Origin of the sequence: Bacillus vallismortis (genome assembly GCF_004116955.1) — a bacterium.
Classification (GTDB): Bacteria; Bacillota; Bacilli; order Bacillales; family Bacillaceae; genus Bacillus; species Bacillus vallismortis.
Genome location: NZ_CP026362.1, coordinates 412501 through 468815 on the forward strand (window position 1 = coordinate 412501; position 56315 = coordinate 468815).

Genomic DNA, 56315 nt, shown 5'->3' on the forward strand with positions numbered 1-56315 from the left:
GGTCTGAGGTGGAAGTGTGGCGACACATGGAGCTGACAGATACTAATCGATCGAGGACTTAACCACATTTTGATTGGTGTCACATCTGTTATCTAGTTTTGAGAGAACACTCTCTAAAAGGCGGAAAGAAACTCCGCTAAGGGCTCTCACATCCTGTGAGAAACGCCCAGTACCTTCATCCTGAAGGCATTTGTTTGGTGGCGATAGCGAAGAGGTCACACCCGTTCCCATGCCGAACACGGAAGTTAAGCTCTTCAGCGCCGATGGTAGTCGGGGGTTTCCCCCTGTGAGAGTAGGACGCCGCCAAGCAGTTGCACGCTAGTTCAATAATGGAGGATTAGCTCAGCTGGGAGAGCATCTGCCTTACAAGCAGAGGGTCGGCGGTTCGAGCCCGTCATCCTCCACCATTCTTTATTGTACATATCGGTTTTACATATACGCCGGTGTAGCTCAATTGGTAGAGCAACTGACTTGTAATCAGTAGGTTGGGGGTTCAAGTCCTCTTGCCGGCACCACTTTTATATGATATAATATTCAAGTCTCTTGTAAGAAGAGCCATTAGCTCAGTTGGTAGAGCATCTGACTTTTAATCAGAGGGTCGAAGGTTCGAGTCCTTCATGGCTCACCATTTACATGTTGCGGATGTGGCGGAATTGGCAGACGCGCTAGAATCAGGCTCTAGTGTCTTTACAGACGTGGGGGTTCAAGTCCCTTCATCCGCACCATTTCTGCGGAAGTAGTTCAGTGGTAGAACACCACCTTGCCAAGGTGGGGGTCGCGGGTTCGAATCCCGTCTTCCGCTCCAACTATACCATCCACGCCGGGGTGGTGGAATTGGCAGACACACAGGACTTAAAATCCTGCGGTAGGTGACTACCGTGCCGGTTCAAGTCCGGCCCTCGGCATTAAGTTTTGCGCCCGTAGCTCAATTGGATAGAGCGTTTGACTACGGATCAAAAGGTTAGGGGTTCGACTCCTCTCGGGCGCGCCATGATCTACATGAAATCGGGAAGTAGCTCAGCTTGGTAGAGCACATGGTTTGGGACCATGGGGTCGCAGGTTCGAATCCTGTCTTCCCGACCATTCTTGGGGCCTTAGCTCAGCTGGGAGAGCGCCTGCTTTGCACGCAGGAGGTCAGCGGTTCGATCCCGCTAGGCTCCACTTGGTTTCAATAAATATTTGGCGGTGTAGCTCAGCTGGCTAGAGCGTACGGTTCATACCCGTGAGGTCGGGGGTTCGATCCCCTCCGCCGCTACCAATGGACCTTTAGCTCAGTTGGTTAGAGCAGACGGCTCATAACCGTCCGGTCGTAGGTTCGAGTCCTACAAGGTCCACCACTATACGGAGGAATACCCAAGTCTGGCTGAAGGGATCGGTCTTGAAAACCGACAGGGGTGTCAAAGCCCGCGGGGGTTCGAATCCCTCTTCCTCCGCCATATCTATTCTTAATCATCGCGGGGTGGAGCAGTTCGGTAGCTCGTCGGGCTCATAACCCGAAGGTCGCAGGTTCAAATCCTGCCCCCGCAACCAAAATATGCGAATAAAAAATGAAGTGCCCGAAGGGCTCAATAAAAAAGATTCACATGTACTATTAAAATGGTCCGGTAGTTCAGTTGGTTAGAATGCCTGCCTGTCACGCAGGAGGTCGCGGGTTCGAGTCCCGTCCGGACCGCCATTTAAATAATACTTAGGCTCGGTAGCTCAGTTGGTAGAGCAACGGACTGAAAATCCGTGTGTCGGCGGTTCGATTCCGTCCCGAGCCACCATTTATCAATATATATTTTGGCGGTTGTGGCGAAGTGGTTAACGCACCAGATTGTGGCTCTGGCATTCGTGGGTTCGATTCCCATCAATCGCCCCAAATAAAAATTGCGGGTGTAGTTTAGTGGTAAAACCTCAGCCTTCCAAGCTGATGTCGTGGGTTCGATTCCCATCACCCGCTCCATTTCTATATTGTCATGGGCCTGTAGCTCAGCTGGTTAGAGCGCACGCCTGATAAGCGTGAGGTCGATGGTTCGAGTCCATTCAGGCCCACCATGACTTTTATATTCCACAGTAGCTCAGTGGTAGAGCTATCGGCTGTTAACCGATCGGTCGCAGGTTCGAATCCTGCCTGTGGAGCCAAATGGAGAAGTACTCAAGTGGCTGAAGAGGCGCCCCTGCTAAGGGTGTAGGTCGTGTAAGCGGCGCGAGGGTTCAAATCCCTCCTTCTCCGCCATATAATGAAAAATGGAAGTCTTCACTCATCGGCCCGTTGGTCAAGCGGTTAAGACACCGCCCTTTCACGGCGGTAACACGGGTTCGAATCCCGTACGGGTCATCCCAAAAACCTTGCATATCCTGCAAGGTTTTTTATTTTATCATCATGTTATGCCTTAGATTTCGTTCTTATTCTATAAACAGCCAACAAAAATCTCCATATCTTTTGTTTTTCTTCGGAAAAAGAAGTTAAATGTCAATAAGTATAAGCGCTTTCATGAAAGGGCTTTTTTTTATTTCTGCGAATAAATATTATAAATGAAAACTATGATGTCAGAAAGGATGATTACATGGCCGCCGCCAGCCCGTCAGCACATGATGTTTATCTTTTTCACGAAGGCAGTCTGTATAGAAGCTATCAACTATTTGGCTCGCATTATCGCGAGCTGAATGGCCAAAGCGGATATGAATTCTGTGTGTGGGCGCCTCATGCGTCAGTAGTTCGAGTGGCTGGGGATTTTAACAGCTGGTCAGGAGAACAGCATGTGATGCATAGAGTGAATGATAACGGCATTTGGACGTTATTTATTCCAGGTCTAGAGCAACAGGAACGATATAAATATGAAATCGTGACTCATAGCGGTGAGATTAGGCTGAAAGCAGATCCATACGCCTTTTATTCAGAAGTCCGGCCTCACACAGCATCACTTACGTACAATCTGACGGGATATAAATGGAAAGACCAAAAATGGCAAAAGAAACAACAGGATATGACGCTGTATGAGAAACCTATTTTTATTTATGAACTGCATCTTGGGTCTTGGAAGAAACATTCTGATGGCAGGCATTATACCTATAAAGATTTAAGCCAGTCGCTTATTCCTTATATCAAAAAGCATGGGTTTACCCATATCGAACTGCTTCCGGTGTATGAGCATCCTTATGATCGTTCATGGGGATATCAAGGAACGGGTTATTACAGCCCGACAAGCAGGTTTGGCACGCCGCATGATCTGATGAAGTTTGTGGATGAATGCCATCAAGAGAACATCGGAGTCATTCTGGATTGGGTTCCGGGACATTTTTGTAAAGATGCACATGGCCTTTATATGTTTGATGGAGAGCCTCTTTATGAATATCAAGATGAACGTGATCGGGAGAACGGGCTATGGGGCACAGCTAACTTTGATCTGGGAAAACCGGAAGTTCATAGTTTTTTAATTTCTAATGCGTTGTACTGGGCGGAACTCTATCATATAGATGGACTTAGGGTTGATGCAGTGGCTAACATCCTGTATTGGCCAAATCAGGATGAACGCCATCCGAATCCATATGCTGTTGAATTTCTACAAAAACTTAATCAAACAATGAGAGAGGCATATCCGCATGTCATAATGATTGCGGAAGATTCGACGGAATGGCCTCACGTGACAAGTGCCGCTGAGGAAGGAGGGCTCGGTTTTCATTTTAAATGGAATATGGGCTGGATGAATGACGTACTGACATACATGGAAACGCCCCCAGAAGAAAGGCGGTATTGTCATCAGCTTATTTCTTTTTCATTATTGTATGCGTTTAGTGAACATTTTGTATTGCCGTTTTCACATGATGAAGTCGTTTACGGCAAAAAATCAATTCTTAATAAAATGCCTGGCGACTATTGGCAGAAATTTGCCCAGTATCGTCTTTTGCTCGGTTATATGACGGCTCACCCCGGTAAGAAATTGATTTTTATGGGTTCAGAATTTGCCCAATTTGATGAATGGAAAGACACAGAGCAGCTTGATTGGTTTTTGGACTCCTTCCCCATGCATCGGAAAGCCAGCGTTTTTACGCAAGATCTTCTCCGCTTTTATCAAAAAAGCAAAATCCTTTATGAACATGACCATCGTGCACAGTCGTTTGAATGGATTGATGTCCATAATGACGAACAATCGATCTTTTCTTTTATTCGTTACGGCAAAAAGTACGGTGAGGCGCTTGTCATCATTTGTAATTTTACACCCGCGGTCTATCAGCAATATGATGTTGGTGTTCCTTTTCTTACCCAATATATCGAGGTCCTGAACAGCGACAGAGAAGCATATGGAGGCTCAGGGCAAATCAACAAAAAGCCGTTAACGGCCAAAAAGGGAGCTTTACATCATAAACCGGGTTATATCACAATGACCATCCCCCCTTACGGCATTTCGATTTTACGGGCGGTTAAAAAAGAGGAGAGATGAAATCATGAAAAAACAATGTGTGGCCATGCTCCTTGCCGGCGGGAAGGGCAGCCGTCTCAACGGTTTAACAAAACATATGGCGAAACCGGCTGTATCTTTTGGGGGGAAATACAGGATTATTGATTTTACGCTCAGCAACTGTTCCAATTCTGGTATTGACACAGTGGGGATTTTAACACAATATCAGCCGCTCGAGCTGAATTCCTATATTGGCATCGGCAGTGCATGGGACCTTGACAGATATAATGGCGGCGTGACGGTTTTACCTCCCTATGCCAAGTCATCTGAGGTCAAATGGTATAAAGGGACGGCAAGCGCCATTTATGAAAATCTCAATTATTTAAAACAGTATGATCCTGAGTATGTGCTGATTTTATCTGGAGATCACATCTACAAGATGGACTACGGCAAAATGCTTGATTTTCATATTGAAAAGAATGCGGATGTAACGATTTCTGTTATTGAAGTGGGCTGGGAGGAAGCAAGCCGGTTCGGCATTATGAAGACCAATGCAGATGGGACGATTACACGTTTCGATGAAAAGCCCCAATTCCCAAAGAGCAATCTCGCCTCAATGGGAATTTATATATTCAATTGGCCGCTTTTGAAACAGTACCTCGAGATGGATGACCGGAACCCGTATTCAAGCCACGACTTCGGCAAAGACATTATTCCTTTGCTTTTAGAGGAGAAAAAGAAGCTATCTGCTTATCCGTTCAAAGGATATTGGAAGGATGTCGGAACAGTGCAGAGTTTGTGGGAAGCCAATATGGATCTGTTAAAAGAAGACTCGGAGTTAAAGCTGTTTGAACGGAAATGGAAAATTTACTCCGTTAATCCGAATCAGCCTCCGCAATTTATTTCATCTGACGCGCAGGTTCATGATTCGCTTGTGAACGAAGGCTGTGTTGTGTATGGAAATGTGTCTCATTCCGTTCTTTTTCAAGGTGTTACTGTCGGTAAGCATGCGACTGTCACATCGTCGGTTATTATGCCGGATGTGACGATCGGCGAGCATGTAGTGATTGAAAATGCCATTGTTCCTAATGGCATGGTGCTTCCAGATGGCGCAGTGATTCGGTCCGAAAAAGACATTCAGGAGGTGCTGCTCGTTTCAGAGGAATTTGTAGAAAAAGAATTGATCTAATACTGAAGAGGAGGCAGAGCCATTGTTCAATAACCAAATGTTAGGTGTTATAGATGAAACCACATATAAGCATTCTCTTCAGGATTTAACGGCACAGCGGTCGCTGGGGGCGATTCCTTTTGCCGGAAGGTACCGCCTGATCGATTTTATGCTATCCAACATGGTGAATGCGGATATTAGGAGTGTCGCAATTTTTCCGAAGTATCGCTATCGTTCGCTTATGGATCATCTTGGAGCGGGCAAGGAATGGGATTTGCATCGGAAAAAGGATGGCCTCTTTTTTTTCCCGTCGCCCCACCTTCACCAAGAATATGATGAATTCGGTTCCTTTCGACAGTTTTCCGACCATCTTGATTACTTCCGCAGAAGCACACAACAGTATGCTGTCATCTCCAACAGTCATACCGTATGCAACATTCAATTTCAATATGTGCTGAAACGCCATATGGAGATTGGCTGCGACGTCACCGAGGTATTTCAGGACGGCCAATCGCTGCAAATCTATATCATGTCTACAACGCTTTTACAGGATCTGATTTACGGACATAGTGAAAAAGGCTATAAAACCATTCATGAAGCTGTCGAAAAAGAATCCTCCTCATTGAGCATTTGCCCGTATGAATATTCAGGTTATTCCGCTGTCATTGATTCGGTAGAAAAGTATTATACCCACAGTATGGAGCTCATTCAGCCTCGGTTTTGGCAGCAGGTGTTTTTGCCGCAGCAGCCGATTTATACAAAAGTAAAGGATGAGCCGCCGACGAAATACGGAAAGCACAGCAGTGTCAAACATTCCTTGGTGGCAAACGGCTGTGTGCTTGAAGGAGAGGTTGAAAACTGCATTTTGTTCAGGGGGATTCATGTCGGAAAGGGAACGAAGCTGAAAAACTGCATTATTATGCAAAAAACACAGATTGGCGAGGATTGTCTGTTAGAGCAGGTGATTTCTGATAAGGACGTTAAAATCGGCAATTCGACTGAGGCTGCGGGAACAGCCGAACAGCCGCTGGTATTAAGAAAAGGGTTTGTCCAAGGAGAGCTGATGAATTCTTGAAGATATTGTTTGCTGTATCAGAATGTACGCCGTTTGTTAAGTCAGGAGGCCTTGCCGATGTAGCAGGTGCTCTGCCAAAGGCACTTGCGCGATTAGGCAATGAAGTAACTGTGATGCTGCCGAAATACAGCCAAATACCTGAACGATGGAAGAAGCGCATGAGAAAAATAGCTGAATGTACAGTGGCCGTCGGCTGGCGCCAGCAATATTGCGGAATTGAACATATGGCCGATGATGATGTGAATTATTACTTCATCGACAATGAATATTATTTTAAGAGGGATTCGCTGTACGGGCATTATGATGATGGTGAACGGTTTGCTTTTTTTTCAAGAGCTGTGCTGGAAGCTGCTGAAGCCGTGAATGTTCAGGCCGATATTGTTCATACTCATGATTGGCATACAGCGATGGTCAATTATTTGCTAAAAGAGGAATACAGAGCGCATCCTTTTTATGAACAGATGAAAAGCGTACTCACGATCCACAACCTCCAGTTTCAAGGCATATTTCCTCCTGATGTCACACATGACTTGCTGGGGCTTGATATGGATCATTTTCATTTTGAAAGGTTAGAATGCAACGGATTCGTTAATTTTATGAAGGCAGGCATCATTGCAGCTGATCATGTGACAACTGTAAGCCCCACTTACAGAAATGAAATATTGACGCCGTATTACGGTGAACAGCTGGAGCGGGTTTTGCAATATAGGGAAAATGACATAACCGGCATATTAAACGGCATTGATGATACGTTTTATCATCCTAAAAACGATCCCTATATAGAGGCGCACTATGATGCAGACCACCTAACATGCAAGGAAGAAAATAAAACGCAGCTGCAGCGGCGGATGGGGCTACCTGAGCGAAATGATATTCCGCTGATCAGCATGGTGACAAGGCTCACGAAACAAAAGGGACTTGATCTTGTCCGCAGGATTATGCACGAACTTCTTGAAGAACATGACATACAGCTGATTGTGCTGGGCACGGGGGAGCGTGAATTTGAAGATTATTTCCGGTATGCAGAATTTGCTTTTCATGAGAAGTGCAGAGCGTATATTGGATTTGATGAGCCGCTTGCCCATCAAATTTACGCGGGCTCTGATTTATTTTTAATGCCGTCAAAGTTTGAGCCGTGCGGCTTGGGGCAGCTCATTGCTCTCCAATATGGCGCCATTCCGATCGTCAGGGAGACGGGCGGTCTTTACGATACAGTCCGTGCCTATCAGGAGGAAGAGAGAACGGGCAATGGCTTTACGTTTTCCGCTTTCAATGCGCATGATCTTAAATTCACAATCGAGAGGGCACTGTCGTTTTATCCCCAAAAGGATGTATGGAAGAGCATCATGAAGACCGCAATGAATGCAGATTACAGCTGGAAGCATTCAGCTAAAGAGTATCAGCGCATTTTCGAGTATGTGACAAGGAGTGGACGGGATGTTCTCGAGTAAAGAACGTTTTGCAGCCTTATTTTTAAAGCGTCTGGAAATGACGTGTGGAAAAAGCTTTAAAGACTCTGCCAAGCTGGATCAATACAAAACGTTAGGCAATATGGTCAGAGAGTATATCAGCGCTAATTGGATCCAGACGAATGAAAAAAGCAGGTCCAACTCCGGGAAACAGACATATTATTTGTCAATCGAATTTCTGCTCGGTCAGCTCCTTGAACAAAATGTAATGAATCTTGGCGTTCGTGATGTTGTGGAAGCAGGCTTAAAGGATATTGGCATCGAATTAGAGGAGATCCTTCAGATAGAGAGCGATGCAGGTCTAGGCAATGGCGGGCTTGGGCGCTTGGCTGCTTGCTTTTTAGATTCTCTCGCTTCATTAAACCTGCCTGGACATGGAATGGGCATTCGTTATAAGCACGGCTTGTTTGAGCAAAAAATTGTTGACGGCCATCAAGTGGAGCTGCCTGAGCAATGGCTGAAAAACGGGAATGTATGGGAAGTAAGAAATGCGGATCAGGCTGTTGACGTGCCATTTTGGGGCGAGGTGCATGTGACACAACAAAACGGGCGTCTGCATTTTCGTCACGAGCAAGCTACAATCGTCACCGCTGTTCCTTACGATATACCGATTATTGGCTATGAAACGGGGACAGTCAATACGTTGAGGTTATGGAATGCCGAGCCCTATGCGCATTATCATGGCGGCAATATCTTGTCTTATAAGCGGGAAACAGAAGCTGTTTCTGAATTTTTATATCCTGACGACACTCATGACGAGGGGAAAATTTTACGGCTGAAGCAGCAGTATTTTTTAGTTTGCGCAAGCTTAAAAAGCATTGTGAATAATTACCGAAAAACAAATAAATCTTTATCCGGGCTGCATAAAAAAATCAGCATTCATATTAATGACACGCATCCTGCGCTGGCAGTGCCTGAGCTGATGCGGATTCTGCTCGATGAAGAGAACATGAGCTGGGATGAGGCCTGGCATATCACCGTACATACGATTTCATATACAAATCATACGACATTGTCAGAAGCGCTGGAGAAATGGCCGATTCATTTGTTTAAGCCGCTGCTTCCGCGAATGTATATGATTATCGAAGAGATCAATGAAAGGTTTTGCCATGCGGTCTGGGAAAAGTATCCCGGGGACTGGAAAAGAATAGAGGACATGGCGATTACGGCGCATGGTGTTGTCAAAATGGCCCACCTGGCCATAGTGGGCAGCTACAGTGTAAACGGCGTTGCCAAAATTCATTCCGATATTTTAAAGAAAAGGGAGATGCACAACTTTCATTTGCTGTTTCCAAATCGTTTTAACAATAAGACGAATGGAATTGCCCACAGGCGCTGGCTGCTAAAAGCAAATCCCGGCTTGTCTGCGATCATCACGGAGGCGATCGGCAATCAATGGATCAAAGATCCGGAATCACTGCTTCAATTAGAACCGTATGCTTTTGATCCAGCTTTTATTGAACAGTTTCAAAACAACAAAAGCAGGAAAAAACAAGAGCTTGCTGATTTGATTTTTTGTACGGCGGGGGTGGTTGTGGACCCTGACAGCATATTTGACGTTCAGGTAAAACGGCTTCATGCATATAAACGGCAGCTGCTGAATGTTCTTCATATTATGTATTTGTATAATCGGCTCAAAGAGGACTCGGGATTTTCCATTTACCCGCAAACCTTTATTTTTGGAGCAAAGGCTTCACCAAGCTATTATTATGCCAAGAAAATCATTAAGCTCATCCATTCTGTCGCTGAAAAGGTCAACTATGACCCGGAAGTCAAACAGCTGATCAAGATTGTTTTTTTGGAAAATTACAGAGTGTCTATGGCTGAGCGGATTTTTCCGGCTTCAGATATAAGTGAACAAATTTCAACGGCGAGCAAGGAAGCGTCAGGCACAGGAAATATGAAGTTTATGATGAACGGGGCTTTGACAATCGGCACTCATGACGGCGCAAATATTGAGATTCTTGAGCGGGTGGGGCCTGATTGTATTTACACATTCGGTTTAAAGGCGGATGCCGTTCTATCGTACCAGGAAAACGGCGGCTATAGATCGAGGGAATATTATCAGCATGACCGCAGAATCAGACAGGTGGCGGATCAGCTGATCAACGGTTTTTTTGAAGGGGAAGCAGATGAATTTGAATCGATTTATGACTCGCTGCTTCCGCATAATGATGAGTATTTTGTGCTAAAGGATTTCAGCTCATATGCAGATGCGCAAGAGCGTATTCAAGCTGATTATCGCGATCGGAGGACATGGTCTGGGCGTTCGATTGTAAACATTGCCCATTCTGGATATTTCTCAAGCGACCGCACGATCCGCGAATATGCGAAAGACATTTGGAGAATCCGCCCGATGATGTGAAAAAGCCGCTGTAGGAGCGGCTTTTTTGGTTTACAGATTCATCGAATAGATTGTAAAGGATAAGAATGTCGCAAACGCACTCCATAAAACATAGGGCAAAAGAAGATAGCTTGCGGCTCTGCTGTATTTTTTTACTATAATCATTAATATGAATGCTGTTAGCGCGACGAGCAGGCTGTCAATCGACGCAGCCAGCAAATTCTTTTGGGTAAATTGAAAATAGCTGAATGCCTGATTAAACACATAATTAATCAAAAGCATAAGCCAAAAGCGCTTCGCATCTTGAAATGAAAATGCGGCGTACACAATGGCAGCTGAAAGGGAGATCAGGGCAAACAGGATCGCCCAAATGATGCCGATCGCAGACCCGGGTGGCGTCCAGTCCGGTTTTTTCAGTGAATTGTACCATTCTTGGTCAATCGGAAACAGGTAGTCTGCGGCTGAAAACAGCGCGTAAGTAATCACAAAAACCGCTATGGCGCCGATTATTTTCTTCATGTTTGCAACCTCCGTATGTATTTATTTTACATTTATACGTACCCATCATTTTATAAGGATCAAACCCCCGATGTACGGGGGAAATAAATTATCTGCTAAAATTTTGTCCATATACTTGTCTTTGTTCGGCAGTGAATGGGGCTCTTGATTCGTAAGCGTAGATCATAATACTAAAATGATCCTTCAACCAATAAACGGGATCGTTTCTTCTGAAGACGTTAAAGAACCCCCAATGACAGGGGGTTCAATCAGCGTGAAGATCGCCGAATGTTGTCATGATTCCCTCTTCGTCGAGTTCTTCCTCATAACGCTCATGGGCTCTGCTTTGATAGACCGTAATTTCTTTGCCTGTGATATCTGTTGCGATGAAATTTTCGTATGATTCCGTATTGCCGATATTTTCTTCGGCATTCATCGTCATATCATCGTAGCTGAGAGGCGGGTTTTCCATATCCTGTGGTGTTTGTGAGTTTCCGTATTTTTCGACGTCCTGGTAGGAATCTTCACTGTCATATGGCGCCCTGATTTCTTCATCATCGTCAAATTCAAATTGCCCGAAAGGTGTTTCTTCTTCGATCGGCCTATCTCTGGAAATGACATCCTGTGACGAATACTCTGCGAGCGTCGTGGCGGTCGGAAGCGCTTCAAGACGTTCGTATGGGATTTCCTTTCCGCTGACTTCACAAATACCGTACGTACCGTTTTCTATCGCCTTCAATGAATGCTCAATGTCCCGGAGGTGCTCTCGCTCATGCAAGTCGAGAGCGATGTCCTTTTCACGTTCATAAAGTTCTGTTGCATGATCTCCTGGGTGGTTGTCATAAGCTGAAAGTTCACCCATTGAATCATACGGAAAGGCTGAATTGAGCTGAAAATGGTCATTGTCTTTAAAGCGGTTTAAGATATTTTCTTTTGTTTGTTCCAGTTCATGTTTCAAATGCTGAAGCTGGTCTTTTGTAAGCATTGTAATCGCCTCGTTTCTCTGTGATGCATACCTTTAGTATGAACAGATCGCCTGAGAACTTTCATAAATGACGGATGGAGGAATATAGGAAATTCCCCTTATATGGTAAGCGGATACAACCTTTGCTAGCGGCGGAGAAAGAAATTTAAGGTTTGTTTCTTTTTCATTTCTCTAATTAGGTTTATAATAGGTAAGGCAGGCCATTTGGACTGCATGATCTGTGTTTGACACAAAGGAGACACAGGTGTATGGTATTAAAAGCATTTTAAGGATTATGGAGGAATGTCTCATGGTGACAACGGTGCAGCGTACGTTCCGAAAGGAAGTTCTACATGCATTACATAAAGCCAAAGAAGTCAACCATGCTGTCTTAATAAGCTATTCGAGACAAATCGAGTCTCTTGACCCTCTATCATTTTTCAACTACGGAGCAAAAAAATATACAGGCAATCGATTTTTTTGGTCAGATCCTGAAAGTGAATTGACAATAGTCGGTCTTGGCAAAGAAGCGGTTTTCCAGACAAATCAAAAAAACAGCAAGCGGTATCGCGAGGTTTTTGAACAATGGGAGCGCTTTAAAAAGACGGCTTTTCATATTTGTGAAGAAGAAAAGCTGCAGCATTCTGCAGTGGGACCTGTGTTATTCGGAGGATTTTCTTTTGACCCTTGCGAAGAACGAGGTACACAATGGGACCATTTCTCGGAAGGGGATTTCTTTGTGCCGGCGCTTATGCTGACGATGACTGCCGAAGGCTCGTTCTTAACAGTCAACAGATGGGTAAGCGGAAAGGAAAACGCAGAGGCAGTTTTGGAAGGCTTACAAGCTTTTGCCGGCGAATTTATGGTTCCTGATTCAAACGTAGAAGATCAGGCTGTGATAGCAGCATCAGAAGAGCTGGATAAGGACGATTGGCTGAAAGCAATCGAAACGGCAACAAGCCAAATTAAAGAAAAACAATATGATAAGGTGGTTCTAGCCCGAGAGCTGTTACTCACGTTTGACGGCACGGTCCAAATTGAACCGGTGCTTAAAACCCTTCTGAACGATCAGCAGACAAGCTATGTTTTTGCAATCGAACAGGAAGGGAAAACCTTTGTCGGCGCGTCTCCGGAAAGACTGATCAAACGAGACGGCGGCACTGTCATGTCTTCTTGTCTGGCCGGTTCCATTAAACGCGGCACTGATGAAGAAGAAGACCGCCGGATAGGCCTTACATTATTAAACGATGAAAAAAATCTGCTGGAGCATGATATTGTGGTAGGCATGATCCAAAACGCTTTTGAATCAAGCTGCTCCGAGATCGAAAAGCCTGACGGACCTGTATTGTACAAAACGAAAAGCGTTCAGCACTTATTTACGCCGATTGTTGGACAGCTTCGTGAGTCGGCTTCGCTCTTTGACCTCATTGAGAAACTGCATCCGACACCGGCTCTTGGGGGAGCGCCTCAGAAGAAAGCTGTTGAAGTGATCAGAGAGATCGAACCGTTATCCCGAGGATGGTATGCGGCTCCTATCGGCTGGATTGACAGCCAGGATAACGGAGAATTCGCAGTGGCTATACGTTCAGGGCTGATCGAGGGCAGAAGAGCAAGGCTGTTTGCTGGCTGCGGTATTGTGGAAGACTCGGAACCGCAGTCTGAATATGAAGAAACGCAGATTAAACTGAAGCCGATGATCTCTGCATTAGGAGGTGAGAGGCATTGACAGCCAACCCGATAACTCATTACATTGGAAGTTTTATTGATGAATTCGCCCTTTCCGGAATTACAGACGCCGTCGTTTGCCCGGGCTCAAGATCCACACCGCTGGCTATTCTTGCAGCCGCGCATCCCGATATCAGCGTCCATGTCCAAATAGATGAAAGATCTGCCGGGTTTTTTGCTCTTGGGCTGGCAAAAGCAAAGCAGCGCCCTGTGCTTTTGATTTGCACATCAGGAACAGCCGCGGCCAACTTTTATCCGGCTGTGATTGAAGCCCATTATTCAAGAGTGCCTATTATTGTGTTAACTGCTGATCGGCCTCACGAGTTGCGTGAAGTAGGCGCGCCGCAGGCTATAAATCAGCACTTCTTATTCGGTAACTTTGTTAAGTTTTTCACAGACTCAGCTCTTCCAGAAGCGTCTCCGCATATGCTGAGATATATCCGAACGCTGGCCGGCCGCGCCGCCGGAGAATCACAAAAGCGCCCGATGGGGCCTGTGCATGTGAATGTGCCGTTGCGCGAACCGCTTATGCCCGATCTTTCGGATGAGCCGTTTGGAAGAATGAAAACAGACCGTCACGTGTCTGTGAAAACGGGTATACAATCTGTTGACCGCGAATCTCTGTCTGATGTGGCTGCGATGCTGGCTGGGGCTGAAAAAGGAATAATCGTCTGCGGGGAGCTCCACAGTGATACGGATAAGGACACTATTATTGCGCTGTCAAAGGCGCTTCAGTATCCGATTTTAGCCGACCCGCTGTCTAATCTGCGGAACGGTGCTCATGATAAAAGCACTGTCATTGATGCGTATGATTCATTTTTAAAAGATGATGAACTGAAATCGAAATTGCGTCCTGATGTTGTCATCCGTTTTGGGCCGATGCCTGTTTCAAAACCGGTTTTCATATGGCTGAAGGATGATCCGGCGATCGAGCAGATTGTGATTGATGAGGATGGAGGGTGGAGAGACCCAACCCAGGCTAGCGCGCATATGATTCACTGTAATGCGTCTGTTTTTTCCGAAGCGATCATGGCTTATGCCGACACCGCCAGATCATCAGAATGGCTGGAGAAATGGCAGCTTGTCAATGGGCGGTTCCGTGAGCATCTGCAAACAATCAGCAGTGAAGAGGTTTCGTTTGAAGGCAATCTCTATCGAATCCTGCAGCATCTCGTCCCTGAAAACAGCTCGCTGTTTGTCGGAAACAGCATGCCGATCAGAGATGTTGATACGTTTTTTGAAAAGCAGGAACGCTCTTTCCGGATTCTATCAAACCGGGGCGCAAATGGAATAGACGGTGTTGTCTCCTCTGCCATGGGGGTATGTGAAGGAACAAAAGCGCCTGTTACACTCGTGATTGGTGATTTATCTTTTTATCACGATTTGAACGGACTGCTGGCGGCCAAAAAGCTGGGCATTCCTCTTACTGTGATTCTCGTGAATAATAATGGCGGAGGGATTTTCTCATTTCTGCCACAGGCTTCTGAGAAGGCACATTTTGAAGATTTGTTCGGTACGCCGACAGGGCTTGATTTCAAGCATGCGGCTGCATTATACGGCGGAACATATTCATGTCCGGCCTCATGGGATGAATTCAAAGCAGCTTACACGCCGCAGGCAGACAAACCCGGACTCCATTTGATAGAAATCAAAACGGATCGCCAATCGAGAGTTCAGCTCCATCGCGATATGCTGAATGAGGCTGTGCGGGAAGTGAAAAAACAATGGGAACTGTAAACATAACCGTTTCAGACGGTGTCCGATATGCTGTGACAGACGAGCGGCCGAATGCTTCCGAAGCCATCGTCTGTCTGCACGGGTTTACCGGCAGCAAACAATCATGGACTTTTCTTGATGGGTTGCTGCCTGAATCCCGTTTGATCAAGATGGATTGTTTAGGGCATGGTGACACAGATGCTCCGCTGAATGGGAAAAGATACAGCACAAGCCGGCAGGTTTCTGACCTTGCCGAGATATTTGATGAATTAAAACTTCACAAAGTGAAATTGATTGGGTATTCTATGGGAGGAAGGCTCGCTTATTCTTTTGCGATGACGTATCCCGAACGGGTATCGGCACTTGTGCTTGAAAGCACAACGCCGGGGTTCAAAACGCTTGAGGAACGGCGGGACAGGATCATGCGGGACCGGAAACTAGCTGATTTTATTTTGCGTGACGGGATTAAGGCATTCGTGCAGTATTGGGAGGGCATCCCTTTGTTTTCATCCCAGCGGCGGCTGGCCGAAGATGTTCGGCACAGGATACGGTCTGGCCGTTTGCGAAACAATGAGATTGGACTTGCAAACAGTTTAATCGGTATGGGCACAGGTTCCCAGCCTTCCTGGTGGAACCGTGTAGAAGACCTAACCATGCCTGTGCTTCTAATCTGCGGGGAGTGGGACGAAAAGTTTTGCGCAATCAATCAAGAGGTGCATAAGAAGCTTCCATCTAGTAAAATAGAGATTGTTCCAAACGCCGGCCATACGGTACATGTGGAACAGCCGCGTTTGTTTGGTAAAAAAGTGAGTGGGTTTTTGACAAGTTTCTAACTCATTCATATGGAAAAATAGAGGAGGTCATATCATGGCTGTAGAATGGAAAACTGAACGGACATACGATGAAATATTGTATGAAACGTATAATGGTATTGCAAAAATAACAATCAACCGCCCTGAGGTACATAACGCGTTTACCCCTAAAACGGTTGCTGAAATGATTGATGCGTTTGCTCGCGCGAGAGACGATCAAAATGTCGGCGTTATCGTGCTTGCCGGTGCCGGAGACAAAGCCTTTTGTTCTGGCGGAGACCAGAAAGTGCGCGGTCACGGCGGTTATGTAGGAGACGACCAAATTCCGCGTTTAAACGTACTGGATCTTCAGCGTTTAATCCGTGTCATTCCGAAACCGGTTGTCGCGATGGTGTCCGGATATGCGATCGGCGGAGGCCATGTGCTCCACATCGTATGTGACTTGACAATCGCTGCCGACAACGCGATTTTCGGACAAACAGGCCCTAAAGTGGGAAGCTTTGACGCTGGTTATGGTTCTGGCTACCTGGCTCGAATCGTAGGCCATAAAAAAGCCCGTGAAATTTGGTATCTGTGCCGTCAGTACAACGCACAGGAAGCGCTGGACATGGGCCTTGTCAACACAGTTGTTCCTTTGGAACAGCTTGAAGAAGAAACGATTAAATGGTGTGAAGAAATGCTTGAGAAAAGCCCGACCGCACTGCGCTTTCTTAAAGCTGCATTTAATGCGGATACAGACGGACTTGCTGGAATTCAGCAGTTTGCAGGGGATGCGACCCTTCTTTACTACACAACTGATGAAGCAAAAGAAGGCCGTGATTCCTTTAAGGAAAAACGCAAACCTGATTTCGGACAGTTCCCTCGTTTCCCGTGATCAGCAATACGGAGTCAACAAACAGCTTGAGACTTTGCGGTCCAAGCTGTTTTCTTTTCAATACAGACATTTTACCTCGGAGATGATGACATGCTGACAGAACAGCCCAACTGGCTCATGCAGCGGGCACAGCTGACACCTGAGAGAATCGCTCTCATCTATGGAAACCAAACCGTAACATTTGCAGAATTGTTTGCGGCGTCTAAGCAGATGGCGGCGCAGTTTGCTGCTCATTCGGTTCGGAAAGGAGACACCGCGGCCATTTTGCTCCAAAACCGTGCCGAGATGGTATACGCCATTCATGCTTGTTTTTTGCTTGGTGTGAAGGCGGTACTTTTGAACACGAAGCTTTCAACACATGAAAGGCTGTTTCAGCTGGAGGATTCCAGGGCTCGCGTTTTAGTGACAGATTCAAGCTTTGACAAGCATCATTATGGGCACATCGTTCAAACCATTGATGTGGATGAATTGATGAAAGGGGCCGCGGTGGAAATTGAGATCCAGGCTTATATGCAATTGGATCAAACAGCAACCCTGATGTATACGTCGGGTACGACCGGCAAGCCCAAGGGGGTTCAGCAGACTTTCGGAAACCATTATTTCAGTGCGGTGTCATCCGCGCTTAATTTGGGTATAACAGAACAAGACCGCTGGCTTATCGCATTGCCGCTCTTTCACATTAGCGGATTGTCCGCGTTATTTAAATCTGTGATCTACGGAATGACTGTCGTGCTTCACCAGCGTTTTTCAGTAAGCGATGTGCTGGATTCTATCAACAGGCATCAAGTGACCATGTTATCTGCCGTGCAGACGATGCTGGCCAGTCTTTTGGCCGAAACAAGCCGCTGCCCTGAATCCATCAGATGCATTCTGCTCGGCGGAGGCCCTGCGCCGCTGCCATTGCTTGAGGAATGCCGTGAGAAAGGATTCCCTGTCTTTCAATCATATGGGATGACAGAGACATGTTCACAAATTGTGACCCTGTCACCGGAATTTAGTATGCAAAAGCTCGGATCTGCGGGTAAACCGCTGTTTTCATGCGAAATTAAAATAGAGCGGGACGGACAGGCATGTAAACCGTTTGAACACGGTGAAATCATGGTCAAAGGCCCGAACGTTATGAAAAGCTATTTTAACCGGGAGAGCGCTAATGAATCATCCTTTCAAAATGGCTGGCTGAAAACAGGTGATCTTGGGTATTTGGACAGTGAAGGCTTTCTATATGTATTAGACAGGCGTTCAGATCTGATCATATCAGGCGGAGAAAATATTTATCCGGCTGAAGTGGAATCTGTGCTGCTCTCACACCCCGCTGTGGCCGAAGCTGGTGTTTCTGGGGCTGAGGACAAAAAATGGGGGAAAGTGCCTCACGCCTTTTTAGTCCTGCACAAGCCTGTAAGCGCAGAAGACTTGACCGCCTACTGCAAAGAACGTTTGGCGAAGTATAAAATTCCTGTGAAATTTTTCCGGCTTGATCGCCTGCCGCGCAATGCGTCTAATAAGCTTTTGCGAAATCAGCTGAAGGATGCGCGTAAAGGAGAACTGCTATGATCGAAATAGAGAAAATTACGCTTTACCATTTGAGCATGAAATTAAAAAAACCGTTTAAAAACAGTATTGAAACGCTTCAAGAGCGTAAATTTCTGATCGTGGAAGCCATTGATATATCCGGTGTCACAGGCTGGGGAGAAGTGTCTGCGTTCTCTTCGCCTTGGTACACCGAGGAAACCATTGGAACATGTTTGCACATGCTGAAGGATTTTTTTATTCCCAATGTTGTCGGGCGTGAATTCAATCACCCTTCCGACGTGCCGGACAGCCTGGCGCGCTATAAAGGCAACCGGATGGCAAAAGCGGGACTTGAGTCGGCTGTGTGGGATATCTATGCGAAAAAGAAGGGCATATCTCTCGCCGAGGCATTGGGCGGGACGAGAGAAAAAGTCCCTGCCGGGGTGGTTGTCGGCTTGGCGCCTCTTGATGATATGCTGAAGGAAATTGAGAGCTATCAAAAAGAGGGTTATCAACGAATAAAAATCAAAATTCAGCCGGGACAGGATGTGGAATTGGTCAAGGCCATCCGGACCAGGTTCCCAAACATCCCGCTTATGGCCGATGCCAATTCCTCCTATGAGCTGAAGGATATCAGCCGCTTAAAGGAGCTTGATGACTATCATTTAATGATGATTGAGCAGCCGCTTCAAGCTGATGACATCGTTGACCACCGCCACTTGCAGAAACATTTGAAAACAGCCATTTGCCTTGATGAAAGCATTTGTTCAGCTGATGATGCGAGACGGGCGATTGAGCTCGGAAGCTGCAAAATCATTAATATTAAGCCTTCCCGTGTCGGCGGCTTAACAGAAGCCTTAAAAATTCATGATTTATGCAGAGAGCATCATATGCAGGTTTGGTGCGGCGGAATGCTGGAAACAGGCATTTCCAGAGCCCAGAACGTGGCGCTTGCTTCACTGCCGCAATTCACAATACCTGGTGATATTTCATCGTCATCACGCTATTGGGATGAGGATATTGTAACCCCTGATATCCGTATTGATAATGGATTTATTTCTGTGTCCAAACAGCCGGGTTTAGGGGTTGAGGTGAACCAGGAAATCATGCGGAAATATGTGACCAAAATGGATGTTTTCACGCAGCATGGATAAGAAAAAAAGCATTTTGGCATTTTGAGAGAATGTCAATGTGCTGTTATAGTAAAAGCGTTCGTTGAATACATCCCTTCTCGTTTGGACCGGCTGCTAACCCAGCCGGTTTTTTTATATGCAAAATTGCACTTGACAAAAATGGACAAACGCGATAATTTTGCACTGAGGAAACTTTTTGTCCTATCTAAATAAAATATGCTTTTGTCTAATTTAATGTCACATGTCTAAGAAATCAAATCATAAAATAATACCACCGGACATTGATGGCAAAGAGGAGGGAAAATATGAAACAGGGACTGATGGCAGTAGTGCTTTTGGCCTGCTTTGCTTTAACGGGATGCGGGGTTGATTCAGCGGGAAAAAGCGCCGACCAGCGCCTGCAGGTGACGGCAACAACATCCCAAATTGCCGATGCAGCCGAAAACATCGGAGGAAAACATGTGAAAGTTACCGCTTTAATGGGACCGGGAGTCGATCCGCATCTTTATAAAGCGTCACAAGGTGACACGAAAAAATTAATGTCAGCCGATGTTGTCCTGTACAGCGGATTGCATTTGGAAGGAAAAATGGAGGACATTCTCAAAAAGATCGGCGAACAAAAACAAGCAGCAGCAGTTACTGAGGCAATACCGAAAAACAAGCTTATTTCTGCGGGAGAAGGCAAAACGTTTGATCCGCACGTTTGGTTCAGCATTCCTTTATGGATCTATGCCGTGGATGAAATCGAAGCGCAATTCAGCAAAGCGATGCCTGAGCACACGGAAGATTTTAAGAAAAATGCAAAAGAGTACAAAAAGGATTTGGAATATTTAGATAAGTGGTCACGTCAGGAGATTGCAAACATTCCGGAGAAAAGCCGTGTGCTGGTCACCGCTCACGATGCTTTTGCGTACTTTGGGAAAGAGTATGGATTTCAAGTGAAAGGCCTTCAGGGGTTAAGCACAGATTCTGATTACGGATTGAAGGACGTGCAGGAGCTGGTCGATCTCCTGACAGAAAAACATATAAAATCGGTTTTTATCGAAAGCAGCGTATCTGAAAAATCAATAAATGCAGTGGTGGAAGGCGCTAAAGAAAAAGGCCATACAGTCACGATCGGCGGCCAGCTCTACTCGGATGCCATGGGTGAAAAGGGGACAAAAGAAGGCACATACGAAGGGATGTTCCGCCACAATATCAGTACCATTACCAAAGCGCTTAAATAAAGAAAAGAGGTGAAGAATATGTTCCCTGTTGAGCTCGAGAATGTAACGGTCGCATTTCATAAAAAGCCGGTTCTGCAGGACATTTCACTGCAAGTGCCTGAAGGAAAGCTAATTGGCATTATCGGTCCAAACGGCGCGGGAAAATCAACCTTGATTAAAACCATTCTTGGTCTTGTGCCCCGGGCTTCAGGAGACATCTCTATTTACGGCAAAGCTTATCAGAATCAGCGGACAAGAATCGGATATGTTCCGCAGCGCGGATCGGTTGACTGGGATTTTCCCACAAACGCGCTTGATGTCGTACTGATGGGACGATACGGGCGGATTGGTTTATTGAAAAGGCCAAAAAAAGCCGATGTTGAATTAGCACAAGCCGCTTTAGAAAAAGTTGGGATGCTTGATTATGCGAAAAGGCAGATCAGCCAGCTCTCAGGAGGCCAGCAGCAGCGGGTGTTTCTTGCCCGGGCGCTATGCCAGGACGCTGACATTTATTTTATGGATGAACCGTTTGCCGGCGTTGATGCAGCGACGGAGCGGGCAATTATGACGCTTTTGGCAGAACTCAAAGAAAAAGGAAAAACAGTGCTTGTCGTCCACCATGATCTGCAGACTGCCGAGGATTATTTCGATTGGATACTCCTGCTTCATCTAAGAAAGATCGCTTTCGGACCGGCGGAAAACGTATTTACGATCGAAAACCTGCAAAAAACGTATGGAGGAAAGCTGGCGTTTTTAAAAGATAAAGTGCTGGCAGAAGAGCAGAAGGGGTGAGCGCATTGTTTGAAAGTTTGTGGCTGCAGCTCCAGCATCCGAATACACAGTGGGTGCTGGCGGGTACGCTTTTACTCGGGGCGGCAAGCGGAGTTTTAGGCAGCTTTGTGCTGTTAAGAAAGCAAAGTTTAATCGGCGATGCGATGGCCCATTCAGCTCTGCCGGGAGTGTGTCTCGCTTTTTTGTTTACCGGGCAAAAATCACTGCCGTTCTTTTTGCTTGGGGCAGCACTTGCCGGGCTCCTTGGAATGTGGTGCATTCAGCTGATTCCGCGGCTTTCAAAAACAAAAGAGGACTCGGCGATCGGGATCGTTCTTTCTGTGTTTTTTGGCGTCGGAATCATATTGCTGACATATATTCAGCAGCAGGGAGCGGGGAGCCAAAGCGGGCTTGATTCTTTTTTATTCGGCCAGGCGGCTTCATTGGTCAGGCAGGATATCATGCTGATTGCGGGGGTATCGGCAGTTTTGTTGCTCCTTTGTATTGTTTTCTTTAAGGAGTTTACATTCATTACTTTTGATCTTGCGTTTGCAAAGGGATTAGGAATACCGGTGCGTTTTTTAAACGGGCTTCTGGCTTGCCTGATCGTCTGTGCTGTTGTTATCGGGCTTCAGACCGTCGGTGTGATATTAATGGCGGCTATGCTGATTACGCCTGCCATAGCCGCAAGATATTGGACCGAGCGATTAACAGGAATGATAGTCATTGCCGGTCTCATAGGCGGTGTAAGCGGCGCAGCCGGAACCTTGCTTAGCACGACGATGAAGGGTATGGCGACAGGGCCATTAATGATCATATCAGCAACAGCGATTTTTCTATTTTCAATGATTTGCGCACCGAAGCGGGGATTGGCAGCAAAAACAATAAGGCTGATCAGGCTGCGGCGCAAAACATGCCGGGATCAGGTGCTGCTGACAATTTATGAGCAGTATGAACAGAACGGTCTTGATGTAACGGCTGAAGGTGTAAGAAAGAAAAGACGGGTATCCCCTTCATTATGCCATAAGGTATTGAATGACTTGGAAAAAGAGCGATGCATTGTGCGTATTGAAAAGGGACTTTGGCAAATGACACGGGCCGGAATAGAAAAAGGCTATCACATCGCTTTAAAGCATCGAATGTATGAGGTGTACCTCATGCATGAAATGGAGCTTGCGAATATAGAAATTGATCAGGAGCATTTTGATCCGGATCGTTTGCCTGAGGAAACGAGAGAGCGGCTTTTTTCACTTTTAAAGCTGTATGGACGGATGCCTGAGCTTCAAAAGGCGTCTCCTGAATCAGAGAAGGGACAGATCGCAAATGAGTTTTGAAGCGTGGATTATAGCTACTGGTATATTAGTCGGTGTAAGCTGCGCGCTGATCGGCACCTTTCTCGTGTTGAGAAGAATGGCGATGCTGGCCGACGCGATCAGCCATACAGTGTTGCTGGGCATTGTCGGTGCTTTTCTCGTGACAGGAAGTCTTGACGGGATACCCATGTTAATTGGCGCGGCCGTATCTGGACTGTTAACGGCATTTTTGGTTCAGCTACTCCACAGCAAGGGGGTTCAATCTGATGCCGCTATAGGCGTTGTTTTTACATCTTTATTTGCGGTGGGCGTGATTTTGCTTTCTATGTATGGAGCGAATGTCCATCTCGATATTGAGCACTCGTTAATGGGGGAAATCGCTTTTGTGCCGTGGAATACAATCACAGTATTCGGAGCTGACATCGGGCCGAAAGCGTTTTGGATGCTGGCATCTGTTTTGGTGATAAATGTAGTGTTGATCAGTGTGTGCTATAAGGAGTTCAAAATCGCTTCGTTTGATCCGCAAATGGCTTTAGCGCTCGGTATACCTGTGTTGCTGATTCATTATGTGCAAATGGGCATGCTCTCCCTCACGACCGTGGCTTCCTTTGATTCAGTGGGGGCTGTATTGGTTGTGGCCATGCTGATTGTCCCGCCAGCTGCGGCTCATTTGCTGACAGACCGGCTTCTATATATGCTGATCCTCAGCGCCGTGATTGGAGGGCTGTCGGCAGTTATGGGCTACTTCTTTGCAACATGGCTGAATGTTTCGATTTCCGGAGCGATGGCAGCCATGACAGGTGTATGGTATGCAGGCGCCTTATTGTTCTCACCTGCAAACGGGGTCATGACAAAAAAGATAAGAACACTGAACATGCGAAAAGAAAGAGCTGGCTGACGCAGCTCTTTCTTGTGATTACAAATCATGCGGTTTAAACGTTTTGCAGTCCGTTTCCCGGCTGTTATCAGCCGTTTCACCCGTATGGCTGACCACATAAATGGCATCAGCAGTGCATTTGTTTCCTTTGCCCCAATAAGTACAGTTGTTGACCTCGCATAGAATTTTCTGCTCCATGCCATCCCCTCCTTATTAAAGGTTCTGGCTTAGTATGACCGGCGTACTTGTCCTCTATTCCTCTTGGCGGATATAACGCTTATCCTTCATAAACATTTTCCAGAAGAAAAAGAAACCGGGAAAGAGGATGATAAATGCAACGATATATGTCGCAAATAGCGCTCTGAACGTTGCCGGCTCTGTAAATCCCGACATGATTGTCACATCAGGGTAAATCATGTACGGAAGATGCGCCCGCCCGTACGCATAGCTGGCGAGAAAATACTGTACCGCAATCGCGATAAGTGCAAGCCGCGGCTTTCCGATGTTTTGGCTAAAGCTTTTATTAGGCAGAAACAGAGCGACTCCCGCAATGACAAATGTAATAAAGGAGGCGATAATCCAAGTGAGATCATTCATCATTCCGCTATACAGCCAGTTTGCTTCATTTCGCAATGTCAGCATAATGCATATTGCAAACAGGAGTGAAATCGGGCCGGTAATTAAGGCGCTTTTTCTGTAAGCGCGGTACGCATCCTGTTCCTCCGCCACATTTGAAAAATCAGCAAGCAGCAGCGAGGACAAGAACAGAGTGGTTAAAATCGCAAACCCGATGAATGAATAGGCGTTCGGGCTTGAAAAGATTTTAGACATATTCAAGTTGTAAATTCCGTCCGTTTTTTCTATAAACCCTCCGTGTGTCACAGGAAGGACCAAAATTAAAATAGCTGGTATGAGAAAACCCGAGATACCGGAAATATATCGCAGTGTTTTTCGTTCTTTCGCTGTGTTTGAAAAAACGAGAAAGCCGCTTCGGATCGCTAAAAGCAGTAAAATCATGCTGCCGGGAATTAATAAAACGGTTCCGAGCACAAATGTCGCGCCGGGAAAAAAGCTGAAAAGCGCCACGACGATGGCCACAATAAAAACGTTTGTGACTTCCCAAGTAGGAGACAGAAATCGGTTCGCAATATCGGTCGCCTTCATGTGCTCCTTGTTTAAATAGATCATAGACCAAAATCCCGCTCCGAAATCCATTGTCGCCATAACGGCGTAGATAAACACAAAGCCCCAGATAATTGAGATGGCGATCAGAGCGTCAGTTGTAATGTCCATTTGTTGATCTTCCTTCCATTTGGTTTCCTGTGTCCGGAATCGTTACGACTCCGTTGCATTTAAGTCTTCGTCGACCGGGTGTTTGCGGAAATAGTACAGCAGCACATAAACGACTGCAGCGCCCAACACGGCGTAAACGAATGTGAAAAATAAGAAAAGAATTCCGATCGAGCCGGTCGTCGTCACGACATCCGATGTTTTCTGGAGGTGATAGATGACCCATGGCTGCCTTCCCGTACAGGCGAAAATCCAGCCGAATTCAATGCCGATGATGCTAAAAGGGCCTGCCGTCATAAAAATGACCAAAAGCCACGTTGGGAAACGGTCTTTCTTGAGCACCTTTTTCCATACGATACCGATAATGGAATAGAGAATAAGCAGCATACCAACCCCGACCATCGCATTAAACAGCGTGTGAACGAACAGCGGCGGCCATTCGTCTTTTGGAAACGCATTTAATCCTTTTACAACAGTGTCAAAACGGTCGGCTGCCAAAAAGCTTAACGCCCATGGAATTTCGATGGCCCATTTTACTTTTTCTTCATTCGGATCGGTAAAACCGCCGATCGCAAGCGGGGCGTGAGACGTTGTTTCAAACAAACCTTCGGCCGCGGCTAATTTTTCGGGCTGGTATTCGTGCAGCATCTGAGCTGATTCGTGGCCGTTCAATGCTGTCACCAATGAAAAAATACCGCCAATTGTCAATGAAAGCAAAAGCGCTTTCCGGTGAAAGCGATAGATGTTTTCCTTTTTTCGCGACCGGATCATTTTGTATGCGGCGACAGAAGCGACGATAAAGGCCCCCGTCATAAACGCGGACACGACGACATGGCCGGCGGTGACAAAAAAACTCGGGTTGAAAAACGCGGCCCACGGATCAACATCAGTAATGTTTCCATTTTCCATTTTGAAACCAGCAGGCGTGCCTTCAAAGGCGTGAACATTCGTGATGAGAACAGCTGACGCTGCGGCTCCGACTAACACAAAGAAAACGGCAACAATCCTCATAGCCGGCGACAAGCGGTCTGCGGCGTATACATAGATCGACATGAATAGGGCTTCCACAAAAAAAGCATAAATCTCAATTTGAAACGGCAGGGACATGACTCGGCCGATGACTTCCATAAATCCCGGCCATAGCAGCGCGAGCTGGGTGCCCGCAATCGTCCCGGTCGGTATGGCGACCCCAAGCAAAACGGCTTGTGCTTTTGTCCACCTTTTCGCCATGATCGCATAATGGTCATCTTTCGTTTTTTGATAGACCAATTCAGCCACTAATATCATGAGCGGCAGACCGACCCCTAGCGTTGCAAAAATGATATGAAAGCCCATTGTCGTGCCAAAGAGGCTTCTGGCCAATACTAAATCATCCACAATCGTAAACCACCTTTCTCAAAAGACGTTCTGTATGTATTTTGGGTTTATTATTTGCTTCCTCGTTTAGATTATTCTTCCTATTCTTCAATGCCAGGAGGTTTACGGTATGGAAACACAGGGAAGAATGTAAGAAGATTGACAAAATGTTTGTGAAGATATAGAATAAAACGTAATTATTACGATTTGAAAGAAGGAGATAGATATGAAAGAAGGAATTCATCCAAAGAACCACAAGGTCATTTTTCAGGATGTCAACAGCGGCTACCGTTTTCTCAGCACCTCTACTAAAACCTCTAATGAAACGGCAGAGTGGGAAGACGGAAACACATATCCGGTCATTAAAGTAGAGGTCAGCTCTGACACGCATCCGTTTTATACAGGCCGTCAGAAATTTAATGAAAAAGGCGGAAGAGTGGAGCAGTTCAAAAAACGCTATAACATGGGGAAATGAGGCAGACCTGAGGGTTTGCCTTTTTTCATGCGCGGGTTGATTTCGATAAGATGACGAAAAGCCAAATGCTGTGATATATTGAAGAGTAAAAAGACCAGAAAGGATCAACAAGCGATGAGCCTACTAAATGATATTCTCGAATTTAACAAGACATTTACTGAACAAAGAGATTATGAAAAATATCAAACTTCAAAATTTCCAGATAAAAAAATGGCGATTCTTTCTTGCATGGATACTCGTTTGGTCGAATTGCTTCCGCATTCAATGAATATGAGAAACGGTGATGTGAAAATCATTAAAAGTGCCGGTGCGCTTGTGACACATCCATTCGGAAGCATTATGAGAAGTTTGCTCGTCGCAGTGTATGAGCTGAACGCCGATGAGGTATGTGTGATTGGGCATCACGATTGCGGAATGAGCAAAATCAGCAGTGAGAGCATGCTGAAAAGAATCAAAGAAAGAGGAATTTCCGAAGAACGCATCAATACATTAAAGTATTCCGGTGTCGACTTTGATCAATGGTTTAAAAGCTTTGATTCAGTAGAAGCAAGTGTGAAAGACAGTGTACACGTTATTAAACATCATCCGCTGTTTCCAGAAAATGTTCCAGTCCATGGCCTAGTTATTGATCCTGAAACAGGGAAATTGGATCTTATTGTAAACGGCTATAACGATTAATGTTTTCGTTTCTTTTCAGGAACGGGATCGACTCCTCCCGGATGGAGCGGGTGGCATTTCATAATCCGTTTGATGGTCAGCCATCCGCCTTTTAAAGCGCCGTGCGTTTTCAATGCTTCAATTCCATACTGGGAACAAGTCGGATAGAAGCGGCATGTTGGCGGTGTTAGCGGCGAGATGAATTTTTGATATCCTCTAATCAGAGTGATAAATAGGGTTTTCATATGTCTTCAGCAACCTTTCTGATGCCAGTATAAGAAAAAAAACGCAAATTGAAAAGTTATTCGATCATTCTTATCGGAACGCTATGTTATAATGAAATTACATTTTTAAAAGAGGAGAGTGCCATTATGCCTTCAGTAGAAAGTTTTGAGCTAGATCATAATGCTGTTGTTGCTCCATACGTAAGACATTGCGGCGTGCATAAAGTAGGAACAGACGGCGTTGTAAATAAATTTGATATTCGTTTTTGCCAGCCGAATAAACAGGCGATGAAGCCTGACACTATTCATACACTTGAGCATTTGCTCGCGTTCACGATTCGTTCTCACGCTGAGAAATACGATCATTTTGATATCATTGATATTTCACCAATGGGCTGCCAAACCGGCTATTATCTTGTTGTGAGCGGAGAACCTTCACCAGAGGAAATTGTTGATCTTCTTGAAGACACAATGAAGGAAGCGGTAGAGATTACCGAAATTCCGGCTGCGAATGAAAAGCAGTGCGGCCAAGCGAAGCTTCATGATCTGGAAGGCGCTAAACGTTTCATGCGTTTCTGGCTGTCACAGGATAAAGAAGAATTGCTGAAAGTATTTGGATAAAGATAAAAAGACCTTTTTGCGCTTATGCAAAAAGGTCTTTTTTGTGACGTATCATTTTTTATGTACCATTTACTGTAAGCGTTTGCTACTATTTAAGTAAACGATGAAAGAAGGGTGATGGCATGAAAAAGAGGTTAGTTGTTCTGCTTTTTTCTGCTTTTTTGCTTAGTGGCTGCGGATCTGGTGAAACCAAAGCAAACAATGCAGCTGAGACACCTGAGGTTTTGGATGTCAAGCTGACCGGCCCTGAAAAAGTAAATCCCGGAGAAAGTGCCGCATATGAAGCAGCGGTATCATATGGTGACGAAGCGGTGATGGACGCCGATGAAGTGGAGTTTGAAGTGTGGAAAGAAGGAGAAAAAGACGCCAGCCACATGTTTAAAGCAAAGCAAGAAAAAGGCGTGTACCGATTGGAAACAACGTTTAAGGAAGATGGGATATACACTGTTCAATCCCATGTCACAGCAAAAAAACAGCATAGCATGCCGACCATAAAAGTCCAAGTCGGGGACGCCGATGCTGCCGGCAATCAGTCTGAAGACGAGCATTCACACGATCATTGACTGTTTGAATTAGAGTTTGGTTCTTGCGGAGGATCGATGGTGTGCTTTACATTGTAGGCTTTTACTGTGGTCCAAATGGTTACAAGCAAAACAGCCAGCACAATCAATATACTTACCGGAATGAGAAGCGCCATGACATTCCACCTCCCGTTTTTTAACAATTGTAGCATAGGAAAGCAAATCGTGACAGATAAGGGTAAAAAAGAGGTTTTAGCGTACGATATAGAGGGTATACATATTCATATAAACAAGGAGGAAGATAATCATGTCAGAACAATTGATTCAAGCAGTGAACAAACAAGTCGCCAACTGGACAGTCATGTATGTGAAACTACATAATTATCATTGGTATGTGAAAGGGAAAGATTTCTTCACTCTTCATGAAAAGTTTGAAGAGTTGTATAACGAAACAGCCACTTATATCGATGATTTGGCAGAGCGTCTTTTGGCGCTGAACGGAAAACCGATTGCGACGATGAAGGAATCCTTGGAAACGGCTTCTGTAAAAGAAGCGGAAGGAAATGAAACAGCTGAACAAATGGTTCAGAGCGTATATGATGATTTCACTGTCATCGCGGAAGAGCTGAAAAGCGGCATGGATTTAGCTGATGAAGTCGGTGACGAAACAACAGGGGATATGCTGCTTGCGATCCATCAAAATATTGAAAAACACAATTGGATGCTGAAAGCTTATCTGGGGTAAATGCAAAAAAGAAAGGCCGGATGTCTTATATATAGACGTCCGGCTTTTGATGTTGTATCTGAAAAAAATAGGCGACAACCAGTCCATTTTTCTGAAAAATCCAATCCGTTCGGCTTGTTTTCCATAGAATATGGTAAGGCCGTTTCTGTGAAAGGATGTTGGGATAAATGGATAGAGACTTTGGCATCTTTTCGTTTTTAACAGTCAGCGTTTCAGCAGCGGGTTTTTTCTTTGGCGGTTTTCAGTATTCATTTCTGATTTTGCTCTCTCTTATGGCAATTGAATTTATCAGTACGACCTTGAAGGAATCGATTATTCACAAGTTGGTGTTTAAAAAGGTATTTGCCCGGCTTGTCAAAAAACTAGTCACGCTGGCTCTGATCTCTGTTTGCCACTTTTTTGATCAGCTGCTGAATGCACAGGGGTCAATACGTGACTTGGCAATCATGTTTTATATTCTTTATGAATCTGTGCAAATTGTAGTGACAGCCAGCTCTCTCGGCATACCTGTTCCTCAGATGCTTGTCGATCTTTTAGACACGTTAAAAAATAAATTCAAGCGCAAACCGTAACTTTTAACTATTCACAGGCCATAATAAAGCCCAGAGCGTCAGTCGCACATTCTGGCAAAAGACACGGCAAAAACCTGTACGAGCTAGTCTATCTGTTTTTTAGACCCTGATGGCGTGCTGGGCTTCCTTATTTTTTGATAAAGGGCTTCCGAAGAAACATAACTGTGGTATGATGTATGGAAGATAGCTAGGAACGGATTTGAGGGATAAACATGTACGAGTTTAAAGATTATTATCAGAATACTGTTCAGCTTTCCTTTGACGATCAGCCTTTCTCGGACAGCCCGAAGCACGTCTGGGTGATTTGCCGTTTTGGCGGCAAATGGCTTTTAACAGAACATGAGGACAGAGGCTATGAGTTTCCAGGCGGGAAAGTAGAGCCGATGGAGTGCGCAGAAGAGGCGGCGCTCCGGGAAGTGAAGGAAGAGACGGGTGCGAGAGTGAAAAGCCTCAAGTACCTCGGACAGTATAAAGTTCTCGGTAAAGAAAAAGTGATTGTGAAAAATATATATTTTGCAGATATAGAAAAGCTTGAAAAGCAAGCTGATTACTTTGAAACGAAAGGCCCGGTTTTGTTTCATGAGCTTCCGGAAAACCTTTCCCGCAATAAAAAATTCAGCTTTATCATGAAGGATTCCGTTCTTCCGATCAGTTTGAAAAAACTAAAAGAAACTGGATGGATTGAATGAAAACCCGGCACTTGTGCCGGGTTTCAGATTGTTGACAAAGTCATAAAACGGTTTTCGTTTTATGACTTTGTCATCTTTTCAGCGTGATTGAAAACCTTTGAAGTCTAGGAAGAACGAGCATTGGAGCGCAGCGAATGTAGTAATTCGTGAGCACCAACGCGCAGGACTGACAACGAATGCGAGGGTTTGTCGACACGCTGAAAACCCGGCACTTGTGCCGGGTTTTTTATGTCCTGCCCTTCGTCCATTTCTTTTCCAGCAGCTCTACGCCCTGATACATCAAAGTGGCGAATACGGCGATGATCAGCAGGCTTAAGAAGACGAGCGTAAAATTGAAAACTTGAAAACCGTAAATAATCATATATCCTAATCCGATCTTGGAAACAAGGAATTCCCCTACGATGACGCCAACCCATGATAAACCGACGTTTACTTTCAGTGTTGAAATAATGGCAGGGGAGGATGCGGGCAGAATCACTTCTTTAAAAATGGTCCATTTCTTTGCGCCAAATGTTTTCATGACTTTTATATAGTTTTCGTCAATCTCCTGGAAGGCGGTGTATACAACGATGGTTGTGATAATCACGCTGATGATGGCCCCCATCGCAATAATGCTGATCAAACTGGGGCCGAGTGCGACAATCAGAATCGGGCCCAGCGCCACTTTCGGCATTGCATTCAAAATAACAAGATACGGATCTAAAATCCTGGCAAGCCGGTTGGACCACCATAACAAAGCCGCAAGGCACGTGCCCATAAACGTTCCAAGCAAAAAGCCAAGCACCGTTTCAAATAAAGTGACACCGATATGAGACAATAAAGACCCGTCACCGAGCTTCTCCAGCAATAAGTTCCATACAGAAGACGGGGCGCTGAAGATCAGCGGATCGATCCAGCCGAGCCTGCTGGAGATTTCCCACCCAGAGAAAAAGAGAATAAATATGGCAAGCTGAAAGGAATGGACATTCCATTTTTCCTTTTTCTGCTTGAATTGATATTGCTCGTGAAGGAGATCAATGGTTTCTTTGCTGTTTCTCAAGAGAATTCAGCTCCTTCCATATCGTTTGAAACAGCGTTTGGAAAGATGGCTCTTGACGGGCGTCAAAGGGCATCATCGCGGCCAATTCTTTAGGAATGTTAAAAATCTGATGGATGGTGCCCGGCTGATTTGAAAATAAAAAGATCGTATCGCTCATCGCTATCGCTTCTCCAATATCATGAGTGACAAGCACTGCTGTTTTTTGATAATCCTTTAATGTGCGGAAAACCAGGTTTTCAAGTGACAGCTTTGTCTGAAAATCAAGCGCGGAAAATGGCTCATCCAGCAAAAGCAGACTTGGATTTGGGGCAAGAGTCCTTGCAAGCGCGGCCCGCTGGCGCATCCCGCCCGACAGCTCTTTCGGATATTTTTTCTCCACATCTGTGAGACCAAACTTAGACAATAGACCGAGTGCAGCGGCCTTGCTTTCTTCTGTCAACGCGTCGGCGACTTTTAAACCGAGAAGCACATTTTCCTCGATGGATTTCCAGGGAAATAAGTAATCCTGCTGAAGCATATAGCCGATGTTATGTTCTTTTTGATTTGGCTCCCGGCCTTCAATCAGAACTCTGCCTTCCGATGGCTCTATCAAGCCGGCGATAATGGAAAGCAGTGTTGTTTTTCCGCAGCCGCTTGGGCCGAGAAATGAGATGAAATCACCTTTTTCGGCATCGAAATGAATATCACGCACGGCCGTCGTTTTTTCTTTAATAGAAAAATAAGTATGGGTTACATGGTCGACATGTAAGAAAGACATAGATGGGCCTCCTATTTTTCTTCCGAGGTGACTTTTTCGGCAATTTTTTTATTTACAAGTTGATGGTATGGAATGCGCTTCGGGAGTTCTCCCGATTCATCCATAATGGTTTGGAGCAGCTCCCATTCCTTTTCGTTGAGCAGGGGGTCCGGCGAATACGAATCCTGCTTTTTATAGCGTTCAATTGATGTTTCGATGACTTCTGGATCGGTGTCATCAAATTCATCCTTAATGGCTTCCGTGATGTCCTTCGCAGAGTGATTTTCCACCCACTGCTGCGCCTTATAAATGGCTTTTGTAAACTTGACGGCTGTGTCTTCATGTTTCTTTAGGTAGCTTTGTTTCGCCATAAAAGTCGTATACGGAACCTGGCCTGATTCCTCTCCGAATGAAGCCACAATATGGCCGATGCCTTTTTTTTCAAAGAGAGAAGCTTGCGGTTCAAAGAGCTGTACATACTCGCCTGTTCCAGAAGCAAATGCATTGGCGATATTGGCGAAATCTATGTTCTGGATGAGATCAATATCCTTATGAGGGTCAATCTTATGTTTGTTCAGTACATACTCGCCGACCATTTGCGGCATGCCGCCTTTTCTCTGGCCGAGAAACGTTTTTCCTTTCAGCTGATCCCAGTCGAAGTGTTCAGCATCTTCTTTCGCGACAAGAAACGTTCCGTCTGTCTGAGTCAGCTGGGCGAAATTAATGACGGGGTCTTTGGCTCCTTGCGCCTCGACATAAATAGATGTTTCTGATCCGACAAGGGCGATGTCGGAGCCGTTTGATAGAAGCGATGTCATCGTTTTGTCGCCGCCCCATGTCGTGCTGACATTGACATCAAGCCCTTCTTCCTTAAAAAATCCTTTTGACTCTGCAACATACAGAGGCGCGTAAAAAATTGAATGGGTCACTTCAGCTACTTTGACTTTGGTGAGTGTTTCCTCCTGCTTGCAAGCTGCCAGAGCAATCATCAGAAAGATGCTGCCGACACAGGCGCAGCCCAGCCTTAACCATTTATTCACATAGACAACCTCCTTATTTAGCATCAAGTTCATGGCCTTTTTTGCTTTACATATCGTATGATGGGTATAAAAATGTGTGAATGCCTAATCAGGTTCTCTGGATGTAAATATGGAGTAAGGAAAGCATATAGAAAAAAGGAGGCGGCTGCTTTGATTGTTGAGAAAAGAAGATTTCCGTCGCCAAGCCAGCATGTGCGTCTGTATACGATCTGCTATCTTTCGAATGGCTTACGGGTAAAGGGGCTTCTGGCTGAGCCGGTAGCACCGGGACAATATGACGGATTTTTATATTTGCGCGGCGGAATTAAAAACGTGGGCATGGTTCGGCCGGGCCGGATCATCCAGTTTGCGTCCCAAGGGTTCGTTGTGTTTGCTCCTTTTTACAGAGGAAATCAAGGAGGCGAGGGGAATGAAGATTTTGCCGGAGAAGACAGAGAGGATGCTTTTTCTGCTTTTCACCTGCTTCAGCAGCATCCGAATGTCAAGAAGGACAGAATCCATATTTTCGGTTTTTCCCGCGGCGGAATTATGGGGATGCTTACTGCGATTGAAATGGGCCGGCATGCGGCTTCATTCGTTTCCTGGGGAGGCGTCAGCGATATGATCCTTACATATGAGGAGCGGAAAGATTTACGGCGAATGATGAAAAGGGTCATCGGGGGAACACCGAAAAAGGTGCCTGAGGAATATAAATGGAGAACGCCGTTTGGCCAGATAAACAAAATCCAAGCGCCCGTGCTGTTAATCCATGGAGAAAAAGACCAAAATGTTTCAATTCAGCATTCCTATTTATTTGAAGAGAAGCTCAAACAGCTGCATAAGCCGGTGGAGACGTGGTACTACAGTACATTCACACATTATTTTCCGCCAAAAGAAAACCGGCGTATCGTGCGGCAGCTGACACAATGGATGAAAAACCGCTGACGATGAAATATGGTATGATGAAGAAAAAAGAGAACGAAAGGGGATTTCAATTTGGGAATGCCTGTTGAATTTAATACACTGATTGTGACAAAAGGAAAAGAAGTTCGCATAGATGAAAATATATTCACGTTAGAGAAAGACGGATACCGTGTGTATCCGATGGAGATTCCGATGGATGTGCGTAAAACAAAGTTCGGCGAAAAGTCAGGCACGGCAGAAGTGCAGAAGCTTCAATGGGAAGACGGCCGGACTATCATTACGTACAAGCTGACGTCTCTGTATTCCGTCAATTAAAACAAGCCAAGAGCGTAATTGCTCTTGGCTTTTGCTTTTTAAACGAGAGGGCCGCCCGCCTGTGCAATGGCATCTGTATGTGCGAACTTTTTAAAGTTCTCTTTGAATTCATGTGCGAGGCTGACCGCTTTTTCTCTGAATTCTTTCTTGTTGTTCCAAGTGTATTCAGGCTGAAGGATATGATCAGGAACGCCGGGAACGTGAACCGGAATGTGCAGGCCGAAAATATCGTCAGTCGTCATTTCTGCATCCTCCAATTTGCCTTCAATCGCCGCCTTGACCATCGCTCTCGTATAAGAAAGCTTCATACGTTCGCCTGTCCCGTAGCCGCCGCCGGTCCAGCCGGTATTGACCAAGAAAACGTCTGCGCCATGTTCATCGATTTTGTTGCCGAGCATTTCAGCATAGACATGAGCAGGAAGCGGCAGGAATGGTGAGCCGAAGCATGTGGAGAACGTCGTTTCAGGAGACGTCACACCGCGTTCGGTTCCGGCAAGCTTGCTCGTATAACCGCTCAAGAAATGGTACATCGCCTGCTCCTTCGTCAGTTTGCTGATGGGCGGCAGGACTCCGAATGCATCAGCCGTCAAAAATACAATGGCTGAAGGATGGCCCGCTATGCTTGGTGTGACGATATTGTCAATCATATGAATCGGGTAAGCCGCCCGCGTGTTTTCGGTATAGAAGGAATCATCATAATTGGCTTCACGTGTCTCTTCATCCACTACAACATTTTCAAGAACAGACCCGAAGCGGATTGCGTTAAAGATTTGAGGCTCTTTTTCTGCGCTTAAATGAATGCATTTGGCGTAGCATCCGCCTTCGATGTTAAAGACGCCTGTGTCAGACCAGCCGTGTTCATCGTCGCCGATGAGTTTGCGGTCAGCATCGGCCGACAGGGTGGTCTTGCCTGTTCCAGACAATCCGAAGAAAAGGGCGACATCGCCTTTTTCACCGACATTGGCGGAGCAGTGCATGGATAGAATATCTCTTTCAGGAAGCAGGAAATTCATAATGGAGAAAATGGATTTTTTCATTTCTCCCGCATATTCTGTTCCGCCGATTAAAATCGTACGCTTTTCGAAAGAGACAATAATAAACGTTTCGGAATGTGTGCCGTCTGTTTTTGGGTCCGCTTTGAAATGCGGGGCAGAAAGAATGGTAAACGGCTGTTCAACTGTTTTCTTGTCATTGCCTTCCGGGCGGATAAACAGCTGTCTGGCGAATAAATTATGCCATGCGAACTCATTGACGACGGTGATCGGCAGTCTGTATGTTTCATCTGCTCCGGCGAATCCTTCAAAAACAAACAGCTCATCCCGCTGTTTCAAATAGCTGACAACTTTCGTGTACAGCCGCTCAAACGCTTCTTCTGAAATCGGCTGATTCACCGTCCCCCAATCGATCTTATGTTTCGTGTTTTCTTCCTCCACGATGAATTTGTCCTTCGGTGAACGTCCTGTGTAAGCGCCTGTAGTCGCCCGAACGGCACCTGTGGATGTTAAAATGCCTTCGTTTCGGGACAGTACTTTTTCTGTAAGCTGTGCTGCTGATAAATTATGACACACATTTGAACTTGTTAATAAAGCTTGTAAATCAGCGGTTAAATCAACTGAGTTCATATGAAACCTTCCTTTATCGTTTATTTGTGTTTTGCTAATTGTGAAATAGTATAACATATATTTTCAAATAGTCTATACTATTTATCGTTTTTTGTGTGTGCGTTTCCATTGTTTTCCCTTGATATAGGTGCCTATTTCTTCTGAATCATATTGACATTGCAAACCCTTTTACGATAAGATATTTCATTGAGCGGATACTCTTATCCCGAGCTGGCGGAGGGACAGGCCCTATGAAGCCCAGCAACCGGTTTCTCTGTTATTATTATGTTCACCCATGTGAGACAACCAAGGTGCTAACCTGTTGCAAGGTTGTATGATTCCTTGAGCGATAAGAGTGAAAGGCACAAAGACCAAACCCTTTCCTCGATGGAAAAGGTTTTTTTATTTCATAAATATGCCAATTAACATTCTCTAATATAACGTTACATTGTATAAGAGGGAGCGAGTTCCGTATCATATAGACAAGGTCTTTCGGGAGGCCTTGTGCAGGAGGAAGCAAAACATGAGTAAAAATCGTCGTTTATTTACATCAGAATCTGTTACGGAGGGACATCCGGATAAAATCTGTGACCAGATTTCTGACAGCATCTTAGATGAAATTTTAAAGAAAGACCCTAACGCGCGTGTTGCTTGTGAAACGTCAGTGACTACCGGGTTGGTTCTTGTCAGTGGGGAGATCACAACATCTACGTATGTTGACATTCCAAAAACGGTTCGCCAAACCATTAAAGAAATCGGATACACACGTGCGAAATACGGATTTGATGCGGAAACTTGCGCGGTTTTAACATCAATTGACGAACAGTCTGCAGATATCGCGATGGGTGTAGACCAAGCGCTTGAAGCCCGTGAAGGCACAATGAGCGATGAAGAAATCGAAGCGATCGGTGCCGGTGACCAAGGTTTAATGTTCGGTTATGCGTGCAACGAAACGAAAGAGCTTATGCCTCTTCCGATTTCACTTGCCCATAAATTGGCCCGCCGCCTAAGTGAAGTCCGTAAAGAAGATATTCTTCCGTACCTTCGCCCTGACGGCAAAACACAGGTAACGGTTGAGTACGATGAAAATAACAAACCTGTCCGTATTGACGCGATTGTTATTTCAACTCAGCATCACCCTGAAATTACGCTTGAGCAAATCCAGCGCAACATTAAAGAACATGTCATCAATCCGGTTGTTCCTGAAGAGCTGATTGATGAAGAAACAAAATATTTCATCAACCCTACAGGACGTTTCGTTATCGGAGGCCCTCAAGGGGATGCGGGACTTACAGGACGCAAAATCATCGTTGATACGTACGGCGGCTATGCTCGCCACGGCGGAGGCGCGTTCTCAGGCAAGGATGCGACGAAGGTAGACCGTTCTGCTGCTTATGCAGCGAGATACGTTGCGAAAAACATCGTTGCGGCTGAGCTTGCTGATTCTTGCGAAGTACAGCTTGCTTATGCGATCGGTGTTGCACAGCCTGTGTCAATCTCAATCAACACATTCGGTTCCGGAAAAGCTTCTGAAGAAAAACTGATTGAAGTTGTTCGCAATAACTTTGATTTACGACCTGCCGGCATTATCAAAATGCTTGATTTGCGCCGTCCGATCTACAAACAAACTGCTGCGTATGGCCACTTTGGACGTCACGATGTTGATCTTCCGTGGGAGCGTACAGACAAAGCGGAGCAGCTGCGCAAAGAAGCTTTAGGAGAATAATTTTATAGCCGCTTACTGGTTAAGCGGCTTTCCTTTTTTGTTGTTGTATTCATATTTATTTTTTACATAACTGTGAAACCAAATACTATTCACAGCGTCTATAAATAGGGGTTCAATGATGACAATTTTAATTATGGAGGCAATACTATGTGTGGATTTGTCGGGGTTTTTAACAAGCATCCGTTAGCTCAAACCGCTGATCAAGAAGAACTAATCAAACAAATGAACCAAATGATCGTTCACCGCGGTCCTGACAGTGATGGATATTTCCATGATGAGCACGTTGGATTCGGATTCAGACGGCTCAGCATTATTGACGTAGAAAATGGCGGACAGCCTTTATCATATGAAGATGAAACCTATTGGATTATCTTTAACGGAGAAATCTATAACTATATTGAACTAAGAGAAGAACTAGAAGCAAAGGGGTATACATTCAATACAGATTCGGACACAGAAGTTCTTCTTGCGACTTATCGCCACTACAAAGAAGAAGCGGCGTCCAAACTCCGCGGGATGTTTGCCTTTCTGATTTGGAATAAAAACGATCATGTGCTATATGGAGCCAGAGATCCGTTCGGCATTAAGCCGTTGTACTACACAACGATTAATGATCAGGTTTATTTTGCCTCAGAGAGAAAAAGTTTAATGGTTGCTCAGAATGAGATTGAAATAGACAAAGAGGCATTGCAGCAGTACATGTCTTTCCAATTTGTTCCTGAACCAAGCACGCTTGATGCCAATGTGAAAAAAGTAGAGCCGGGTTCACAGTTTACAATCCGCCCGGATGGCGATATCACATTCAGAACGTATTTCAAAGCGAACTTCAAGCCTGTTCAGACAGAAGAAGACAAGCTAGTGAAAGAAGTCAGAGACGCGATCTATGACTCTGTAAAAGTTCATATGAGAAGTGATGTTCCTGTCGGTTCATTCCTGTCTGGCGGAATTGATTCTTCCTTTATTGTATCCGTTGCGAAGGAATTGCATCCGAGCTTAAAAACATTCTCTGTCGGGTTTGAGCAGCAGGGCTTCAGTGAAGTTGATGTAGCGAAAGAAACTGCCGCGGCATTAGGCATTGAAAATATCAGCAAAGTCATTTCCCCTGAGGAATATATGAACGAGCTTCCGAAGATCGTATGGCACTTTGATGATCCGCTTGCTGATCCGGCAGCGATTCCATTGTATTTTGTTGCAAAAGAAGCGAAAAAACATGTAACGGTTGCCTTATCAGGAGAAGGTGCGGACGAGCTCTTCGGCGGATATAACATTTACCGTGAACCGCTATCCCTTAAACCGTTTGAACGCATTCCGTCAGGCCTGAAAAAGATGCTTCTGCACGTTGCGGCTGTGATGCCTGAGGGTATGAGAGGAAAGAGCCTGCTTGAACGCGGCTGCACGCCGCTCCAAGATCGTTATATCGGTAACGCGAAGATCTTTGAAGAGTCTGTCAAAAAACAGCTGCTGAAGCATTACAATCCGAACCTTTCATATCGCGATGTGACGAAGACTTATTTTACAGAGAGCAGCTCATACAGCGATATCAATAAAATGCAGTATGTCGATATCCACACATGGATGCGTGGGGACATTTTGTTAAAAGCCGATAAAATGACGATGGCAAATTCCTTGGAACTCCGTGTGCCATTCTTGGATAAGGTTGTATTTGATGTGGCTTCGAAAATTCCTGATGAGCTGAAAACGAAGAACGGCACGACGAAATATCTTCTTCGCAAAGCCGCTGAAGGAATTGTGCCTGAACACGTATTAAACCGCAAAAAGCTTGGTTTCCCTGTACCGATCCGTCATTGGCTGAAAAACGAAATGAACGAATGGGTGCGGAACATCATTCAGGAAAGCCAAACGGATGCTTATATCCACAAGGATTATGTCCTTCAGCTTCTTGAAGACCACTGTGCGGACAAGGCTGATAACAGCCGTAAAATCTGGACTGTACTGATCTTTATGATCTGGCACAGCATCAATATCGAAAAACGCTATATGCCTGAAGAGCTGAACCATCAGCCTAAAGAAGTCATCTTTGTATAAACAGACAAGGCTTTCGATTCGTCGAAAGCCTTGTTATTATTCCTGTATTTTTCATTATTATTGATTACCCAATCCACACAAAGAATTCAGAAAAATAATTTATTGACATTTTTTTCGAGTGGGAAAGGCAGCAGGCAAAAACAAAGCTGCACTGCTGACTCGAAGAAAGGCACATTCCTTTAATGTCTTTAGAAACTGCCTTAATGTGGGGGCATGTTTGGCATTTATCGTTATTCTGATGGCTTATAGTCCCGATACGAGAGTAGCCGTCATTGTCGGACCGATTTGGTTTCTCATTTTACTTGCCGTTTATTATGCTAAAGGTTTCCACAAGAAAAATGCGGCTGCTGCCAGCGAGCGAAATATCAGTTGACCAAAAGAGCTCCCAATGAGCTCTTTTTTTGTGTGTTCATAGAAAATCTAGAACAGGAAAGAATAGGCATATGTTTTTAACAGGTTGGCTAAAGTTGCGAATCTTGTTTTATGATAAGATAAAAGTCATACGTTTGATCCCATATGTGAATGTTTTATGGAAAAATCAATACCCGAACTCTCATTACATCCGGGTAATCGATGGTTATTGCTTTCAAACATAATTTGAAAAATGGTAAAGTAAGACGAAGCAGGTCTTATGTTTGTTGAAGTGATTTATAATATTGGCCCTTCGCTACATATTCCGACCGTATTCTTTGCATATCTTGCCGGTCTTCTTCCGTCAAAGGGCGGATGACTTTTGCAGGACGGCCAAAGGCGAGATGGCCTGACGGAATGGTTTTTCCCGGCGGGACAAGACTGCCGGCACCAATAAATGCGCCTTCGCCAATTTCGGCTCCGTCTAATATGATTGAGCCCATGCCGATTAAGGCGTTCTTGCGGATAACAGCGCTATGAAGTGTAACCTGATGTCCTATAGTGGCGTCATCTTCAATGAGAAGCGTCCGATTCGGGCTTTGATGGAGACAGCTTAGATCTTGGATATTGACTCTGTTTCCGATTCTAGTAGGCGCGACATCTCCCCTTATGACAACAGAAAACCAAATGCTGGACTGTTCTCCGATAATGACATCACCGGTAATTGCTGCATTATCAGCTATAAAGGCTGTTGGGTGGATATCTGGCGTGTGTTCCTTATAAGGGTAGATCATAGTATTCATCCTTCTTTCTCTATTTAAATTTCGTATGAGGTGAAGAGCATGTGGACCTGGAAAGCAGACAGACCTGTTGCCGTGATTGTGATGATCCACGGAGCAAGTGAATATCACGGACGATATAAGTGGCTGATTGAAATGTGGAGATCTTCGGGTTATCACGTTGTCATGGGCGACTTGCCGGGCCAGGGGACAACCACAAGGGCCAGAGGTCATATTCGCTCATTTCAAGAATACATTGATGAAGTAGATACTTGGATAGATAAAGCACGAACCTTTGATCTGCCGGTTTTTCTTCTCGGCCACAGCATGGGCGGCCTGATTGCGATTGAATGGTTTAAACAGCAAAGAAATCCCCGCATTACGGGAATTATTTTATCATCACCGTGTCTCGGACTGCAAATGAAAGTCAATAAAGCGCTTGATTTTGCATCAAGAGGTTTAAATGTCATCGCCCCGTCGCTTAGGGTTGATGCAGGTTTATCACTTGATATGGCGACGCGCAATGAGGACGTCATCGAGGCCGATCAAAATGACTCGTTATATGTCAGGAAAGTTTCTGTCAGATGGTACAGAGAACTTTTAAAAACGATTGAGGCAGCAATGGTGCCGACAGAAGCGTTTTTGAGAGTGCCGCTTCTTGTGATGCAGGCCGGTGACGATAAGCTTGTTGACAAAACGATGGTCATCAAGTGGTTTAATGGTGTAGCTTCCCATAATAAAGCGTACAGGGAGTGGGAAGGGCTTTATCATGAAATATTTAATGAACCCGAAAGAGAAGATGTCTTTCAAGCAGCAAGAGCGTTTACTGATCAATATATTTGAATAAATTGGGGGTGCATGTGTTGACAGTACCGGAACATCCTTTTGGACTGATGGCAAAAGTATATCGAGATATTTTTCCACTCGTTCATCAAGAGCTGGACATATGGAAGCAAAAATCAGAATCAATTCATAACAGTGAATTAAAAGCACAGGCAACCGCAAGTATTCGAGACAAAACGTTTCACTGTGAAGGCGGCGGCATACTGGCGTTATTGTCAGGCAATCAAAAACAGAAATGTGTTGAGTTTATTATCGCGTACCAAACGATCAGTGATTATCTGGACAATCTGTGCGACCGCAGCACATCGCTTGATCCGCGGGATTTTCGGATGCTCCACGCCTCAATGCAGGATGCGCTGACAGTGGGAGCGGAGCCGCAAAATTATTATCAATTCAGAGAAGAACAGGACGACAGCGGATATTTACATGAACTGGTCAAAACGTGTCAGCGTGTTCTTGGTTCCATTGAGCACTATGACATGATTAAACCGTATCTGCTTGAACTGTGCGGCTATTATTGCGATTTGCAGGTGCATAAGCACGTCATTGAGCACGAGCGTGTTCCGAGGCTTGAGAAGTGGTTTACTCAATATGAATCAGGGCTGCCTGAGATGGAATGGTATGAATTTTCGGCTTGTGCAGGCTCTACATTAGGCATTTTCTGTCTTGTTGCGTATTCGTTCCAGCCTGATTTTACAGAAAACACCGCTAAAAAAATCCGCAATAGTTATTTTCCTTACATACAAGGCCTTCACATTCTGCTCGATTATTTGATTGATCAGGAGGAGGACTTGCTGGAAGGGGACTTGAATTTCTGCTCGTATTATGAGTCGCATGAAGAAATGATGAAGCGGCTTGAGCATTTTATCCAAAAAGCCGATGAACATTTGCACGGCATTCCGCATGAAAACTTCCATCGTTTAATCAATCGCGGCCTTTTGGGCGTTTATTTGTCAGATGATAAAGTGGCGGGCCAAAAGGAAATGGGGCGGCTCGCGAAGAAGCTGATCAAAGCAAGCGGAAAAACTTCCTTTTTCTTTTATATCAACGGCAGAGCCTACCGAAAATTTCAAAAAATGGCCTGGGTGAAAAACTCAAAGAAAAAAGCTCAAATCATTTGCTGATTTGAGCTTTTTTTTCGATGGCGACAATAAATGGCGGGTCATTTTGCTGATTGATAAATCCATATGTCAGCACACGGGCTGCTTGCTGATCCAAGCTTCGGCAAAAGTCGAGTACATCGTTTTTTTCAGCTTTGCCTTCAGGGTGGCCATGATAGACGACCAGAACCATCAAGCCCTCATCTTTCATCACGCTGAGAAGCTGTTCGATCGCTTTAATGGTTGACTGGCCGTTCGTCGTAATTGATTTGTCGCCGCCCGGGAGATAGCCGAGGTTAAACACAGCGGCCGCCACTTTGCCGTGTGTTTCCGGCGGGAGGGATTCAGCGATTTTGTCATGGCTTTTGTGAAATAACGTTGTTCTCGCTTGATAAGTCTCGCCAAGCCGTTCCTTCGTATTGGCCACAGCTGATTCTTGGATGTCGAATGCGTACACATGGCCGTTTTCGCCGACGAGCTCCGCTAAGAACTGCGTATCATGTCCGTTGCCCATCGTGGCATCTACGACGATATCTCCTTCTCCGGCAGCCATTTTCAGTAGTTCTTTGCTGTAAGGAAGGATTTTTTTCAATATCATAAAGCTGATTCCTCCTGAACTCGTTGAAACAACTTTCCTTGATAGCTGCCGCGGTTTTCAAGCTCTTTATGAATGGCGCCGAGCACTTCCCATTTGTTGACGCTCCACATTGGCCCGACCATCAATTCAATCGGCCCGTCACCTGTAATGCGGTGCACGATCATTTCTGGGGGAATGATTTCAAGCTGATCGCAGACGAGCTGGACATATTCATCTTGAGAAAGGAATTCCAGTTTACCCTTTTCATATTGCTTGACCATCGGCGTGCCTTTCAATAGGTGCAGCAGATGGATTTTAATGCCTTGGACGTCCAAATCTGCGACGGCCTTAGCGGTTTCCATCATCATGTCCCGATCTTCCAACGGCAGTCCGTTAATAATATGCGAGCAAACACGTATGCCATGTTTTCTTAACTTATTGACGCCTTCCACATAGCAGTTAAAATCATGTGCGCGGTTGATGAGAAGAGCAGTCCGTTCATGAACCGTTTGAAGCCCGAGTTCGACCCACAAATACGTGCGTTCGTTCAGTTCCGCCAAATAGTCAACGACATCGTCTGGCAGACAGTCCGGACGTGTGGCGATCGAAATGCCGACCACATCATCAAGCGCGAGGACGGATTCAAATTTCTCACGAAGCACCTCAACCGGGGCGTGCGTGTTTGTGAAAGCCTGGAAATAAGCGATGTACTTGCCGTCCTTCCATTTTTCGTGCATGCGGTTTTTGATGTCGTGAAATTGCGTAATTAAATCATCGGCCCGGTTTCCGGCAAAATCGCCTGAGCCTGCTGCACTGCAAAATGTACAGCCGCCGTGGGCAACGGTGCCGTCCCGATTCGGACAGTCAAAGCCGCCGTCTAGCGCCACTTTAAATACCTTATGGCCGAAATGTTCTCTAAGATGATAATTCAATGTATGATAGCGTTTTTCCGTATTTGAATAAGGAAAAGGATTGTTCTGCATCACAATTCATGTGCCTCCTTGCGTACGATTGCATCCTAAAATTGTAGCACGAAAGAAGATACGGGACAAACTAATCCCATACATAAACGTTATAAGGAACTTGTTTTTTCTTGCTTCACTCTTTGTTTTCTTGGAGATATATCACTGAATAGAGAAAAAATAATTCCAAGTACAAGAATAATGCTGCCAATCTTAAACGTAAAGTTGAAGCTGTCACTGATTTTCTCGTTATAAAGTCCTGCTATTTTGTCCTGAAGAATGATGACTTGCTCTCTTTGCTTTTTAAACGTTTCTTTAACTGTATCTTTGTATGGCTTGGGTGTTTTAGAGAGAAGTTCTTCTTCTTTTTGATTTAGTTCTTTCATTGTTTTTTCCTGGTCAAATGTGTTACTGTCTGACTGGCGCAAATGGGCGATCATTTCTTTTTTGGCCATTTCATCAAATGCAGGATTATCTTCAGTAATTTTTACAGCTTCTTTTGTCGCGGAATCTACATGATGATTGATGCTTGTTGTTAGGACACTAGTAAGAATAGCGATCCCAACTGCTTGTCCTACAGTCCTCATCATATTTAAAATCCCTGATGCGATACCGATTTTTTCTGTGGGAATTAACCGAATTCCTGAACCCATAGCAGGCCCAATGATAAGTCCTAAAGCTAAGCCGGATATACATAGAAGAATGATTACAAATGAAATAGAACTGTCATATCTTATATAACTATAGAAGTAAGTAGATATTGTTAACCCCGTCATACCTAAACAAGAAAATAAAGCGCCTCCTAGTTTATCCGATAACTTTCCAGATAGAACAGAGGTAAACATAGAAGATAAAGCTAAAACAGATACAATTAGACCTGCCTCTAATTCTGTTTTTCCCATTAGATTAGTAAGCAGTAAAGTGATGATAAGAGTTCCACTCGTTAGTCCTAGCCCTTGCATAAAAAGTGTTAATGAACTAAAACTGAATGTCTTTACCTTTAGTATTGATAAAGGGACCATTGGGTATTTTATTTTTGATTCAATATAGAAGAATAATATAAGTAATAGCATTGATATACTCATAAAAATAAGAAATGTGGAAGATGTCCAGCCTAAATCTGATACTTTAGCAAAACCAAATGTTAAACAGAATAGAGCTCCAGACAAAATGAGCATACCAATATAATCAACTTTTTTATTGGCTGAGTTATCATAGCTTTCCGTTATGAACATAGCAGCAAAAAAGATAGCGATCATGCCTAGAGGAATATTGATGAAAAATATAGATTGCCAATTAAAGTTTTCAGTTAACAATCCGCCGAGAACAGGGCCTAATGTCGCGGCAAGCCCTGAAAAAGCTCCCCAAATTCCAATAATCATTCCTTTTTTTTCTTCGGGCACAATTTCGAGAGCGATTGGCATTGTTACTGGAACAATAAAAGCGGCTGATAAGCCTTGAATGACTCGAACTGCAATCAGCATTTCAATGGATCCACTTATACATGCCAGAAATGATGTGAAAATAAAAAGACCTAATCCAAATATAAACGCTTTTTTTCTTCCAAAATGATCAGCTAGTTTAGATGCAGCAACTAGCATAACAGCGAATGCTAGTGTATAGCCTGTAGCAACCCAGGCCACTTGAGATAGTGTGCAGGAAAAATCAGATAACATTTCAGGTAGTGCGATGTTTACTATTGTTGTATCCATTACAGAAATAAATGTACCTATCAATAAGGATAGTAATGATAATTGATTTTTAAATTTCATCTTTGCCTCCCTATTAGATGAGTATCTAACTATTGTTTTATGTTCATCTAATAATAGTTCAATCTCCTTGTATTTGTCAATCACTCGGAATAACCGTTTGAATCATTTATAATAATATAACTGGGTTCGAAAGGAGTTTTACACATGGAGGTAAAAGTGAATGACGCAGTGTCAGGGTTTTTAGATAAAATATCTGCTTTGCTTTTTTTTAAACATGAATCATTTTATAAGGAATACTGGCAAAAACTAAATGTGAAAGTAGAGGTTGAATATTTTCAAGTATTAGAAGAATTAAAAGGAATTAAAAAAGATTATAGTGATTTTTTGGACTTTTATTTCAGTAGTTTTCGTCAGTATGGGGATGTTGTAAACGGCAATATTTTTTGTTTAGCAACAACGTTTTTTAGAATTTCTGATCTTTATGATAAAAACTTTTATGACATTATTCAGATGCTGAGAGAAAGTCCTGAAGAAAAGATAAGGATCAATATCGCCGAGTCACTCTTATACTTAGAGGGACAGTCAAATGGAGGTGAGGAGGGATATGCGGAAACTGAAGAGGAATTTTTTCTTTTGCTAAAAAAACTGGCGATTACCAGTGAATCAAAATGGAATGTATTTGAGGTGATAAAGCAGCCAACAGCCTATATACAATCTTTTTGTGAAACATTATTGAAAATCAATGAACAGCTTGATAAAGCTTTATCAAAATTGAGCTCTCAACAGAAAAAGTGGATTGCTCAGTTAAACAAAATGGAAAAGGACCTCCCGATACATATTATTGAGACAATCAAAGGGAAGCATTATTTGGACAATTGTGATGTTTACATCTATCCTATTCTCAATCCTTATTCAGCGGTTATTACAAAATCTCGAAATGTAATTTATTTAGGACTTGGATACTCAGCTGATAAATTTTTCATGACCCAACATGATGAACGTATTGATAAAATGAGTACATTTTTAAAATTGCTTTCAGATAATAGCAAATTTAAAATTCTCATGCTCCTGAGAAATAAAAAATTATACGCAAATGAAATAGCTGACATCTTAAAGTTGTCAAACGCAACAATTTCGCACCATATGAGAATATTGGCTCTTCATGGATTGGTTCACACGACAAGAATCCAAAATAGAACTTATTATTATTTAGACGACCAAACTATTCGTTTGATGTTGGACGATTTGTATCATAGCTTGATGATAAATGATTAATGTTAGGGTATCCAGAAAACCATAATCAATTCGTTTTATGTAAATAAAGAATTGGATTGTTTACCTAGAAAAACTGCTCATGACAATATTTTTGGGAAGCAAACTATAGGTGATTCTTCTTCTTAGGAGGGGTTACTGTGGCAACAAGGCAATCAGTAGATGAACATCTCCAGCAATGTATGCAGGTGTATGATTATGCTGAGGAACAGATAAAAATCGCTTCTAAACAAGAGCATTATAACGATCAAGAATATAGTGAGGCGCAAATGCAGCTTGAAAATGCGGTAAATGCCTTAAATAAGCTGTGGCTGTCGTCAAATGACCAGCAGAGAGAACAGCTGTACAGAATGAGGCTTCAGCTTCAAGCTTTGCAAAATCATATGATCCTGCAGCACCCTCTTGATGTGTAGGAAACGGACCCTTTTGATAAGGGTCCGTTTTTTTGTAAAAAAGGATTGACTTTGTATGTCAAAGTGCTTATTGTATTAAGTGTACTAATTGAGGTAATACACTGCAAACACTGATGAAAGAGTCATTTATATAGTGAAATAAAGGGAGGCAGTTATGAAGCATAAAAAACGAAACAAACGTGACGTGCCAATGCTGATCGCGGCATCTGTGATCGCTTGTTCTGTTTTTCTAGTCCTTGTGATGATCGGTTTTGAATGGCAAAAAAGCATAATCGATCCGTTTTATCTATAAAGGTTCAGATCGTATAGAAAGTAGGGAAGTAAATGATTCAAATCGATCCAAGAAGCTCAACACCCATTTACGAACAAATCATTCAGCAAATGAAAGAGCTTTGTTTGAAAGGGATCATGAAGTCTGGTGATAAGCTTCCTTCTGTCAGAGAATTGGCGACGATCATTATTGCGAATCCGAACACTGTCAGCAAAGCGTATAAAGAGCTTGAACGTGAGGGGATTATCGAAACGCTGCGTGGCAGAGGGACCTATATTTCGGAGCAAGCAAAAACGACTTTGGTTGAAGGGAAGATGACGATGATTAAAGAGCAACTGAAACAGCTCATCATCGATGCCCATTATGCAGGGGTTGAGCTGGAAAAACTGCAGGAATGGATGAAGGAAATCAGCGCTGATGTGAAAGGAGGCCGAGAGGATGATTGAATTACGGAAGCTGTCAAAAACGATTGACGGCAATCAAGTATTAAAAGATGTTTCGTTAACGATTGAAAAAGGAGAAATTTTCGGGCTGCTCGGCCGCAATGGTTCAGGCAAAACGACGATGCTTCGCTTAATCCAGCAAATCATTTTCGCAGACAGCGGGACAGTTTTTTTTGACGGCGTAGAAATCAAAAAGCATCCGAAGGTCAAACAGAATATCATCTACATGCCTGTTCAAAATCCTTTTTACGACAAGTATACATATAAGCAGCTTGTCGACATCCTGAGAAGAATATATCCGAAATTTGATGTTACGTATGCGAATGAGCTCATGAATCGATACGAAATTCCGGAATCGAAAAAATACCGCGAGCTGTCGACGGGTTTGAAAAAACAGCTGTCGCTTGTTCTGTCGTTTGCGGCGAGACCGGCATTGATTCTCCTTGATGAACCAACGGACGGAATAGACGCGGTGACAAGACATGATGTACTCCAGCTGATGGTCGATGAAGTGGCGGAGCGTGATACGAGCATCCTGATCACTTCCCACCGCCTTGAAGACATAGAACGGATGTGCAACCGAATTGGTTTTCTCGAAGATAACAGGCTGACGAATGTGATGGATCTTGATGAGCTAAAAGAAGAATACATCAAAATTCAAATGGCGTTTGATACAGATGTCAACTTGGAGATCAGAGAACAAAACATTCCGTTGCTCGATCAGGCCGGCGTGTTCTATACGGTGCTGATTCCGAAAAGCGACGAGGAGAAAAAGAGCTTTTTGAGAGAGCTGAAGCCAAAAGTATGGAATGAGCTTCCTGTCAACTTAGAAGAAGTGTTCATTGCGAAGTTTGGAGGGAAGCGGAGATGGTAGACCGTGGTCTCCTCTATCGAGAGTGGAAACAGAATCAAGTGGTGATTTTGCTAAGTATTGTGTTTTTAGTGCTGGTAAATCCGCTCTCTATTGTGAATACGTATTTGTCTTACCAAGGGTGTCTTGCGCATCAAGACCCGCAATATTGTGATTTTATTGTCAATTACGAAATAAGCAATCTGATAGATATCAACTGGTTGCCGGGTGTCATCTTGGCGGTCTGTTTTCTGGGAATGGAACGTTCGAAAGGCACAATGGATTTTTTACTAAGCCTTCCGTATAACAGAAGCCAAATTTTTCAGACGAAATTTTGGTTAGGCGGTTTAGTGATTGTATTATCGCAATTGATTGGCTTTTTGCTGGCATGGCTGCTGATTCTAGTTTATCAACCTGAGCATGTCTACTTTTTCGAGCACAGCAGCGTTGGAGTGATCGTGATTAGCTTTATGGCCTACTCATTAGTGATGGCCGCCGGAGCGATAACTGGAAATGCTTTTGCCCAAATGTTAACAGCGTTTTCTGCAGCTATCTTGCCGTATTTAATTGTTGCATTGCCCCTCGCCAATTTAGAGATCGTTTTTAATTTCCATATATACGAATTTTTCTCTTCCGTAGAAGGATATTATGAGATGGAAAACAAACTTATGTATCTATTGCCTATGGTTTTTGTTGGGAATGACTGGCTTTCCGATAACAGATATATTTTATTGATTCCGGCTGCCATGAGCATTCTGTTTTACTTGGTTGGTTTTATAAGCTTCAAAAAGCATCCAAGTGAGCGAAACGGACACTTTTTCCTTTGGAACAGATTAGACCGTCCTGTACAAATTCTGGTGATGGCTTTCGGCATCCTTGGATTTGGTTTATTTGGATATTCTACCGGACATTCCATTATTGGTTATATTTTTGGAATGATCATTGGAGCTGTAGTTGGATTCTTTGTGAGCTACTTCTCTATTTATAAGAAAACAGAACATTAAGAAATACTTTCGGTTTGGAGGGAAGTGATGTGCCGGATTCCGGGTTGTTTTATAAAGAGTGGAAGCAAAATAAAGCGCTGCTACTCATGATTTTTTTGGTATTTATGCTTAGCAATCCTTTTACTATTTTAGAGACGTACATTTCATATCAAGGCTGCGTTGCTCATCAGAACGATTGGGGCGGATCCTGTGTATTTACGATTAACTATTTAAACGGCACATTTATGTCATTGTTTTGGATTTGGGGTGTCGTTTTGGCGGTCAGCCAGCTTGGGATTGAACGAAGCAAGAGCTTGTTTGATTTTACATTAAGCCTTCCCTATACACGCGGGCAGGTATTTAACGCGAAGTTTCTCACCGGCGGAATGGTGATTGTGATGCCACAGCTCGTAGGTTATCTTTTATCTGTTTTGCTGCTGGTGCTTTTGAAGCCTGAACAGGCTGTTTATTTTCATCACTACAGCTTGGGAATGGTCATTGTCAGCATGTTGGCTTATTCTTTGGTTATGGCTGGCGGAGCGCTGACAGGCCATGTTTTTGCACAGCTTTTGGTTTCATTTACCGCCACTATTTTACCTTTTTTATTCATTACTTTGCCTGCGATGAATATCGATATCCTTTTTGGCAGGAATGCGGCATTTTTAGACTTCCCTATACCAGAATGGATAAAGTATATATTTCCCATTACGTATGTTGTTCCAAACTGGGTTGATGATTCACCATATTATTTAGTGATTCCGGCTGTTATGAGCATAATTCTCTACATCATCGGGTACATCAGCTTCGTCAAACTGTCTAACGAGCGTAACGGATATTTCTTTTTGTGGAAAGCATTGGATCGCCCGGTGCAAGTGATCGTCATTATCATTGGCATTTTAGGCTTCGGCTGTTTTGGATATGCAGTAAGCGAAAGCTTTGCCGGCTACCTATTTGGCATGGCTGCAGGTGCTGTGATCGGTTTCTTCATCAGTTATTTTGCGATTTATAAAAAAACAAAACATGTGTAAGGGAGAGAGAAAATATGATTGATGTTCAGCATATCGACCATTCTTTCACGATCGGGAAAAAGGGCCGTGAGAATGAAGTTCCAGTATTAAAGGATGTGTCATTAAGCGTGGCCAAAGGTGAAATCGCCTGTATTGTCGGGCGAAGCGGTTCAGGAAAATCAACGCTTTTGAATTTGATTTCCGGCTACATATCGCCGACAAAAGGGCGGATTGTCATTAATGGCACTGATGTGACGGGCTTTAATGAAAAGGAATGGGCTCAGTTCCGCCTTGAACATTTTGGGTTCATTTTTCAAAGCTTTCAGCTTATTCCGGGGCTAACGACGTATGAGAATGTTGAAATGCCGCTGGCGTTAAAAGGGATCAAACCGTCTGAGCGCAAGCAAAAGGTGCAGGACATGCTGAAACGCGTCGGCTTGGATAACCACGCTCTTCATTATCCAAACGAACTTTCAGGCGGCCAGCAGCAGCGTGTCAGTATTGCACGGGCATTGATTTTAAATCCATCTATCATTTTAGCCGATGAGCCGACGGGAAGCCTCGATTCAGAAACGGAGCAGGAAGTATTGGATTTGATTCAGCAGCTGAACCGCGAGCGGGGCATTACATTTGTGATCATCACCCATGATGATGAAGTTGCTTCTATCGGACATTCAAAATTTCAGCTTCATGACGGTGTGTTAAAAGGGGGAATTACTGTTGAGGTTTAAGGATCAGGTTCATTTTATCAGAAGAAATATGAAGAAAAACAGATTGCGTGTCTTTATGACCATTCTTGCGACAACAATGGCGTGTGCGTTTTTGGTTGTGCTGTCGTCGGTTGGATTTGGGATTCAAAAGACAATTACTGATATGACAATGAGCCAGCAGATTGTAACGAAAGTCAGTGTAATGGGCAAGGAAGGGGATAAGCCTATTAAAAAAGCTGATTTAGAGAATTATGACCACGTAAGGTCAGTTGTAGAAAGAACGCAAGTGTATGAACCAAACAAAGCAACTTTAGGCAATCGTACAAATGAAAGCTCTAATCTCATCTTTACCAATATGAACGATGAATTAAAGGCCAATATGGAGTTGGAAAAAGGAAGAGTCGCAAAGTCGGAAAATGAAATCGTAGTAGGATACGACTTTGCAAAGAGATTATTGACGAAAAAAGAATCGGAAGAGTATAACAAAAAAATCGAGGAAGCAAAAGGAAACCCGGAAGATATAAAAGAACCAGAGGGCTATACAAAAGATATTCTGAACAAAACGATTGAATTAAGTGTATCAAAAACAGATCCTAAAACAGGGGATGTCGAAAAAACAAAAACATATGACTTTAAAATTGTCGGTATTACAAAAAAGCCATCTCAAGATTGGATGGAGGACTCAAACATTTTTATTAGTGATCAATTCAAGAAAGATTTTTCGGAATTCTTAGACTTCAAAGGCGGAAATGTTGAAACAAACATTGGCGTTTTTGCTGATAAATTTGAGAACGTGGAACAACTGACCAATGATCTGACAGATGACGGATACTATGTAACCTCAGTGACTACCGAGCTTGAGGGAGCCAACACCTTCTTCATGGTCTTCAAAATCGGCTTGATCTTTGTCGGGTGTATTGCTGTTATTATCTCAGCAATCGGCATTTTTAACACGATGACGATGGCAGTTACTGAAAGAACGCAGGAGATCGGGATTATGAAAGCGATTGGGGCAAGTCCGTCCATCATTCGCCGAATGTTCTTGATGGAAAGCGCGTATATCGGAATTTTAGGCTGTGTGATTGGGATTATCATTTCTTACGGCGTAAGCTTCCTTGTCAATCTGGCTGTTCCAATGATTCTCGCGGCGACAAGCGGAAGCGATGCGGGCGATTTGAATTACACCTTTTCCTACATCCCGGCCAGCCTTGTGATCATCGCAGTTGTGATTTGCGGAGGGGTAGCGGTGATTTCCGGGATGAACCCGGCGAGAAAAGCGACCAAAACCAACGTGCTGACAGCGTTAAGAAGAGAATTATAAGATGTGTGAGCCGGCTGAGACAGCCGGCTTTCTCTATAGCGTATGCGGGTGTTTTGCTATACACTTGATAAAAAAGGAAAAAGTGCGGTGAGTCGATTGTTTAAACTTTTGCTGATTGAAGATGATGAATCGCTGTTCCATGAAATGAAGGATCGTTTAACGGGATGGTCCTATGATGTATACGGCGTTCAGGATTTCGGTCAAGTCCTTCAGGAATTTGCGGCGGTTAAGCCTGATTGTGTCATTATTGACGTCCAGCTGCCTAAATTTGACGGGTTTCATTGGTGCCGGCTGATCCGCTCCCGGTCAAATGTTCCGATTCTCTTTCTATCCTCTCGTGACCATCCTGCTGATATGGTGATGTCGATGTCGCTCGGAGCCGATGACTTTATTCAAAAGCCGTTTCATTTTGACGTGCTGATTGCGAAAATCCAAGCGATTTTTCGGCGCGTGTATCATTATAATACGGAGCCAAGCGCGGTCAAAACATGGTGCGGAGCTGCCGTAGACGCAGAGCAGAACCTCGTCAGCAATGACAAAGGCTCTGTTGAACTGACGAAAAACGAAATGTTCATTCTGAAACAATTAATAGAACAAAAAAACAAGATTGTCAGCCGGGAAGAGCTGATCAGAAGCTTGTGGAACGATGAGCGTTTTGTCAGTGATAATACGCTGACCGTCAATGTCAATCGCCTGCGAAAAAAACTGGACGCCCTGCAGCTTGGCACATATATCGAGACGAAAGTCGGCCAAGGCTACCTGGCGAAAGAAGAGGATCATTTCTATGATTAAAGCATTCCTCACTGAAAGGCGAAGCTGGATTGCCGCGTTTTTATTCCAGCAGGTTTTGATATTGTTCGTTGCTTTTGTGGATTCCTCCATTTCATTTCAAAGTGTTCTTTATATAGTATATTTGTGTGTCTTGTTTTTTATCATCTTCCTTTGGTTCCGCTATCGGAAAGAGACGGCGTTTTATAAAAGCTTGAAGACGTGGGAGAACAATCTTGATGTGACGGCGATAAATGAACCAGAAACGCCGTTTGAATCAGTGGTTGAACGAAGCATTACCGGACAAACGGAGCATTTGAAACAAACCGCTGCCCGGCATCGCTTGGCATTAGAAAATGAAAAAGATGAGTTGATGGCATGGATTCACGAGGTCAAAACTCCATTGACAGCGATGCATTTACTCATCGATAGAATGGAAGACCATGATTTGAAATCCCAGCTGTCATATGAATGGCTGCGTATTCACCTGCTTCTTGACCAGCAGCTTCATCAAAAGCGCATGTCATTTATTGAAAATGATCTGTCTGTAGAATGCATTCAGCTTCAGCCCATCATTTTTAAGGAAATCAAAGATTTACAGTCGTGGTGTATCCAAAAAGGGGTCGGCTTTGACATTCAGCTGGAGGCTGAGGAAGTGCTGAGCGACGCAAAATGGCTGGCGTTTATCATTAGGCAGCTGCTGACAAACGCAGTGAAATACAGCGAAGCCTCCGACATTGAAATCAAAAGCGTTCAAAAAGGGGAACGGACGCAGCTTGAAGTGAAGGACTTTGGCAGGGGCATTGATCTCAAAGATGTGCCCCGCATTTTTGATAAAGGATTTACATCCACAACGGACCACCATGATCAAGGGTCCACTGGCATGGGGCTGTACTTGGCGAAAAAAGCCGCGGCCCCGTTAATGATCCATATTGATGTGCGTTCGGAGTCCGGTGCGGGAACGGTTTTTACATTAACTTTCCCCAAACGGAATCAATTTGAACGAGTCATAGGCGTGTGACGAAAATGTCACATGCTTTTCTTTTTTGTTCGCCGTATCGAAGGAAATGCCCGGCAATCCTTTTTATAATGAGAGTATCCAATATAAAGGAGATTATAGGAATGATGATCTTACAAGCGAATAAAATTCGAAAAAGCTATGGAAACAAGCTGAATAAACAAGAAGTGCTCAAAGGCATTGATATTCATATCCAAAAAGGTGAATTTGTCAGTATTATGGGGGCGTCAGGTTCTGGGAAAACCACCTTGCTCAATGTTCTGTCCTCCATTGATCAGGTCAGTGACGGGACCATTGATATTAACGGAAATGAGATGACGTCAATGAAGGAAAAGCAGCTGGCTGAATTCAGAAAACAGCATTTAGGCTTTATCTTTCAAGATTACAATCTGCTGGATACGTTGACAGTAAAAGAGAATATCCTCCTGCCATTGTCGATTACAAAAATGCCAAAAAGCGAAGCCGTTCGCAAGTTCGAAGAGGTGGCGAAAGAGCTGGGTATTTATGAACTCCGTGATAAGTACCCAAATGAAATTTCCGGCGG

55 protein-coding genes, 21 tRNA genes, 2 rRNA genes, 1 pseudogene and 1 riboswitch (2 of these 80 only partly in view) are annotated in these 56315 nt (G+C 44.3%); of the genes and pseudogenes, 64 read left to right on the plus strand and 15 right to left on the minus strand.

Translation table 11 applies throughout. From position 1 onward, the window contains the following. From BV11031_RS02230 to glgP, 28 genes are all read left to right on the plus strand, one after another. Positions 1-66: ribosomal RNA gene (locus BV11031_RS02230) — 23S ribosomal RNA — on the plus strand (it extends 2862 nt beyond the left edge of the window). 127 nt (positions 67-193) lie between these two features. Continuing rightward, positions 194-309 (plus strand): 5S ribosomal RNA (gene rrf, locus BV11031_RS02235). Between the two features lie 22 nt (positions 310-331). Then, positions 332-407, plus strand: a tRNA-Val gene (locus tag BV11031_RS02240). A gap of 32 nt (positions 408-439) precedes the next feature. Beyond that, positions 440-515, plus strand: a tRNA-Thr gene (locus BV11031_RS02245). A 37-nt stretch (positions 516-552) separates the two neighbouring features. Next, positions 553-628: transfer RNA gene (locus BV11031_RS02250), tRNA-Lys, on the plus strand. 10 nt (positions 629-638) lie between these two features. After that, positions 639-725: transfer RNA gene (locus BV11031_RS02255), tRNA-Leu, on the plus strand. Between the two features lie 5 nt (positions 726-730). Continuing rightward, positions 731-805, plus strand: a tRNA-Gly gene (locus BV11031_RS02260). A 14-nt stretch (positions 806-819) separates the two neighbouring features. Beyond that, positions 820-905: transfer RNA gene (locus tag BV11031_RS02265), tRNA-Leu, on the plus strand. 9 nt (positions 906-914) lie between these two features. After that, positions 915-991: transfer RNA gene (locus tag BV11031_RS02270), tRNA-Arg, on the plus strand. A gap of 15 nt (positions 992-1006) precedes the next feature. Further along, a tRNA-Pro gene (locus tag BV11031_RS02275) sits at positions 1007-1083 on the plus strand. 5 nt (positions 1084-1088) lie between these two features. Continuing rightward, positions 1089-1161: transfer RNA gene (locus tag BV11031_RS02280), tRNA-Ala, on the plus strand. A gap of 20 nt (positions 1162-1181) precedes the next feature. Continuing rightward, positions 1182-1258: transfer RNA gene (locus BV11031_RS02285), tRNA-Met, on the plus strand. Positions 1259-1260: 2 nt separating this feature from the next. Further along, positions 1261-1337, plus strand: a tRNA-Ile gene (locus BV11031_RS02290). A 6-nt stretch (positions 1338-1343) separates the two neighbouring features. Beyond that, positions 1344-1436 (plus strand) — tRNA-Ser (locus BV11031_RS02295). Positions 1437-1453: 17 nt separating this feature from the next. Beyond that, positions 1454-1530, plus strand: a tRNA-Met gene (locus BV11031_RS02300). 68 nt (positions 1531-1598) lie between these two features. Next, positions 1599-1675: transfer RNA gene (locus tag BV11031_RS02305), tRNA-Asp, on the plus strand. Between the two features lie 15 nt (positions 1676-1690). Then, a tRNA-Phe gene (locus BV11031_RS02310) sits at positions 1691-1766 on the plus strand. Positions 1767-1785: 19 nt separating this feature from the next. Beyond that, positions 1786-1861 (plus strand) — tRNA-His (locus BV11031_RS02315). Between the two features lie 10 nt (positions 1862-1871). Beyond that, a tRNA-Gly gene (locus BV11031_RS02320) sits at positions 1872-1945 on the plus strand. A gap of 15 nt (positions 1946-1960) precedes the next feature. Beyond that, a tRNA-Ile gene (locus BV11031_RS02325) sits at positions 1961-2037 on the plus strand. A gap of 12 nt (positions 2038-2049) precedes the next feature. Beyond that, a tRNA-Asn gene (locus BV11031_RS02330) sits at positions 2050-2124 on the plus strand. A gap of 3 nt (positions 2125-2127) precedes the next feature. Further along, a tRNA-Ser gene (locus tag BV11031_RS02335) sits at positions 2128-2218 on the plus strand. A 30-nt stretch (positions 2219-2248) separates the two neighbouring features. Further along, positions 2249-2320: transfer RNA gene (locus BV11031_RS02340), tRNA-Glu, on the plus strand. 229 nt (positions 2321-2549) lie between these two features. After that, on the plus strand, positions 2550-4424 hold the full coding sequence (glgB, locus tag BV11031_RS02345) for a 1,4-alpha-glucan branching enzyme (protein ID WP_010329480.1): 1875 nt from the start codon (positions 2550-2552) through the stop codon (positions 4422-4424). Between the two features lie 4 nt (positions 4425-4428). Further along, complete coding sequence (locus BV11031_RS02350) at positions 4429-5571, plus strand: glucose-1-phosphate adenylyltransferase (protein ID WP_010329481.1); 1143 nt, start codon at positions 4429-4431, stop codon at positions 5569-5571. Between the two features lie 22 nt (positions 5572-5593). Continuing rightward, positions 5594-6625 (plus strand): glucose-1-phosphate adenylyltransferase subunit GlgD, encoded by a 1032-nt coding sequence (gene glgD, locus BV11031_RS02355; protein WP_010329482.1) that lies wholly within the window; start codon positions 5594-5596, stop codon positions 6623-6625. Then, entirely contained in the window at positions 6622-8076 is a 1455-nt protein-coding gene (gene glgA, locus BV11031_RS02360) for a glycogen synthase GlgA (protein ID WP_010329483.1), read from the plus strand. The genes glgD and glgA overlap by 4 nt, the downstream gene beginning before the upstream one ends. Beyond that, complete coding sequence (gene glgP / locus BV11031_RS02365; protein ID WP_010329484.1) at positions 8063-10459, plus strand: glycogen phosphorylase GlgP; 2397 nt, start codon at positions 8063-8065, stop codon at positions 10457-10459. The genes glgA and glgP overlap by 14 nt, the downstream gene beginning before the upstream one ends. A 30-nt stretch (positions 10460-10489) precedes the next feature. On the opposite strand, the gene BV11031_RS02370 is transcribed toward glgP, so the two are convergent. Further along, complete coding sequence (locus BV11031_RS02370; protein ID WP_010329485.1) at positions 10490-10957, minus strand: TspO/MBR family protein; 468 nt, start codon at positions 10955-10957, stop codon at positions 10490-10492. Between the two features lie 244 nt (positions 10958-11201). Next, positions 11202-11921, minus strand: a complete 720-nt coding sequence (locus tag BV11031_RS02375) for a yteA family sporulation protein (protein ID WP_010329486.1) — start codon at positions 11919-11921, stop codon at positions 11202-11204. 289 nt (positions 11922-12210) lie between these two features. Here BV11031_RS02375 and BV11031_RS02380 point away from each other — a divergent pair, with 289 nt between their 5' ends. The 10 genes from BV11031_RS02380 (at position 12211) to BV11031_RS02425 (ending at position 23856) form a co-directional block, all read left to right on the plus strand. Beyond that, on the plus strand, positions 12211-13626 hold the full coding sequence (locus BV11031_RS02380; protein ID WP_010329487.1) for an isochorismate synthase: 1416 nt from the start codon (positions 12211-12213) through the stop codon (positions 13624-13626). Beyond that, positions 13623-15362, plus strand: a complete 1740-nt coding sequence (menD, locus tag BV11031_RS02385; RefSeq protein ID WP_010329488.1) for a 2-succinyl-5-enolpyruvyl-6-hydroxy-3-cyclohexene-1-carboxylic-acid synthase — start codon at positions 13623-13625, stop codon at positions 15360-15362. Before BV11031_RS02380 ends, menD begins: the two co-directional genes overlap by 4 nt. Continuing rightward, on the plus strand, positions 15350-16174 hold the full coding sequence (gene menH, locus BV11031_RS02390; protein WP_129550677.1) for a 2-succinyl-6-hydroxy-2,4-cyclohexadiene-1-carboxylate synthase: 825 nt from the start codon (positions 15350-15352) through the stop codon (positions 16172-16174). Before menD ends, menH begins: the two co-directional genes overlap by 13 nt. Positions 16175-16208: 34 nt before the next feature. Further along, on the plus strand, positions 16209-17027 hold the full coding sequence (gene menB / locus BV11031_RS02395) for a 1,4-dihydroxy-2-naphthoyl-CoA synthase (RefSeq protein WP_010329489.1): 819 nt from the start codon (positions 16209-16211) through the stop codon (positions 17025-17027). Positions 17028-17117: 90 nt separating this feature from the next. Next, positions 17118-18578, plus strand: coding sequence for an o-succinylbenzoate--CoA ligase (locus BV11031_RS02400; protein WP_010329490.1), 1461 nt, complete (start codon positions 17118-17120; stop codon positions 18576-18578). Next, a complete protein-coding gene (gene menC, locus BV11031_RS02405) occupies positions 18575-19690 on the plus strand; it encodes an o-succinylbenzoate synthase (protein ID WP_010329491.1) in 1116 nt (371 codons plus the stop codon). The genes BV11031_RS02400 and menC overlap by 4 nt, the downstream gene beginning before the upstream one ends. A gap of 284 nt (positions 19691-19974) precedes the next feature. After that, a complete protein-coding gene (locus tag BV11031_RS02410; RefSeq protein ID WP_010329492.1) occupies positions 19975-20895 on the plus strand; it encodes a metal ABC transporter solute-binding protein, Zn/Mn family in 921 nt (306 codons plus the stop codon). A gap of 18 nt (positions 20896-20913) precedes the next feature. Next, positions 20914-21666, plus strand: a complete 753-nt coding sequence (locus tag BV11031_RS02415) for a metal ABC transporter ATP-binding protein (protein ID WP_010329493.1) — start codon at positions 20914-20916, stop codon at positions 21664-21666. A gap of 5 nt (positions 21667-21671) precedes the next feature. Further along, positions 21672-22979 (plus strand): metal ABC transporter permease, encoded by a 1308-nt coding sequence (locus BV11031_RS02420; RefSeq protein WP_026014485.1) that lies wholly within the window; start codon positions 21672-21674, stop codon positions 22977-22979. Beyond that, complete coding sequence (locus BV11031_RS02425) at positions 22969-23856, plus strand: metal ABC transporter permease (protein ID WP_010329495.1); 888 nt, start codon at positions 22969-22971, stop codon at positions 23854-23856. Before BV11031_RS02420 ends, BV11031_RS02425 begins: the two co-directional genes overlap by 11 nt. Positions 23857-23874: 18 nt before the next feature. On the opposite strand, the gene BV11031_RS02430 is transcribed toward BV11031_RS02425, so the two are convergent. The 3 genes from BV11031_RS02430 to BV11031_RS02440 are packed head-to-tail and all read right to left on the minus strand — an operon-like array spanning position 23875 to position 26502. Further along, positions 23875-24033: a DUF1540 domain-containing protein gene (locus tag BV11031_RS02430; RefSeq protein WP_010329496.1), complete on the minus strand. Its 159-nt coding sequence runs from the start codon at positions 24031-24033 to the stop codon at positions 23875-23877. Between the two features lie 54 nt (positions 24034-24087). Then, on the minus strand, positions 24088-25128 hold the full coding sequence (locus BV11031_RS02435; RefSeq protein ID WP_010329497.1) for a cytochrome d ubiquinol oxidase subunit II: 1041 nt from the start codon (positions 25126-25128) through the stop codon (positions 24088-24090). A 42-nt stretch (positions 25129-25170) separates the two neighbouring features. Continuing rightward, complete coding sequence (locus BV11031_RS02440; RefSeq protein ID WP_010329498.1) at positions 25171-26502, minus strand: cytochrome ubiquinol oxidase subunit I; 1332 nt, start codon at positions 26500-26502, stop codon at positions 25171-25173. A gap of 205 nt (positions 26503-26707) precedes the next feature. On the opposite strand from BV11031_RS02440, the gene BV11031_RS02445 reads away from it, so the two are divergent. Both BV11031_RS02445 and BV11031_RS02450 read left to right on the plus strand, forming a co-directional pair. Beyond that, on the plus strand, positions 26708-26956 hold the full coding sequence (locus tag BV11031_RS02445; protein WP_003219346.1) for a type B 50S ribosomal protein L31: 249 nt from the start codon (positions 26708-26710) through the stop codon (positions 26954-26956). Between the two features lie 114 nt (positions 26957-27070). Then, positions 27071-27634 (plus strand): beta-class carbonic anhydrase, encoded by a 564-nt coding sequence (locus tag BV11031_RS02450; protein WP_010329499.1) that lies wholly within the window; start codon positions 27071-27073, stop codon positions 27632-27634. Here the strand turns inward: BV11031_RS02450 and yidD are convergent. Beyond that, complete coding sequence (yidD, locus tag BV11031_RS02455) at positions 27631-27858, minus strand: membrane protein insertion efficiency factor YidD (RefSeq protein ID WP_010329500.1); 228 nt, start codon at positions 27856-27858, stop codon at positions 27631-27633. The two genes, BV11031_RS02450 and yidD, sit on opposite strands and share 4 nt — an antisense overlap. Before the next feature lie 126 nt (positions 27859-27984). Here yidD and BV11031_RS02460 point away from each other — a divergent pair, with 126 nt between their 5' ends. Beyond that, positions 27985-28458 (plus strand): S-ribosylhomocysteine lyase, encoded by a 474-nt coding sequence (locus BV11031_RS02460; protein ID WP_010329501.1) that lies wholly within the window; start codon positions 27985-27987, stop codon positions 28456-28458. Positions 28459-28580: 122 nt separating this feature from the next. After that, positions 28581-29021 carry a FixH family protein gene (locus BV11031_RS02465; RefSeq protein WP_010329502.1) on the plus strand — a complete coding sequence of 147 codons (441 nt, stop codon included), beginning with the start codon at positions 28581-28583 and terminating at the stop codon, positions 29019-29021. On the opposite strand, the gene ytzI is transcribed toward BV11031_RS02465, so the two are convergent. Then, positions 29015-29155, minus strand: a complete 141-nt coding sequence (ytzI, locus tag BV11031_RS02470; RefSeq protein ID WP_010329503.1) for a YtzI protein — start codon at positions 29153-29155, stop codon at positions 29015-29017. The two genes, BV11031_RS02465 and ytzI, sit on opposite strands and share 7 nt — an antisense overlap. A gap of 131 nt (positions 29156-29286) precedes the next feature. On the opposite strand from ytzI, the gene BV11031_RS02475 reads away from it, so the two are divergent. From BV11031_RS02475 to ytkD, 3 genes are all read left to right on the plus strand, one after another. After that, a complete protein-coding gene (locus BV11031_RS02475) occupies positions 29287-29724 on the plus strand; it encodes a Dps family protein (protein WP_010329504.1) in 438 nt (145 codons plus the stop codon). Positions 29725-29891: 167 nt separating this feature from the next. After that, positions 29892-30296 (plus strand): phage holin family protein, encoded by a 405-nt coding sequence (locus BV11031_RS02480; protein ID WP_010329505.1) that lies wholly within the window; start codon positions 29892-29894, stop codon positions 30294-30296. Positions 30297-30508: 212 nt separating this feature from the next. Then, on the plus strand, positions 30509-30985 hold the full coding sequence (gene ytkD, locus BV11031_RS02485; protein WP_010329506.1) for an RNA deprotection pyrophosphohydrolase: 477 nt from the start codon (positions 30509-30511) through the stop codon (positions 30983-30985). Positions 30986-31211: 226 nt separating this feature from the next. On the opposite strand, the gene BV11031_RS02490 is transcribed toward ytkD, so the two are convergent. From BV11031_RS02490 to BV11031_RS02500, 3 genes are read right to left on the minus strand one after another with little or no spacing between them, the layout of a single operon-like run. Next, positions 31212-32024, minus strand: coding sequence for an ABC transporter permease (locus BV11031_RS02490; protein WP_010329507.1), 813 nt, complete (start codon positions 32022-32024; stop codon positions 31212-31214). Next, on the minus strand, positions 31999-32781 hold the full coding sequence (locus BV11031_RS02495; protein WP_010329508.1) for an ABC transporter ATP-binding protein: 783 nt from the start codon (positions 32779-32781) through the stop codon (positions 31999-32001). Before BV11031_RS02495 ends, BV11031_RS02490 begins: the two co-directional genes overlap by 26 nt. Before the next feature lie 11 nt (positions 32782-32792). Beyond that, positions 32793-33800: an ABC transporter substrate-binding protein gene (locus BV11031_RS02500; protein ID WP_010329509.1), complete on the minus strand. Its 1008-nt coding sequence runs from the start codon at positions 33798-33800 to the stop codon at positions 32793-32795. A 150-nt stretch (positions 33801-33950) separates the two neighbouring features. Between BV11031_RS02500 and BV11031_RS02505 the strand changes: the two genes are divergently transcribed. Further along, positions 33951-34724 (plus strand): alpha/beta hydrolase family protein, encoded by a 774-nt coding sequence (locus BV11031_RS02505; RefSeq protein ID WP_010329510.1) that lies wholly within the window; start codon positions 33951-33953, stop codon positions 34722-34724. Positions 34725-34775: 51 nt separating this feature from the next. Beyond that, positions 34776-35018 (plus strand): DUF2584 domain-containing protein, encoded by a 243-nt coding sequence (locus tag BV11031_RS02510; protein ID WP_010329511.1) that lies wholly within the window; start codon positions 34776-34778, stop codon positions 35016-35018. 38 nt (positions 35019-35056) lie between these two features. Here BV11031_RS02510 and pckA read toward each other — a convergent pair whose 3' ends face one another. Next, positions 35057-36640 carry a phosphoenolpyruvate carboxykinase (ATP) gene (gene pckA, locus BV11031_RS02515; RefSeq protein WP_010329512.1) on the minus strand — a complete coding sequence of 528 codons (1584 nt, stop codon included), beginning with the start codon at positions 36638-36640 and terminating at the stop codon, positions 35057-35059. A 197-nt stretch (positions 36641-36837) separates the two neighbouring features. Continuing rightward, positions 36838-36975: riboswitch (SAM riboswitch) on the plus strand. A gap of 167 nt (positions 36976-37142) precedes the next feature. Here pckA and metK point away from each other — a divergent pair. From metK to BV11031_RS02530, 3 genes and pseudogenes are all read left to right on the plus strand, one after another. Beyond that, a complete protein-coding gene (gene metK / locus BV11031_RS02520; protein ID WP_003229102.1) occupies positions 37143-38345 on the plus strand; it encodes a methionine adenosyltransferase in 1203 nt (400 codons plus the stop codon). A gap of 147 nt (positions 38346-38492) precedes the next feature. Then, positions 38493-40391 carry an asparagine synthase (glutamine-hydrolyzing) gene (gene asnB / locus BV11031_RS02525; protein WP_010329513.1) on the plus strand — a complete coding sequence of 633 codons (1899 nt, stop codon included), beginning with the start codon at positions 38493-38495 and terminating at the stop codon, positions 40389-40391. Positions 40392-40602: 211 nt separating this feature from the next. After that, positions 40603-40764, plus strand: a pseudogene (locus BV11031_RS02530) (amino acid permease); the annotation flags it as partial. A 256-nt stretch (positions 40765-41020) separates the two neighbouring features. Here the strand turns inward: BV11031_RS02530 and BV11031_RS02535 are convergent. Beyond that, the gene (locus BV11031_RS02535; protein WP_010329515.1) at positions 41021-41536 is read right to left on the minus strand and encodes a gamma carbonic anhydrase; all 516 of its coding nucleotides are present in this window, start codon (positions 41534-41536) and stop codon (positions 41021-41023) included. 48 nt (positions 41537-41584) lie between these two features. Here BV11031_RS02535 and ytpA point away from each other — a divergent pair, with 48 nt between their 5' ends. Beyond that, on the plus strand, positions 41585-42364 hold the full coding sequence (ytpA, locus tag BV11031_RS02540) for a phospholipase YtpA (RefSeq protein ID WP_010329516.1): 780 nt from the start codon (positions 41585-41587) through the stop codon (positions 42362-42364). Positions 42365-42384: 20 nt separating this feature from the next. Further along, positions 42385-43488 (plus strand): tetraprenyl-beta-curcumene synthase, encoded by a 1104-nt coding sequence (gene tbcS, locus BV11031_RS02545; protein WP_010329517.1) that lies wholly within the window; start codon positions 42385-42387, stop codon positions 43486-43488. Here the strand turns inward: tbcS and mnmM are convergent. From mnmM to BV11031_RS02560, 3 genes are all read right to left on the minus strand, one after another. Continuing rightward, complete coding sequence (gene mnmM, locus BV11031_RS02550) at positions 43478-44062, minus strand: tRNA 5-(aminomethyl)-2-thiouridylate-methyltransferase MnmM (RefSeq protein WP_010329518.1); 585 nt, start codon at positions 44060-44062, stop codon at positions 43478-43480. The two genes, tbcS and mnmM, sit on opposite strands and share 11 nt — an antisense overlap. Then, a complete protein-coding gene (gene mnmL / locus BV11031_RS02555; protein WP_026014486.1) occupies positions 44059-45027 on the minus strand; it encodes a tRNA modification radical SAM protein MnmL/YtqA in 969 nt (322 codons plus the stop codon). Before mnmL ends, mnmM begins: the two co-directional genes overlap by 4 nt. Positions 45028-45113: 86 nt before the next feature. Beyond that, positions 45114-46775: an MFS transporter gene (locus tag BV11031_RS02560; protein WP_010329520.1), complete on the minus strand. Its 1662-nt coding sequence runs from the start codon at positions 46773-46775 to the stop codon at positions 45114-45116. Between the two features lie 144 nt (positions 46776-46919). Between BV11031_RS02560 and BV11031_RS02565 the strand changes: the two genes are divergently transcribed. From BV11031_RS02565 to bceA, 12 genes are all read left to right on the plus strand, one after another. Next, positions 46920-47990, plus strand: coding sequence for an ArsR/SmtB family transcription factor (locus BV11031_RS02565; RefSeq protein WP_010329521.1), 1071 nt, complete (start codon positions 46920-46922; stop codon positions 47988-47990). Positions 47991-48127: 137 nt separating this feature from the next. Beyond that, positions 48128-48400, plus strand: coding sequence for a YtzC family protein (locus BV11031_RS02570; protein WP_010329522.1), 273 nt, complete (start codon positions 48128-48130; stop codon positions 48398-48400). Between the two features lie 154 nt (positions 48401-48554). Further along, entirely contained in the window at positions 48555-48692 is a 138-nt protein-coding gene (locus BV11031_RS02575) for a hypothetical protein (protein WP_010329523.1), read from the plus strand. A 32-nt stretch (positions 48693-48724) separates the two neighbouring features. Beyond that, entirely contained in the window at positions 48725-49117 is a 393-nt protein-coding gene (gene ytrA / locus BV11031_RS02580) for a GntR family transcriptional regulator YtrA (RefSeq protein WP_010329524.1), read from the plus strand. Continuing rightward, positions 49110-49988 carry an ABC transporter ATP-binding protein YtrB gene (gene ytrB / locus BV11031_RS02585; RefSeq protein ID WP_010329525.1) on the plus strand — a complete coding sequence of 293 codons (879 nt, stop codon included), beginning with the start codon at positions 49110-49112 and terminating at the stop codon, positions 49986-49988. Before ytrA ends, ytrB begins: the two co-directional genes overlap by 8 nt. Continuing rightward, on the plus strand, positions 49982-50968 hold the full coding sequence (ytrC, locus tag BV11031_RS02590) for an ABC transporter permease YtrC (protein WP_010329526.1): 987 nt from the start codon (positions 49982-49984) through the stop codon (positions 50966-50968). The genes ytrB and ytrC overlap by 7 nt, the downstream gene beginning before the upstream one ends. Positions 50969-50997: 29 nt before the next feature. Beyond that, a complete protein-coding gene (locus BV11031_RS02595) occupies positions 50998-51975 on the plus strand; it encodes an ABC transporter permease (protein WP_010329527.1) in 978 nt (325 codons plus the stop codon). A gap of 14 nt (positions 51976-51989) precedes the next feature. Next, on the plus strand, positions 51990-52685 hold the full coding sequence (gene ytrE / locus BV11031_RS02600; RefSeq protein ID WP_010329528.1) for an ABC transporter ATP-binding protein YtrE: 696 nt from the start codon (positions 51990-51992) through the stop codon (positions 52683-52685). Further along, complete coding sequence (ytrF, locus tag BV11031_RS02605) at positions 52675-53985, plus strand: ABC transporter permease YtrF (protein ID WP_010329529.1); 1311 nt, start codon at positions 52675-52677, stop codon at positions 53983-53985. The genes ytrE and ytrF overlap by 11 nt, the downstream gene beginning before the upstream one ends. Before the next feature lie 96 nt (positions 53986-54081). After that, positions 54082-54777: a two-component response regulator BceR gene (bceR, locus tag BV11031_RS02610; protein ID WP_010329530.1), complete on the plus strand. Its 696-nt coding sequence runs from the start codon at positions 54082-54084 to the stop codon at positions 54775-54777. After that, complete coding sequence (locus BV11031_RS02615) at positions 54770-55774, plus strand: HAMP domain-containing histidine kinase (RefSeq protein WP_010329531.1); 1005 nt, start codon at positions 54770-54772, stop codon at positions 55772-55774. Before bceR ends, BV11031_RS02615 begins: the two co-directional genes overlap by 8 nt. A 101-nt stretch (positions 55775-55875) precedes the next feature. Continuing rightward, positions 55876-56315 carry the 5' portion of a bacitracin ABC transporter ATP-binding protein BceA gene (bceA, locus tag BV11031_RS02620; protein WP_010329532.1) on the plus strand. 322 nt of this gene lie beyond the right edge of the window, so 440 of the gene's 762 nt are visible here — the first part of the coding sequence; it begins with the start codon at positions 55876-55878; the stop codon falls past the right edge of the window.

Bases quoted from the DNA above. Each gene is read 5' to 3' on its own strand.
- BV11031_RS02575 (WP_010329523.1), top strand. From the start codon at position 48,555: ATGAAGCATAAAAAACGAAACAAACGTGACGTGCCAATGCTGATCGCG.
- metK (WP_003229102.1), top strand. From the start codon at position 37,143: ATGAGTAAAAATCGTCGTTTATTTACATCAGAATCTGTTACGGAGGGA.
- BV11031_RS02465 (WP_010329502.1), top strand. From the start codon at position 28,581: ATGAAAAAGAGGTTAGTTGTTCTGCTTTTTTCTGCTTTTTTGCTTAGT.
- BV11031_RS02375 (WP_010329486.1), bottom strand. From the start codon at position 11,921: ATGCTTACAAAAGACCAGCTTCAGCATTTGAAACATGAACTGGAACAA.
- BV11031_RS02380 (WP_010329487.1), top strand. From the start codon at position 12,211: ATGGTGACAACGGTGCAGCGTACGTTCCGAAAGGAAGTTCTACATGCA.
- ytrB (WP_010329525.1), top strand. From the start codon at position 49,110: ATGATTGAATTACGGAAGCTGTCAAAAACGATTGACGGCAATCAAGTA.
- ytpA (WP_010329516.1), top strand. From the start codon at position 41,585: ATGTGGACCTGGAAAGCAGACAGACCTGTTGCCGTGATTGTGATGATC.
- BV11031_RS02565 (WP_010329521.1), top strand. From the start codon at position 46,920: ATGGAGGTAAAAGTGAATGACGCAGTGTCAGGGTTTTTAGATAAAATA.
- ytrE (WP_010329528.1), top strand. From the start codon at position 51,990: ATGATTGATGTTCAGCATATCGACCATTCTTTCACGATCGGGAAAAAG.
- menC (WP_010329491.1), top strand. From the start codon at position 18,575: ATGATCGAAATAGAGAAAATTACGCTTTACCATTTGAGCATGAAATTA.
- BV11031_RS02495 (WP_010329508.1), bottom strand. From the start codon at position 32,781: ATGTCTTTCTTACATGTCGACCATGTAACCCATACTTATTTTTCTATT.
- BV11031_RS02430 (WP_010329496.1), bottom strand. From the start codon at position 24,033: ATGGAGCAGAAAATTCTATGCGAGGTCAACAACTGTACTTATTGGGGC.
- BV11031_RS02350 (WP_010329481.1), top strand. From the start codon at position 4,429: ATGAAAAAACAATGTGTGGCCATGCTCCTTGCCGGCGGGAAGGGCAGC.
- ytrA (WP_010329524.1), top strand. From the start codon at position 48,725: ATGATTCAAATCGATCCAAGAAGCTCAACACCCATTTACGAACAAATC.
- BV11031_RS02615 (WP_010329531.1), top strand. From the start codon at position 54,770: ATGATTAAAGCATTCCTCACTGAAAGGCGAAGCTGGATTGCCGCGTTT.
- BV11031_RS02425 (WP_010329495.1), top strand. From the start codon at position 22,969: ATGAGTTTTGAAGCGTGGATTATAGCTACTGGTATATTAGTCGGTGTA.
- BV11031_RS02475 (WP_010329504.1), top strand. From the start codon at position 29,287: ATGTCAGAACAATTGATTCAAGCAGTGAACAAACAAGTCGCCAACTGG.
- BV11031_RS02560 (WP_010329520.1), bottom strand. From the start codon at position 46,775: ATGAAATTTAAAAATCAATTATCATTACTATCCTTATTGATAGGTACA.
- BV11031_RS02415 (WP_010329493.1), top strand. From the start codon at position 20,914: ATGTTCCCTGTTGAGCTCGAGAATGTAACGGTCGCATTTCATAAAAAG.
- glgB (WP_010329480.1), top strand. From the start codon at position 2,550: ATGGCCGCCGCCAGCCCGTCAGCACATGATGTTTATCTTTTTCACGAA.
- glgP (WP_010329484.1), top strand. From the start codon at position 8,063: ATGTTCTCGAGTAAAGAACGTTTTGCAGCCTTATTTTTAAAGCGTCTG.
- BV11031_RS02450 (WP_010329499.1), top strand. From the start codon at position 27,071: ATGAGCCTACTAAATGATATTCTCGAATTTAACAAGACATTTACTGAA.
- ytkD (WP_010329506.1), top strand. From the start codon at position 30,509: ATGTACGAGTTTAAAGATTATTATCAGAATACTGTTCAGCTTTCCTTT.
- BV11031_RS02480 (WP_010329505.1), top strand. From the start codon at position 29,892: ATGGATAGAGACTTTGGCATCTTTTCGTTTTTAACAGTCAGCGTTTCA.
- BV11031_RS02535 (WP_010329515.1), bottom strand. From the start codon at position 41,536: ATGATCTACCCTTATAAGGAACACACGCCAGATATCCACCCAACAGCC.
- BV11031_RS02400 (WP_010329490.1), top strand. From the start codon at position 17,118: ATGCTGACAGAACAGCCCAACTGGCTCATGCAGCGGGCACAGCTGACA.
- menH (WP_129550677.1), top strand. From the start codon at position 15,350: ATGGGAACTGTAAACATAACCGTTTCAGACGGTGTCCGATATGCTGTG.
- BV11031_RS02370 (WP_010329485.1), bottom strand. From the start codon at position 10,957: ATGAAGAAAATAATCGGCGCCATAGCGGTTTTTGTGATTACTTACGCG.
- yidD (WP_010329500.1), bottom strand. From the start codon at position 27,858: ATGAAAACCCTATTTATCACTCTGATTAGAGGATATCAAAAATTCATC.
- BV11031_RS02445 (WP_003219346.1), top strand. From the start codon at position 26,708: ATGAAAGAAGGAATTCATCCAAAGAACCACAAGGTCATTTTTCAGGAT.
- BV11031_RS02435 (WP_010329497.1), bottom strand. From the start codon at position 25,128: ATGGACATTACAACTGACGCTCTGATCGCCATCTCAATTATCTGGGGC.
- asnB (WP_010329513.1), top strand. From the start codon at position 38,493: ATGTGTGGATTTGTCGGGGTTTTTAACAAGCATCCGTTAGCTCAAACC.
- ytrC (WP_010329526.1), top strand. From the start codon at position 49,982: ATGGTAGACCGTGGTCTCCTCTATCGAGAGTGGAAACAGAATCAAGTG.
- BV11031_RS02460 (WP_010329501.1), top strand. From the start codon at position 27,985: ATGCCTTCAGTAGAAAGTTTTGAGCTAGATCATAATGCTGTTGTTGCT.
- ytzI (WP_010329503.1), bottom strand. From the start codon at position 29,155: ATGGCGCTTCTCATTCCGGTAAGTATATTGATTGTGCTGGCTGTTTTG.
- BV11031_RS02410 (WP_010329492.1), top strand. From the start codon at position 19,975: ATGAAACAGGGACTGATGGCAGTAGTGCTTTTGGCCTGCTTTGCTTTA.
- pckA (WP_010329512.1), bottom strand. From the start codon at position 36,640: ATGAACTCAGTTGATTTAACCGCTGATTTACAAGCTTTATTAACAAGT.
- menB (WP_010329489.1), top strand. From the start codon at position 16,209: ATGGCTGTAGAATGGAAAACTGAACGGACATACGATGAAATATTGTAT.
- mnmM (WP_010329518.1), bottom strand. From the start codon at position 44,062: ATGATATTGAAAAAAATCCTTCCTTACAGCAAAGAACTACTGAAAATG.